Origin of the sequence: Pantoea sp. EEL5 (assembly GCF_049892805.1) — a bacterium.
GTDB classification, from domain to species: Bacteria; Pseudomonadota; Gammaproteobacteria; order Enterobacterales; family Enterobacteriaceae; genus Pantoea; species Pantoea ananatis.
Genome location: NZ_JBNDNJ010000001.1, coordinates 789,528 through 846,258, shown reverse-complemented (window position 1 = coordinate 846,258; position 56,731 = coordinate 789,528). Strand labels below are relative to the sequence as shown.

55 protein-coding genes (2 of these 55 only partly in view) are annotated in these 56,731 nt (G+C 54.2%); 29 read left to right on the top strand and 26 right to left on the bottom strand.

Annotated features, from left to right (window positions below):
- Positions 1–784 carry the 3' portion of a CoA transferase gene (locus tag ACPXSQ_RS04105; RefSeq protein ID WP_426142869.1) on the top strand. 578 nt of this gene lie to the left of the window's left edge, so only the last 784 of its 1,362 coding nucleotides appear in the window; the start codon falls outside the window, past its left edge; it ends in the stop codon at positions 782–784.
- A 1-nt stretch (position 785) separates the two neighbouring features.
- Here the strand turns inward: ACPXSQ_RS04105 and ACPXSQ_RS04100 are convergent, their stop codons facing one another.
- From ACPXSQ_RS04100 to ghrA, 3 genes are read right to left on the bottom strand one after another with little or no spacing between them, the layout of a single operon-like run.
- On the bottom strand, positions 786–1,355 hold the full coding sequence (locus ACPXSQ_RS04100) for a TorD/DmsD family molecular chaperone (RefSeq protein ID WP_145031736.1): 570 nt from the start codon (positions 1,353–1,355) through the stop codon (positions 786–788).
- Positions 1,356–1,382: 27 nt separating this feature from the next.
- Complete coding sequence (locus ACPXSQ_RS04095) at positions 1,383–2,120, bottom strand: phosphatase (protein ID WP_064352640.1); 738 nt, start codon at positions 2,118–2,120, stop codon at positions 1,383–1,385.
- 37 nt (positions 2,121–2,157) lie between these two features.
- On the bottom strand, positions 2,158–3,099 hold the full coding sequence (gene ghrA / locus ACPXSQ_RS04090) for a glyoxylate/hydroxypyruvate reductase GhrA (protein ID WP_042677776.1): 942 nt from the start codon (positions 3,097–3,099) through the stop codon (positions 2,158–2,160).
- Positions 3,100–3,310: 211 nt separating this feature from the next.
- On the opposite strand from ghrA, the gene treA reads away from it, so the two are divergent.
- Positions 3,311–4,996 (top strand): alpha,alpha-trehalase TreA, encoded by a 1,686-nt coding sequence (gene treA / locus ACPXSQ_RS04085; protein WP_015700523.1) that lies wholly within the window; start codon positions 3,311–3,313, stop codon positions 4,994–4,996.
- 72 nt (positions 4,997–5,068) lie between these two features.
- Here the strand turns inward: treA and ACPXSQ_RS04080 are convergent, their stop codons facing one another.
- Positions 5,069–5,317, bottom strand: a complete 249-nt coding sequence (locus tag ACPXSQ_RS04080) for a GlsB/YeaQ/YmgE family stress response membrane protein (RefSeq protein WP_013025436.1) — start codon at positions 5,315–5,317, stop codon at positions 5,069–5,071.
- 211 nt (positions 5,318–5,528) lie between these two features.
- Between ACPXSQ_RS04080 and ACPXSQ_RS04075 the strand changes: the two genes are divergently transcribed.
- Both ACPXSQ_RS04075 and ACPXSQ_RS04070 read left to right on the top strand, forming a co-directional pair.
- Positions 5,529–6,263, top strand: coding sequence for a flagellar brake protein (locus tag ACPXSQ_RS04075; protein ID WP_015700524.1), 735 nt, complete (start codon positions 5,529–5,531; stop codon positions 6,261–6,263).
- 97 nt (positions 6,264–6,360) lie between these two features.
- Positions 6,361–7,494 (top strand): mechanosensitive ion channel family protein, encoded by a 1,134-nt coding sequence (locus ACPXSQ_RS04070; RefSeq protein ID WP_112900080.1) that lies wholly within the window; start codon positions 6,361–6,363, stop codon positions 7,492–7,494.
- Positions 7,495–7,546: 52 nt separating this feature from the next.
- Here ACPXSQ_RS04070 and ACPXSQ_RS04065 read toward each other — a convergent pair whose 3' ends face one another.
- Genes ACPXSQ_RS04065 through ACPXSQ_RS04055 form a run of 3 tightly spaced genes read right to left on the bottom strand, consistent with a single transcriptional unit; the run spans position 7,547 to position 10,804 of the window.
- Positions 7,547–9,034 carry an FGGY family carbohydrate kinase gene (locus tag ACPXSQ_RS04065; RefSeq protein WP_426142864.1) on the bottom strand — a complete coding sequence of 496 codons (1,488 nt, stop codon included), beginning with the start codon at positions 9,032–9,034 and terminating at the stop codon, positions 7,547–7,549.
- A gap of 2 nt (positions 9,035–9,036) precedes the next feature.
- Positions 9,037–9,981 carry a transketolase family protein gene (locus tag ACPXSQ_RS04060; RefSeq protein ID WP_210448149.1) on the bottom strand — a complete coding sequence of 315 codons (945 nt, stop codon included), beginning with the start codon at positions 9,979–9,981 and terminating at the stop codon, positions 9,037–9,039.
- Positions 9,974–10,804, bottom strand: coding sequence for a transketolase (locus ACPXSQ_RS04055; protein ID WP_426142862.1), 831 nt, complete (start codon positions 10,802–10,804; stop codon positions 9,974–9,976). Before ACPXSQ_RS04055 ends, ACPXSQ_RS04060 begins: the two co-directional genes overlap by 8 nt.
- Before the next feature lie 300 nt (positions 10,805–11,104).
- Here ACPXSQ_RS04055 and ACPXSQ_RS04050 point away from each other — a divergent pair, with 300 nt between their 5' ends.
- Positions 11,105–12,052: a sugar-binding transcriptional regulator gene (locus ACPXSQ_RS04050; RefSeq protein WP_014606091.1), complete on the top strand. Its 948-nt coding sequence runs from the start codon at positions 11,105–11,107 to the stop codon at positions 12,050–12,052.
- A 50-nt stretch (positions 12,053–12,102) separates the two neighbouring features.
- Here the strand turns inward: ACPXSQ_RS04050 and emtA are convergent, their stop codons facing one another.
- Complete coding sequence (emtA, locus tag ACPXSQ_RS04045; RefSeq protein WP_013025429.1) at positions 12,103–12,735, bottom strand: membrane-bound lytic murein transglycosylase EmtA; 633 nt, start codon at positions 12,733–12,735, stop codon at positions 12,103–12,105.
- Between the two features lie 155 nt (positions 12,736–12,890).
- On the opposite strand from emtA, the gene ldcA reads away from it, so the two are divergent.
- Together ldcA and ACPXSQ_RS04035 are read left to right on the top strand one after the other, a co-directional pair.
- Entirely contained in the window at positions 12,891–13,814 is a 924-nt protein-coding gene (ldcA, locus tag ACPXSQ_RS04040) for a muramoyltetrapeptide carboxypeptidase (RefSeq protein WP_105079963.1), read from the top strand.
- A gap of 22 nt (positions 13,815–13,836) precedes the next feature.
- A complete protein-coding gene (locus tag ACPXSQ_RS04035; RefSeq protein ID WP_064373535.1) occupies positions 13,837–14,496 on the top strand; it encodes an MBL fold metallo-hydrolase in 660 nt (219 codons plus the stop codon).
- On the opposite strand, the gene ACPXSQ_RS04030 is transcribed toward ACPXSQ_RS04035, so the two are convergent.
- From ACPXSQ_RS04030 to ACPXSQ_RS04020, 3 genes are all read right to left on the bottom strand, one after another.
- Positions 14,497–14,910, bottom strand: a complete 414-nt coding sequence (locus ACPXSQ_RS04030; RefSeq protein ID WP_022623584.1) for a GNAT family N-acetyltransferase — start codon at positions 14,908–14,910, stop codon at positions 14,497–14,499. It abuts the gene before it with no gap.
- A gap of 22 nt (positions 14,911–14,932) precedes the next feature.
- Positions 14,933–15,316 carry a hypothetical protein gene (locus ACPXSQ_RS04025; protein ID WP_014606096.1) on the bottom strand — a complete coding sequence of 128 codons (384 nt, stop codon included), beginning with the start codon at positions 15,314–15,316 and terminating at the stop codon, positions 14,933–14,935.
- Positions 15,317–15,504: 188 nt separating this feature from the next.
- A complete protein-coding gene (locus ACPXSQ_RS04020) occupies positions 15,505–15,684 on the bottom strand; it encodes a hypothetical protein (protein WP_033765874.1) in 180 nt (59 codons plus the stop codon).
- Positions 15,685–15,892: 208 nt separating this feature from the next.
- Between ACPXSQ_RS04020 and ACPXSQ_RS04015 the strand changes: the two genes are divergently transcribed.
- The 3 genes from ACPXSQ_RS04015 to ACPXSQ_RS04005 all read left to right on the top strand — a co-directional run bounded on the left by ACPXSQ_RS04015 (position 15,893) and on the right by ACPXSQ_RS04005 (position 17,330).
- On the top strand, positions 15,893–16,222 hold the full coding sequence (locus ACPXSQ_RS04015) for a hypothetical protein (RefSeq protein ID WP_015700529.1): 330 nt from the start codon (positions 15,893–15,895) through the stop codon (positions 16,220–16,222).
- A gap of 65 nt (positions 16,223–16,287) precedes the next feature.
- Positions 16,288–16,854 carry a hypothetical protein gene (locus tag ACPXSQ_RS04010; protein ID WP_014593469.1) on the top strand — a complete coding sequence of 189 codons (567 nt, stop codon included), beginning with the start codon at positions 16,288–16,290 and terminating at the stop codon, positions 16,852–16,854.
- 227 nt (positions 16,855–17,081) lie between these two features.
- Complete coding sequence (locus ACPXSQ_RS04005; RefSeq protein WP_013025421.1) at positions 17,082–17,330, top strand: DUF883 family protein; 249 nt, start codon at positions 17,082–17,084, stop codon at positions 17,328–17,330.
- Positions 17,331–17,365: 35 nt separating this feature from the next.
- On the opposite strand, the gene ACPXSQ_RS04000 is transcribed toward ACPXSQ_RS04005, so the two are convergent.
- Positions 17,366–18,652, bottom strand: a complete 1,287-nt coding sequence (locus ACPXSQ_RS04000; protein WP_105083373.1) for an MFS transporter — start codon at positions 18,650–18,652, stop codon at positions 17,366–17,368.
- Positions 18,653–18,750: 98 nt separating this feature from the next.
- On the opposite strand from ACPXSQ_RS04000, the gene ACPXSQ_RS03995 reads away from it, so the two are divergent.
- Positions 18,751–19,494 carry a GntR family transcriptional regulator gene (locus ACPXSQ_RS03995; RefSeq protein ID WP_014593467.1) on the top strand — a complete coding sequence of 248 codons (744 nt, stop codon included), beginning with the start codon at positions 18,751–18,753 and terminating at the stop codon, positions 19,492–19,494.
- Here the strand turns inward: ACPXSQ_RS03995 and ACPXSQ_RS03990 are convergent.
- The 4 genes from ACPXSQ_RS03990 to ACPXSQ_RS03975 form a co-directional block, all read right to left on the bottom strand.
- Positions 19,481–20,461 (bottom strand): PfkB family carbohydrate kinase, encoded by a 981-nt coding sequence (locus ACPXSQ_RS03990; RefSeq protein WP_014593466.1) that lies wholly within the window; start codon positions 20,459–20,461, stop codon positions 19,481–19,483. The two genes, ACPXSQ_RS03995 and ACPXSQ_RS03990, sit on opposite strands and share 14 nt — an antisense overlap.
- A complete protein-coding gene (locus ACPXSQ_RS03985; RefSeq protein ID WP_022623587.1) occupies positions 20,454–21,470 on the bottom strand; it encodes an ADP-ribosylglycohydrolase family protein in 1,017 nt (338 codons plus the stop codon). Before ACPXSQ_RS03985 ends, ACPXSQ_RS03990 begins: the two co-directional genes overlap by 8 nt.
- A 10-nt stretch (positions 21,471–21,480) precedes the next feature.
- Positions 21,481–22,755 carry a nucleoside permease gene (locus ACPXSQ_RS03980; protein WP_014593464.1) on the bottom strand — a complete coding sequence of 425 codons (1,275 nt, stop codon included), beginning with the start codon at positions 22,753–22,755 and terminating at the stop codon, positions 21,481–21,483.
- A gap of 184 nt (positions 22,756–22,939) precedes the next feature.
- Positions 22,940–23,392, bottom strand: a complete 453-nt coding sequence (locus ACPXSQ_RS03975; protein ID WP_426142854.1) for a hypothetical protein — start codon at positions 23,390–23,392, stop codon at positions 22,940–22,942.
- 46 nt (positions 23,393–23,438) lie between these two features.
- Here ACPXSQ_RS03975 and ACPXSQ_RS03970 point away from each other — a divergent pair, with 46 nt between their 5' ends.
- The 4 genes from ACPXSQ_RS03970 (at position 23,439) to ACPXSQ_RS03955 (ending at position 29,985) form a co-directional block, all read left to right on the top strand.
- On the top strand, positions 23,439–24,587 hold the full coding sequence (locus tag ACPXSQ_RS03970) for an efflux RND transporter periplasmic adaptor subunit (RefSeq protein ID WP_116197376.1): 1,149 nt from the start codon (positions 23,439–23,441) through the stop codon (positions 24,585–24,587).
- Position 24,588: 1 nt separating this feature from the next.
- Positions 24,589–27,750: an efflux RND transporter permease subunit gene (locus ACPXSQ_RS03965; RefSeq protein WP_426142852.1), complete on the top strand. Its 3,162-nt coding sequence runs from the start codon at positions 24,589–24,591 to the stop codon at positions 27,748–27,750.
- On the top strand, positions 27,750–29,189 hold the full coding sequence (locus ACPXSQ_RS03960; RefSeq protein ID WP_128392179.1) for an efflux transporter outer membrane subunit: 1,440 nt from the start codon (positions 27,750–27,752) through the stop codon (positions 29,187–29,189). Before ACPXSQ_RS03965 ends, ACPXSQ_RS03960 begins: the two co-directional genes overlap by 1 nt.
- A 217-nt stretch (positions 29,190–29,406) precedes the next feature.
- On the top strand, positions 29,407–29,985 hold the full coding sequence (locus ACPXSQ_RS03955; protein ID WP_145031720.1) for a TetR/AcrR family transcriptional regulator: 579 nt from the start codon (positions 29,407–29,409) through the stop codon (positions 29,983–29,985).
- Between the two features lie 4 nt (positions 29,986–29,989).
- Here the strand turns inward: ACPXSQ_RS03955 and ACPXSQ_RS03950 are convergent, their stop codons facing one another.
- The 3 genes from ACPXSQ_RS03950 to ACPXSQ_RS03940 form a co-directional block, all read right to left on the bottom strand.
- Positions 29,990–30,553, bottom strand: coding sequence for a TetR/AcrR family transcriptional regulator (locus ACPXSQ_RS03950; RefSeq protein WP_426142848.1), 564 nt, complete (start codon positions 30,551–30,553; stop codon positions 29,990–29,992).
- 168 nt (positions 30,554–30,721) lie between these two features.
- A complete protein-coding gene (locus tag ACPXSQ_RS03945; RefSeq protein WP_116197378.1) occupies positions 30,722–31,924 on the bottom strand; it encodes an FAD-dependent oxidoreductase in 1,203 nt (400 codons plus the stop codon).
- Between the two features lie 122 nt (positions 31,925–32,046).
- Complete coding sequence (locus ACPXSQ_RS03940; RefSeq protein ID WP_019105685.1) at positions 32,047–32,310, bottom strand: hypothetical protein; 264 nt, start codon at positions 32,308–32,310, stop codon at positions 32,047–32,049.
- 659 nt (positions 32,311–32,969) lie between these two features.
- Between ACPXSQ_RS03940 and ACPXSQ_RS03935 the strand changes: the two genes are divergently transcribed.
- From ACPXSQ_RS03935 to ACPXSQ_RS03910, 6 genes are read left to right on the top strand one after another with little or no spacing between them, the layout of a single operon-like run.
- On the top strand, positions 32,970–33,791 hold the full coding sequence (locus ACPXSQ_RS03935) for a hypothetical protein (RefSeq protein ID WP_015700536.1): 822 nt from the start codon (positions 32,970–32,972) through the stop codon (positions 33,789–33,791).
- A gap of 21 nt (positions 33,792–33,812) precedes the next feature.
- A complete protein-coding gene (locus tag ACPXSQ_RS03930) occupies positions 33,813–34,355 on the top strand; it encodes a fimbrial protein (RefSeq protein WP_014593456.1) in 543 nt (180 codons plus the stop codon).
- A gap of 57 nt (positions 34,356–34,412) precedes the next feature.
- Positions 34,413–35,174 carry a fimbria/pilus periplasmic chaperone gene (locus ACPXSQ_RS03925; protein WP_013025406.1) on the top strand — a complete coding sequence of 254 codons (762 nt, stop codon included), beginning with the start codon at positions 34,413–34,415 and terminating at the stop codon, positions 35,172–35,174.
- Positions 35,146–37,707 (top strand): fimbrial outer membrane usher protein, encoded by a 2,562-nt coding sequence (locus tag ACPXSQ_RS03920; RefSeq protein ID WP_013025405.1) that lies wholly within the window; start codon positions 35,146–35,148, stop codon positions 37,705–37,707. Before ACPXSQ_RS03925 ends, ACPXSQ_RS03920 begins: the two co-directional genes overlap by 29 nt.
- Before the next feature lie 37 nt (positions 37,708–37,744).
- Positions 37,745–39,040, top strand: a complete 1,296-nt coding sequence (stbD, locus tag ACPXSQ_RS03915) for a fimbrial usher protein StbD (protein WP_029571410.1) — start codon at positions 37,745–37,747, stop codon at positions 39,038–39,040.
- Entirely contained in the window at positions 39,006–39,734 is a 729-nt protein-coding gene (locus tag ACPXSQ_RS03910) for a fimbrial assembly chaperone (RefSeq protein ID WP_019105689.1), read from the top strand. The genes stbD and ACPXSQ_RS03910 overlap by 35 nt, the downstream gene beginning before the upstream one ends.
- Positions 39,735–40,238: 504 nt before the next feature.
- Here ACPXSQ_RS03910 and ACPXSQ_RS03905 read toward each other — a convergent pair.
- Complete coding sequence (locus ACPXSQ_RS03905) at positions 40,239–41,318, bottom strand: glycosyltransferase family 9 protein (protein ID WP_019105691.1); 1,080 nt, start codon at positions 41,316–41,318, stop codon at positions 40,239–40,241.
- Between the two features lie 698 nt (positions 41,319–42,016).
- Positions 42,017–43,267, bottom strand: coding sequence for an NADP-dependent isocitrate dehydrogenase (icd, locus tag ACPXSQ_RS03900; RefSeq protein WP_013025401.1), 1,251 nt, complete (start codon positions 43,265–43,267; stop codon positions 42,017–42,019).
- Positions 43,268–43,377: 110 nt separating this feature from the next.
- Here icd and rluE point away from each other — a divergent pair, with 110 nt between their 5' ends.
- From rluE to ACPXSQ_RS03860, 8 genes are all read left to right on the top strand, one after another.
- Positions 43,378–44,037, top strand: a complete 660-nt coding sequence (rluE, locus tag ACPXSQ_RS03895; RefSeq protein ID WP_014593450.1) for a 23S rRNA pseudouridine(2457) synthase RluE — start codon at positions 43,378–43,380, stop codon at positions 44,035–44,037.
- A 48-nt stretch (positions 44,038–44,085) separates the two neighbouring features.
- On the top strand, positions 44,086–44,559 hold the full coding sequence (locus ACPXSQ_RS03890) for an NUDIX domain-containing protein (protein ID WP_013025399.1): 474 nt from the start codon (positions 44,086–44,088) through the stop codon (positions 44,557–44,559).
- 39 nt (positions 44,560–44,598) lie between these two features.
- A complete protein-coding gene (mnmA, locus tag ACPXSQ_RS03885; RefSeq protein WP_014606115.1) occupies positions 44,599–45,711 on the top strand; it encodes a tRNA 2-thiouridine(34) synthase MnmA in 1,113 nt (370 codons plus the stop codon).
- A 34-nt stretch (positions 45,712–45,745) separates the two neighbouring features.
- Positions 45,746–46,387 carry a high frequency lysogenization protein HflD gene (gene hflD, locus ACPXSQ_RS03880; protein WP_014606116.1) on the top strand — a complete coding sequence of 214 codons (642 nt, stop codon included), beginning with the start codon at positions 45,746–45,748 and terminating at the stop codon, positions 46,385–46,387.
- Between the two features lie 42 nt (positions 46,388–46,429).
- The gene (gene purB, locus ACPXSQ_RS03875) at positions 46,430–47,800 is read left to right on the top strand and encodes an adenylosuccinate lyase (RefSeq protein ID WP_024470961.1); all 1,371 of its coding nucleotides are present in this window, start codon (positions 46,430–46,432) and stop codon (positions 47,798–47,800) included.
- Positions 47,801–47,907: 107 nt separating this feature from the next.
- Positions 47,908–48,576: a two-component system response regulator PhoP gene (gene phoP, locus ACPXSQ_RS03870; RefSeq protein WP_013025395.1), complete on the top strand. Its 669-nt coding sequence runs from the start codon at positions 47,908–47,910 to the stop codon at positions 48,574–48,576.
- A gap of 2 nt (positions 48,577–48,578) precedes the next feature.
- Positions 48,579–50,045 carry a two-component system sensor histidine kinase PhoQ gene (gene phoQ, locus ACPXSQ_RS03865; RefSeq protein ID WP_033765901.1) on the top strand — a complete coding sequence of 489 codons (1,467 nt, stop codon included), beginning with the start codon at positions 48,579–48,581 and terminating at the stop codon, positions 50,043–50,045.
- Positions 50,046–50,102: 57 nt separating this feature from the next.
- Positions 50,103–51,227, top strand: coding sequence for a cupin domain-containing protein (locus ACPXSQ_RS03860; protein WP_013025393.1), 1,125 nt, complete (start codon positions 50,103–50,105; stop codon positions 51,225–51,227).
- 64 nt (positions 51,228–51,291) lie between these two features.
- On the opposite strand, the gene pepT is transcribed toward ACPXSQ_RS03860, so the two are convergent.
- From pepT to lolC, 5 genes are all read right to left on the bottom strand, one after another.
- The gene (gene pepT / locus ACPXSQ_RS03855) at positions 51,292–52,521 is read right to left on the bottom strand and encodes a peptidase T (RefSeq protein ID WP_029568643.1); all 1,230 of its coding nucleotides are present in this window, start codon (positions 52,519–52,521) and stop codon (positions 51,292–51,294) included.
- A 391-nt stretch (positions 52,522–52,912) separates the two neighbouring features.
- Positions 52,913–53,746, bottom strand: a complete 834-nt coding sequence (gene cobB, locus ACPXSQ_RS03850; protein ID WP_014606118.1) for a Sir2 family NAD+-dependent deacetylase — start codon at positions 53,744–53,746, stop codon at positions 52,913–52,915.
- A gap of 122 nt (positions 53,747–53,868) precedes the next feature.
- Positions 53,869–55,113, bottom strand: coding sequence for a lipoprotein-releasing ABC transporter permease subunit LolE (gene lolE / locus ACPXSQ_RS03845; protein WP_014593444.1), 1,245 nt, complete (start codon positions 55,111–55,113; stop codon positions 53,869–53,871).
- Positions 55,113–55,817, bottom strand: a complete 705-nt coding sequence (lolD, locus tag ACPXSQ_RS03840) for a lipoprotein-releasing ABC transporter ATP-binding protein LolD (protein WP_014606120.1) — start codon at positions 55,815–55,817, stop codon at positions 55,113–55,115. The genes lolE and lolD overlap by 1 nt, the downstream gene beginning before the upstream one ends.
- Positions 55,810–56,731, bottom strand: partial view of a lipoprotein-releasing ABC transporter permease subunit LolC gene (gene lolC, locus ACPXSQ_RS03835; protein ID WP_072136636.1) — the 3' portion only. 278 nt of this gene lie beyond the right edge of the window; 922 of the gene's 1,200 nt are visible here — the last part of the coding sequence; its start codon lies off the right edge, out of view — the gene reads right to left on this strand; the stop codon is at positions 55,810–55,812. Before lolC ends, lolD begins: the two co-directional genes overlap by 8 nt.

The window sequence follows — 56,731 nt, the reverse complement described above, 5'->3', positions numbered from 1 at the left end:
GCCCGCGGCGCGTCCGTTACTTGGCATCAAGGTTTTGGATCTGACCCGTATCATTGCAGGCCCGGTGGCGACGCGCTTTCTGGCCAGCCTGGGGGCAAACGTTTTACGGATCGATCCGCCCGGCTGGCAGGAACCCGGTGTGGACGAAGAGCTTGCCTGCGGCAAACGCCGTGCCGTGCTGGATTTAACACAGCCAGCCGACCGCGCCCAGTTTATCTGGTTACTGAAACAGGCCGATGTGATGGTGCACGGCTACCGCGCCGACGCACTGGAAAAGCTGGGATTTGATGCGGCATCGCTGCAGGCCCTGAGCCCCGGTCTGGTCGACGTCAGTTTAAATGCCTGGGGCTGGCAGGGACCGTGGCGCAACCGGCGCGGTTTCGACAGTCTGGTGCAGATGAGTTGCGGGATTGCCGAACAGGGAATGCGATGGCAGCAGCATGATGCGCCGGTACCGCTTCCGGTACAGGCGCTGGATCATGCCACTGGCTACCTGATGGCCGCCGCGGTTCTGGCAGGATTGCGTCAGCGCCTGCAGCACGGCTGCGGCAATCAGACGCGGCTGTCGCTGGCGCGTACCGCCTGGCTGCTTGAGCAACACCGTTATGGGTTGAATGAACCGCAGACCGGCATTACGCCACGGCTCTGCGACAACCAGCCCTGCATTGAGCTTACGCCGTGGGGCATTGGCGTCCGGTTACGATCCGCCGTCTGGCTGCCCGGCACCACATTACAGTGCGCCACGCCCGGCAACCCGCCCGGCACGCATCCGGCGCACTGGTGATTCAGGCGTCGTCGCCCTGCTCGCTGGCGCTTTCCACCAGCTCATCATACATGGCCTGAATCGCCTCACGGCTCAGCACCGCCAGCGTACGATAAAACGCCGTGTTGGCATGGGCTTCAACTTTGCCGAGAAACGTGCCGCACCACGGCATCAGGTACACGTCAAACAGCGCCAGCTGCGCGGCGCTTTCATCGGCCGCAGACTGATCTTCCAGCCAGGATGCCGCCAGCAGCAGCCCACCGAAATGGTCGGCAGGCGCCTCGCCCAGCGGCATACCGCGCGCGGTCAAAAAGGCACGAATATCAGCTTCCAGCTTTCCTTCCGGCCAGCGTGACGCAAACGGCGATACCTTGCAGTCACTGCCGACAAACAGCGCATCGTAGTCTGCCGCCAGCGCCTGCGGATCGCTGTTTTGCTGCAGGCGCGTTAACAGCTCATCCTGCTCCAGCGGCCACTGTGCCGCCAGTTTACCTTCACGAATCAGCGTAAACAGCGGGGCCAGCAGCGCATCCTGCGGATGGCGGTTAAACAGCGAGCCAATAATACGGCACAGAATGGAAAACTCATTCATGCGTCAACATTCCTTGAGGGAGATAAATTAAAAGTCAGCCAGCTCGGCGATAGGTTTGCCGGTACGCAGTTCCAGAAAATCGAGCAGGCGACGCGGCGTGACATTTAACACGCGATCCTCGGGAAAATCCACTTCTCTGGCAATCCGCAGGCAGTGCTCGAAGTTGCCGAGGGTGAAAGCGGTGTGGGAATCGGAGCCGAAGGCCAGCCGCCCGCCCGCTTTGCCGACCGCTTCCGCAATCGCCCGGCAGTTGGGCTCGCTGCCCGGACGGGAATGGGTAAAGGAGGAGTTATTCAGCTCCAGCGCCACATTGTAGTGCGCGGCGGCTTCGGTGATAGCGGGAATATCGACGGGATATTTTGGGTTGCCGGGATGGCTAATGATGTGAACCAGCCCGCCCGCCATGGCGGCAATCATCGCCTCGGTATTCTGTGTCAGATCGCGCGGCGCATAAACCGCTTCGTGAAAGCCCGCCACAATGAGATCCAGCGATTCCAGCATCGGTCCGGAGCAGTCAATCTCGCCCTGCTGGTTCTTAATATTGGCCTCGATACCGCGCAGAATCGCCACGCCATCAATGATCCGTGGCCAGATGCGCATATTAACGAAGTGCCAGTAATGCGGTGCATCGGCCATGTCCGGACCGTGATCGGTGATAGCAAACAACTTGAGGCCGTTCAGTTTTGCCTGCGCCACATAGTCGTGCAGCGTGCTGTAAGCGTGGGTACTGGCAACCGTGTGCATGTGAAGATCTACCGGATACATTGTCTGCTCCTGCAAAGGCCGGTTAAGGCATCAGTGATTAATAGCCGCGCTGACGATCGACGAGGCCCTGAGGATGTTCACCCCTTTCGAGCTGCCCGATAGCGTGGGCAATAAAGTCCATCGCCTCTTCTTTCAGGGTGACCGCCGCATTGTGAGGGGTAATTGTTACGCGCGGATGGAACCATAAGGGATGATCGGCAGGCAGCGGTTCAGTCTGAAACACATCCAGCGCGGCCCCCTTCAACTGTCCGCGATCAAGGGCAGCGAGTAAATCAGCTTCCACGACCTGATCGCCACGGGCGAGGTTAAGGAAAAAAGCCTCCTGCGGCAACTGCTGCAACAGTTTATGATCAATCAGATTGCGCGTTTCGGGCGTGCTGGGCAGCAGGTTAATCAGCACCCGGGTTTCGCGCAGGAAGTCATTCAGCGCCGCCGCGCCAGCGAAGCTGGTTACGCCGGGAATCTGCTTCGGAGAACGGCTCCAGACGCGCACCGGAAATCCCCGCGCCTTAAGCGTTTCGGCGACCTGCTGCCCGAGTACGCCTGCACCTAAAATGCCGATGTGAAAGGTTTCGCGCGGGTAAGAAGGCAGCGGCTGCCACTGGGCCGACTGCTGCTGCTGGAGATAGTCATCGAAGCGTCGGAACCAGCCCAGGACGCGGCACAGCGCATATTCCTGCATCTGCTGCGCCATGCCGGTGTCTTTCAGGCGATAGAGCGGAACGTTGTCCGTGAGCATATCCGGGTGCTGCGCCAGCTGCCGCAGGATTTCATCCACGCCTGCGCCCAGTGCAAATACGCCTTTTAACGCGTGGCGGCCACGAAGCATTTCAGGCGGTGGCGAACGCACCAGCGCATAGTCTGCGGGCGCGTTGTCGCCCGGTGCCCACGCGCGCACGCGGGCCTGGGGTAAACGCTGCTGCAGGCCATGTATCCAGTCCGTTGCGCTCTGCGACGGATGAAACCATACAATCTCCATACTGCTCTCCTTTTATTCCCGCCTAGGGTAAACGTGCACAAGGGCAAGCGAAGCCCTAAAAAATGCCTTTTTTCTAACATACCGCAAATAAATAATTCATGCCGCTTCACATTTCCGCCGCACTTAAGGGTGAAAATTGTGGTTAAGGTCTAAAGTTGTTGGGTGGTCAATGCGTTACACAGGGCCGCATTTCGGACAAGGAGAAACACCGATGATGAACACTGAGGTAAAAACGAAAAAACGGCCTCAACGCCATGCGCCGATCCTGCTCAGCCTGTTGCTGAGCGCCAGCGTATTCAACAGCTGGGCGGCAGAGGAATCCCGATTACTGAACAATCCACCGCAGCCGCCGGATGTCCGCTTAGGGCCATTGTTTAATGCCGTTCAACAGGCGAAATTTTACCCCGATCAAAAAACGTTTGCCGATGCAGTACCAAAGTACGATCCTTCGTCAATTCTTGCCGACTGGCAGATGCAAAAAAATCAGCGCGGCTTTGATTTAAAACGGTTTGTTGCAGCGAATTTTACCCTGCCTGGCGACGGCGATAAATATGTGCCGCCTGCAGGCCAGAATCTGCGCGACCATATTAACGGCCTGTGGCCGGTTTTAACCCGCACCACTAACAGTGTGGGAAAATACGACTCGCTGCTGCCGCTGCCTAAGCCTTATGTCGTGCCGGGCGGACGTTTCCGTGAGGTTTATTACTGGGACAGCTATTTCACCATGTTGGGGCTGGCAGAGAGCGGCCATTGGGACAAAGTCCAGGACATGGTTGATAACTTTGCTTCCCTGCTGGATCGCTACGGCCACATTCCTAACGGTAACCGCACCTACTACCTGAGCCGGTCACAGCCGCCGTTCTTTAGCCTGATGGTCGATCTGCTGGCAACCCATGAAGGCGACAAAGCCTATACCCGCTATTTGCCGCAGCTGCAAAAAGAATACGACTACTGGATGGCAGACAGCGACAGCGTCGCAGCGGGCAGTGCCAGCAAACGGGTGATCAAGCTGGCCGACGGTACGTTGCTAAATCGCTACTGGGATGCGCGCGACGTGCCGCGGACGGAATCCTGGATGGATGATATTACGACGGCCAGTAAAGCGCCGCAGCGCAACAAGGCCGAGATGTACCGCGAGCTGCGTGCCGGAGCCGCCTCGGGCTGGGACTTCAGTTCGCGCTGGTTCACCGACGCTCATAACCTGGCTACTATCCGTACCACCCAACTGGCCCCGGTGGATCTGAACAGCCTGATGTTCCACCTGGAAAAAACCCTGTCTACCGCCTATCGACTGAACAAACAGGACGATCGGGCAAAGGCCTTTGCAGACCGGGCAGAAAAACGTCAGGCGGCGGTTAACCGTTACCTGTGGGACAGCAAGCAGGGCTGGTACGCGGACTATGACTGGAAGAAACGCCAGATCCATCCGCAGCTCACCGCTGCCACGCTCTTTCCGCTCTATATGCAGATTGCCAGCGACAAACAGGCTGACAGCACCGCCAGCGCGGTGGAAAAACAGCTGCTCAAACCGGGCGGCCTGGTGACCACGACGGTGAACAATGGTCAACAGTGGGACGCGCCTAACGGCTGGGCACCGCTGCAGTGGGTCGCGGTAGAAGGCCTGGAGCACTACAAGAAACCTCAACTGGCGCAGCAGGTGGGCTTACGTTTCCTGCGTAACGTACAGCTGACCTACGACAAGGAGCATAAGCTGGTCGAAAAATATGTGGTGGAAGGTGCGAACCTGGGCGGCGGCGGCGGCGGTGAATACCCGCTGCAGGATGGCTTCGGCTGGACCAACGGCGTGACGCTGAAGCTGCTGGATAAATATTGCCCGAAAGAGAAAACCTGTAACAGCGCGCACGATATTCCCGAGGCGCAGAGCAGCGCACAATAACGGCAAGGTCATTGCCAATATAAAAAGGGCCTGCAGTCACCTGCGGGCCCTTTTTTTACATCATGTTCTGCGTTAACTGCGTACTTTGCGGTAGATAAACAGCACGACAAGCGCACCGATGACCGCGACAACGAAGCTACCAAAGTTGAACCCGTCCACACGGCCAAAACCGAAGAAGGTACTGATCCAACCACCGACTACGGCACCGATAATACCCAGAATCACGGTAATGATGAAACCACCACCATCTTTACCTGGCATGATCCATTTCGCCAGGATACCGGCGATTAAACCAAAGATGATCCATGAAATAATACCCATCCGTTACTCCTTCCTTTTGGTTAGTCAATGGCGATCGCCTGATTAATCAAGCGGTTCACTGCGCCAAGTATAGTCGCGTTTTTCCAAAAATGTAGCGCAAGCAGTTAATGATAGTGGTTATTGTGTTAAAGCTTTATTATTGTGCGCCGATAACGAACGGGTAGTAACAGGATAATTACGTGAAAAAACGTTGCTCATCTGGAGCCAGCAAGTGAAAGAAACCGATAAAGAACAGTATCTGAAACGTGGCACGCTGGCCGTGCTTGGCGTGATGAAGGACCTGCTTCAGTTACAAACACCTTTGCTGGTGAATTTTTCGCGCGGGCAGTTTATTAGCCGTATGCTGGCTGCCGATGAAACGCGCATTGTGTTTGATCTGGGAAGCAATAACCTCGATAACGACTACGCGCTGCACTGCAACGAAATCACGGTCTTCGCCGAAACCCACGGCGCCAAAATCGAATTTGCCCTTGGGGCACTGGAAAAAACCGACTTTGAGGGGTTACCTGCTTTTCAGGCCGCCCTGCCGGACGTACTGTGGCAAATCCAGCGTCGGGAATTTTTCCGCATCAGCGCCCCTATGGAGCCGCAGTTCTGGTGCCATTGCCAGTGGCCTGACGGCACGGCCGCGCGCCTGCGCTTACAGGATCTCTCCCTGGGCGGCATTGGTGTTCTGGTGGAAGAGGCGATGCCGGAAGGGCTGAAAAGCGGGGACGATTTCAGCAGCCTGCAGGTCGAACTGGGGGAATTTGGCCAGTTCAACGTCAGCGCTAAGCTTATGCACATTGGCGAACGCAGCATTATCACCAATAAAAATGAGACGAAAGTGACGCCTCGCCTGAGCTTCCGTTTTACCGCACTTGAGCCCCATCAGGAGCGGCAGCTGCAGCAGATTATTTTTGCCTTAGAGCGCCAGGCGCGCGACAAAGCACAACGCTTCCAGTAATCCGCCCTTTATCCTGCGCCGCGCACCGGCGGCGCATCCAGGCTATGCTTTCCCTTGCTTTCACGTTTAACCGGAACCAGCAAGGAGAATCTCCCCAATGGAAAACTGGCTCAGTTCACGTCATTTTCAGTCCATTTTTTTCAATCAAACACTCTGGATCAACAGCGCTATTGTTATCGTTGCTACCCTTGTCATTTACTGGCTGCTGCGCAGCCTGATTCGTTTTGCCTCTAACCGCATTGCCCACTACAGCGAAGTTCGCTACGCCCGGTTTACCGGTATTCTGGTCGAGATCTTGCGCAGCACCAGCCAGCTCCTGCTGCTGATTTTTTCCTTTCTAATCGCCCTGCGCTTTATCGATCTCCCTGACGCCTGGCGCGCGACGATCTCGCACAGCTGGTTCCTGGCCCTGATTGTGCAGATTACGCTGTGGATCGACGGCGGTATCCGTCTGTGGTTAAAGAGCCTGCTGCGCGATCCGCAGCATGTGCGCAATCCTGTCACCACGGTGATTATGGGTATTTTGCTGCGCGTGCTGGTTTGGGTCATGATGCTGCTGGCCATTTTATCGAACATGGGCATCGACATTACGGCGCTGGTTGCCAGCCTGGGCGTGGGCGGTATTGCCATCGCCCTCGCCATTCAGACGGTGCTGAGTGATGTGTTTGCCTCACTGGCGATTGGCTTTGATAAGCCTTTCGAACACGGTGATTTTATTGTCTTTGGCGACATCGCGGGGACCATCGAACACATCGGCCTGAAAACCACCCGCCTGCGCAGCCTGAGTGGTGAACAGATCGTCTGTTCCAACACCATTCTGCTGCAGCAAACGATTCACAACTACAAACGTATGCAGCAGCGCCGTATCGTGTTCAGGTTTGGTATCAGCTATGCCACCCCTTCTGAGCAGGTACGTGAGATAAGTGAAAAGGTGAAAACCATCATTCAGGGCATCGAGATGACCCGCTTTGACCGCGCCCATTTTCTGGCGTTCGATGATTCGAAGCTGACGTTTGAAGTGGTCTATTTTGTGTTGAGTGCCGACTACAACCAGTACATGGATATTCAACAGGAAATTAACCTGCAGCTGATGGCGGCACTGGAAGAACGCAATATACGCTTTGCCTTCCCGATCCGTCAGGTCGAATTCAGCGGGGGCAGTTTGCCGCCGGTCGATCTTAAGCCGGTTCCCGATGACGACGCGGCCCAGCTACGCCGCGCGAATCGTTAAGCGCCGGGACGAACGGAGGATCGCGGCACGCTGCCCGATCCTCTTGCAGCCCTTATGCGGGCTGATAGCGACAGCGGGCAACGGCGTTCAACCAGCCCTGATAGCTGTCCTGCATTTTCTGCGCCAGCTGCCTGCGCGGCATCACGACGTTGCCGCCCTGAAGAGCCTGCATATCACTCCCCTGTTGCCACCATCCCAGCTGTTTACCTGCCAGCAGTGCCGCCCCCAGCGCGGAGGCTTCAGCGGTAGGCGCGCAATGCAGCGGGCGCTGCAGGACGTCAGCCTGAAACTGCATCAGCCAGCGATTTTGTGTCGCACTGCCGTCAACGCACAGCGCAGGTAATGTGTCGCCGCTTGCCTGTTCCATGGCGAAAAAGACGTCAGCAATTTGCCAGGTAATCGACTCCAGCGCGACCCGCGCCAGCACCGCCGGGGTGGCCGCATCGGTCAGGCCGCACAGCATGCCGCGGGCTTTTAAATCCCACCAGGGCGCACCCAGTCCGGACAGGGCCGGGACAAAATAGCAGCCCTGATTGTCATCACAGCTTTCGGCCATTGCCGTCAGCTGCCGGGGATCGGTGACGCCGAGCATTTTTCCCAGCCAGGCCGCACCTGAACCGGTGTGGGTAATATTACCTTCAAACGCAAAGCGCGGTTGACCGTCGTGCCACGCCACGGTGGTGCTGAGGCCATTGTCGGTCAGGATCGGCGTTGCCATCGACATCATCAGCGAGGAGCCTGTGCCATAGGTTGCCTTGACCACTTCCGCCTCGTCACGGCGCTGGGCATAAAGCGCCGCATGGGAATCGCCAATGCGTGCCAGGATCGGGGTGCCAGGTGCCAGACCGGCAATATCAGTTAAGGCAACCACGCCCGCACAACCCGCTGAGGCGTTAATCTGCGGCAACGCAGCGCGCGGCAGGCTGAACAGGGACAGCAGTTCATCATCCCAGTCGTTGGTGTGCAGACTGTAAAGCTGCGTGCGTGCCGCATTGGCATGGTCGGTAACGAAGCACTCTCCCGCCGACAGTTGCCAGGTCAGCCAGCTGTCCACTGTGCCAATACATAACTCCCCCGCCGCCGCTCTGGCAAAGCCGTCAGGCAGTGACGCCAGCATGCCAGTCAGCTTGGCGGCAGGAAACATAGGATCGACCGCCAGCCCGGTTAGCGCCGTAATCTTCCCGGCCTGTCCAGACAGATGAAGATCGCGGCAAAACGATTCCGAACGGCGGTCCTGCCAGCTCACCAGCGGGGTGAGCGGCATGCCGTCGCGGCGCTGCCATATCAGAACCGATTCACGCTGATTGCTGATCGCAACCGCCGCGACCGCTGCGTCGGCGCACTGGGCAAGACAGTCGGCTATCGCCTGCCTGACGGCCAGCCAGATGGCCATGGGGGCCTGCTCGGCCAGACCGGGTTGCGGATGCTGCAGCGTCAGGCCCTGACTGGCCCGCGCCACCACTTTTCCCTGACGATTTACGGCGACCGCTTTGGCGTTGGTGGTGCCTTCATCAATAGCCAGAATCACGGACTCGTGCATCGTCAGCCTCCTGTGCAAAGGCGCAGCGCCTGGGCCGCCACGCTGCTGGCGTCAATGCCATGACAGGCCCGGGTGGAGGCGCGATCGCCGGCGATGGCGTACTCGCCATCCGCAATGCCCAGACGCAACAGCTTAACCGGCAAGCCGTTCTCGGCCAGGACCTCCGCCACCAGGCTGCCTACGCCACCATTGATGTTGTGCTCTTCAACCGTGATGACGCTACGGTAGTGACTCAGCAGATTATGCAATTGCTGAGTGTTACAGGGACGAAGAGAAGGCACGGCGATTACCGCAGCGGAAACCCCCTGCGTTTCCAGCTGCTCTGAGGCGGTAACGGCCTCATGTACCGTTGAGCCCATGGCAACAAGCGCAATGTCATGGCCTTCGCGCAGCAGATCGATCGCCCCAGGTGTAAAGCTGTATTCGTCGTCATGCAACTGCGGCAACGCTTTGCCATCCAGCCGAATATAAACCGGCCCCACATGATCAAGGGCATAGTCGATGATTTGGCGGCACTCAAGGGGGCAGGAAGGCGCGTAGATTTCAATATTGCCAAATCCACGCAGGATGGCGATGTCGTCAATGCTGTGGTGCGTGCTGGCGAGCGGGCCGTAGCTGGCTCCTGCATTCAGCCCAAACAGCTTAACGTTAGTATTGTTATAACAGACGTCGATTTTCACCTGCTCGTTAGCACGGGAGATCAGAAAGGGTGCGGCGTTACAGGTTACGGCCACTTTTCCGCCCAGCGCCAGCCCGGCAGCCGTGCCCACCAGCGCCTGCTCGGCGATGCCCACGTTAATTAACCGGCCGGGAAACGCCTTAATAAACGGCGCGATTTTAGCGGTTGAGGTGGAGTCAGCCACCACCGGAACCACATCGATACCGCGATCAACCGCCGCCATCAATGCTTCTACCATGACCTCTGCCAGATGTTGTGCCTTACTCATCTTTTAACTCCTCCAGTGCCCGGTCGATTTCTTCACCCTTGGGCACCCGGTGGTGCCATTCCGCTTTGCCCTGGATAAAGGAGATACCAAACCCTTTTTCCGTGTGGGCGATAATCACCCGCGGTTTGCCGCTTACCGGCGGCTGTTCGAGTGCGCTGACCGCCGATGCCATGTCATTGCCCTGGCATTCACTCACCGCCAGACCAAAGGCACGCCATTTCTCCGCCAGCGGATCGGTGTTCATAATGTCACGCGTCGATCCCGCCAGTTGGAGTTTGTTTTTGTCGTTAATCACAATCAGGTTATCCAGCCCGTAATGGGCTGCCACCAGCGCCGCTTCCCAGTTACTGCCTTCTGCCAGCTCGCCGTCGCCGGTCACGACAAAAATACGCCGCCGACTGTTGCTCTTCTTCGCCGCCAGCGCAATGCCAACCGCCACGGGCAATCCGTGCCCCAGCGCGCCCGTGTTCAGTTCTACGCCCGGCGTCTTTTGCCGCACCGGATGCCCCGGTAAAGCGGAGTGAGCATGCTGATAGGTCGCCAGCCACTCCAGCGGGAAATACCCGGCTTCCGCCAGCACACAGTAATATCCTCCCACGGCATGACCTTTTGACTGGATATAGATATCACGCTCGTCATCTGCCGTCCGGTCGGGCGCACAGTTGAGGATGCGGAAATAGAGCGCAGTCAGGATTTCAACCTGCGACAGGTCCGCGCCGGTGTGCCCTCCCGCCGGGCTGCCCGCGTTAAGCTGAATAATGCGGCGGCGCACTGACCGCGCTCGTTTTTCAAGCTCATTTACAGAAAGCATAAAAGGATTCATAGCTCACCTATTGAATTTTAAGTCCACACTGAATATATATTCAGGCTGGGTGTTATTGCCCCGTGCTGACAGGCAATGCGTGAAAGTCTCACACTTACATGCGCTGCCAGACCAAAGTCCTTTTCCTTTATGAATATATATTCAATAATGATTTTATATTCAAAACCACTATGCGCCTTGCGGGTGACGCCGTCCAGACAGGAAGTGATAAAAAGCGAAAATGATCACAAATTGCCGTGGATTGTGATTTTTACGTGGGTGGTTAACAATGGCAGGCAGAACACGAGAGGAAAAAAACCAATGGCGAAGCAGGATGAACAGCGGCTCATGGTAAAAATTGCCACACTTTACTATGTCGAAGGCAGAAAGCAGTCCGATATTGCACAGCTACTCAAGCTGTCTCAGTCGTTCGTATCGCGCATTCTGAACCGCAGTGTGAAAGAAGGCGTGGTAAAAATCAGCGTGGTGCCGCCTGCTAATGTCTTTCCGGAACTGGAAAAAGCGCTTGAGCAACGCTATCAGCTGCCGCAGGCCATTGTGGTGGATGTGCCAGAACAGGCGTCCGCTGGCGAGATCAAACAGGCGATTGGCTCGGCGGCGGCGCACTATCTGGAAACCCGACTGCGCGCGGACGAACTTATTGGCATCTCCTCCTGGAGCGGCACCATTCGTGCAATGGTGGATGCCCTGCATCCTCTCAATAACGCCTGTAAAGGTGTGATTCAGCTGCTGGGCGGCGTGGGGGCCAACGGAAACGTCCAGGCTACGATACTGACGCAAAATCTTGCCGCGCTGTTGAATTGCCCCGCCTGGCTGCTGCCCTCTCAGTCCATTGAACACTCGGTCACGGATCGCCAGCGGCTGGCCGCCAATCCCGACGTCGCCGAAGTGCTGAATAAGTTTAATGAGGTGGACTTAGCCATTGTCGGCATTGGCGATCTTGAACCTTCTGCGCTGCTGCGCAATTCGGGTAACTACTACGACGCAACCATGTTACGCACCCTGGCCGGGCGCGGCGCGGTGGGGGATATTTGCCTGCACTATTTTGATGAACAGGGTCAACCCGTGCTGAACGCCGATGAGGATCCGGTCATTGGCATGGAACTGGAACAGGTGCGACAGTGCGCGCAGGTGGTGGCGCTGGCAGGCGGCAAAGAGAAAGCACAGGCGATTCGCGGGGCGCTGCGGGGTGGCTATGTGAATGTGCTGATTGTGGATTATCCCACGGCAAGGCTGCTGACCACTTAACTGTTCTCTCCTCACCTGCCAAAAAGGAAGGTGAGGAGAAAACATGAGGATCAGCTGTTAGCGCGGTAAGCCGTGGTGACTTTCCACAGGTAACGTGGCGCCTGGGCTGCAGGATGTTTGTTTTGTACGTGCTGATAGAACTCGTCCGGCGTCATGGCATTTATCATGGCAATGGCCCGATCGCGATTGCTGGAGAAGGTGCGCAGTAAAGCGCCAGCACCGTTTGCATAGGAAACAATAGTGGCGTAACGCAGCGTGAGGGGATCGCGGATGCCCGAAAGCGCAGACTGCTGCAGAATTTTGATGTACGCGGTACCAATATCAATATTTCTGGCCGGATCGCGCAGCTCTGCGTTGCTCGGCTGACCGTGGCGCCCCTGGGTGCGATACACTTCCCGGCCCGCGGTTGAGGCTTTGATCTGCATTAATCCCACCGCATTAGAACGGCTGACCACGCCAGGGTTCCCACCGGACTCCACATTGATAATGGCGCTGATCAGTTTTTCATCCACCCCATACTGGTTGGCGGCCGTTTCGGTAAAGAGTGACCAGGTTCCACTGATGCGTGAAGGCGGTGCCTGAGTTAACGGCGTATTCTTCTCTTTAACGTAAGTATGCGGCGGTTCACTGGCACAGCCCGTCAGCAGCAAGGCTGAAATGACAAAGTAGCGAATTTTTAGCAATTTTTTATCTCGTCGCAGAAGTGGCGGAAGCTATCATACCGAGCCGGCTGAATTGCAAAATTACCGTTTATCCTAATTACAGCAGTCTGATGACTTATTTACGGTTTTTCGTCATTATCGTGAAGTCTGTCACTGACTAATTTCAGGAATTTACTATGACGTCACGTTCTATCCGTCTTATTGCCCCTTCAGGTTATTGCCATAATCAACCTGCGGCCCTGCTCGGGGTTGAACGCCTGCGTGCGGAAGGACATCGCGTGGACAATGACGCCGTCATCGCGCGGCGCTTCCAGCGCTTTGCTGGCACCGACGAAGCGCGCTCAGGCGATATTAATGAACTGGCTGACTTAGCAACCCTTCCCGATATTGTGCTGGCGGTGCGCGGCGGTTATGGCGCAACACGGCTGCTGCCGTCGCTGGATTATGCCGGCCTGAAGCGTCGTTTAGCGCACCAGCCGCTGGCCATCTGTGGGCACAGCGACTTCACCGTGTTGCAGTTAGCGCTGCTACAACATGCCGGTTTGATTTGCTTCAGTGGACCAATGCTGGCGGGCAATTTTGGCGCTGAGGTTTTATCCGAATTTACCCTGCAGCACTTTTGGCATGCGCTGACATCACCTACAGTCAAGGTGGCCTGGCAAAGTGAAACACCCGATAACGGCCACTGGCAGGGGACGCTGTGGGGCGGCAACCTGGCGATGCTCTGCTCGCTAATCGGGACGCCATGGCTGCCGCAGATTGAGAACGGCATTCTGGTTATCGAAGATGTTAATGAGCATCCGTTCCGTATTGAACGTATGCTGCTGCAGTTGCACCAATGCGGCGTGCTGGCCAGACAGCAGGCAATTGTCACCGGCAGTTTCACCAGTACCGCTCTGTCGGAGTACGACAACGGATTTGATTTCCCTACGGTCTGGCAGCACATTCGCGAGGTCAGCGGCCTGCCGGTTATCAGCGACCTGGACTTCGGTCACGCTCCGGATACCGTCACCTTACCTCTGGGTGCAACGGCCACGCTGCAGGTGAATCAGGGTCAGGTTGTATTACAGGCGAGCGGACATCCCGTATTGCGCACATAGCTGAAGTTGCAGGAGATCGACATTGAAGCCGCTGTATGACGATTTGTGGATCTCAACGCCGGAGTTTCCGGCCGAAGGTACCGAAGACATTATGATGCATGGTTTTTTGCTGCGTCATCCGCGCGGCAATTTACTGATTGGACGGGTAGAAAACCCGCTGGATCATGAAGTGCTGGCGGACGATAACGGCATAATCCGGCATTACCTGACCCACTGGCATGAATCCGCGCCCGGCGCGGCGCGTATCCAGCAGCGCTTTAACAGCGCGCTCTACTGCCACAGCCGCTCATTGGGGCAGATCAGCCGCTTTGTCGAACCTGACGATACCTTCACGCAGCAGGAAACGCATTTTGGTGATTTTCACCTGTTGCCGACGCCCGGTCACACGCCCGGCAGCTGCAGCTATCTTTACGCTTCCCCTAACGGCCTGACCTACTTGTTTGTCGGTGATACGCTCACGCGTCAGCATGACCGCTGGATAACCGTGCTGGTGCCCGAGAGCAATCCTGCCGAACTGGCCGCTTCGCTGGAGCTCTACCGGACTCTGCGCCCTGACGTGGTGCTGATGAGCACCACGCGCGGCCATCTTTCATGGCAGAAAGTGACCCTGTCCGGCTGGCTGGCCGCTATCGACGAGGCAGAGCTGCACCCGCTGGATCTGCGCCAGCAGGCGGTGCTGTAGTTACAGGATTTTGGTCAGATAATGGCGCTGGTGATGGTGAATATAGTCGCCAAGCGTTAACCGGACGTGATAGCCCAACTTTTCGTAGAAGGGCCGAGCCTGAAAGCTGGCCGTATCGACCTGGGCAAAACGGCATCCTCGCTGGCGCGCCTCTTTTTCTGCCGCCAGCACCAACTGACTTCCCGTGCCCTGCCCCCGGAGCCTGTCGCTGACCCAAAGCAAATCGATGCGTAACCAGTTACCTGTCGTCGTACCGGTTAACCCTGCCAGCTTCTTCCCCTGAGAATCACAGATAAACAGCCCCAGCGGTTTAATCAGGTCCACGTCAAAAAATTTGCTGTTATGCGCATTCAGGCCTAGCCGGAGTTCATCCTGATCTTTACTGGTCACCTTATCAGTGAGGGTAATCTGCATTGGCATTCCTTATCGCGGCAAATCAGGAGTCGTTACGTTGTCTGTCGTCGTAGCGCTCAAGGCTCAGGACGTCAACGTCACGCTTCGCGCTGCGGCTGCAGGGCACCAGCGCGTCGCTGTCATGGTAGACAAAGAAGGTGTCGAGATTGCTTTTGTTGACGATCAACTGATCGCCGTTGCGGAAGCGGGTAATGGCCACTTTGTCACCGCCCTCAATCTGCGTGTTCAGTTGCCCCGCCGCAATCTGGAAGTGCTGTTTGGGCCAGGAGAGCGTACTCAGGCCATATTCAGCGCGTGAAATGGTCATGGTAGGCCGACCGGGACAATGGATCTGGAATTCGCTTTCGCTCCACGCTGACGCGCTGTAACAGGCCAACAGGCACAGGGCAAGACGGACTGCTTTCATCTGATTTCCTCCGCTGAATACGTCATTTCCCATTGTCAGGGGAGTTTATCACAATAAAAGCCAGGCAGAGCAGGACGGGACAGGTTGCCGCAGGAATTCAGGCGTGCCGGAGAGACAGCCGCTCACCTGCCCTGCGCACCACCAGAAAACCGAACGGGCGAGATGGCATCGGGTAAACCACGGCTCAATTAGTCTGCAGCCACTTCTGCTGCGACCAACATTAACGCCAGGTCGGCGTGTTCGCTGTCGAAGCTGCTCATCACATCGCGAATTTCAGCGGCACAGGCAATGACCTGCTGCCTTTTTTCTGCATCCAGCGATTCGATGGCGTGGCGAATAATCATTAGGCTGGCTTCTTCTTCTTTCATCATTTATCCCTGAATTTGCTTAAGCGATGCGCAAAGATGGCAAGAATAACGTTTATTCCACCTCAAAGTCATCTTTTGCATTTCTGTTGCTTAACCTTTGAGCAAAGCACAAATCAGCCTGTGTCGCAGAACTGCTATGATCATGTTATTTGCGGCGCAACAGGATAGAATCGTTCACCGCTTTCATGGACTTGGGCAGGGACAGGATATGTTGCGATCGGTAGTTTTCATTTTTATGGCACTGCTTGCGGGCTGCTCATCGTCGCCGAAAGGCGTGGAATGCCCGGGCGAGGTCAGCACCCTTTACGGTCAGTCGCTGGGCCAGACCCAGGGGACGATTTTCGATCTGGTCACCTCATTTAGCGTCAGTCGGGACGGCGCAAGCGTGCAGAGCGGTCCGCTGCAGTCGCAGGATCGCTTCCAGTACATTCCTTCCGCCGTCACGCGTGAGGGTTATTATGCGCAACGCCTGTCGGACAAGCAGTTCCGGCTCATCAATCCCTATCAGGATACCCTGATCACCTGGACCTGCCCGTAGAGGGGTGAATCCGGGCGCAGAATGGTATAGTGTCAGGAAACGTCAAGAGACAGGTCATCCTTCACATGGAAAAGCGTCTGGATAACAACGGCTATATCGATTTTCCCTTCCCGGCGACCCGCAATGAAGACGGTACGGTCAATCCCTGCGGCATCGACTTAACGCTGGAAACAGAGCGCCTTGAAGAGGTTGCGGTGCTGCGCCACTCAGCAAACCTGCAGCGTCTGGTGGAAGAGGTGAATCTTCAGGACGGGCTGTTCATGACGCTGGCCTGCGACTGGCAACAGCAGGAAAACGCGGTGTGCGGGTTTATTGATATCGCCTTTCGTCCCGAGTTGCCTGGCCATTCACATGCTGAGACGCTGCAGCTGGAAACCGCGTTTTACACCTATCTCAAAGAGCAGGCGCAACAGCATGGGCTGGCAGCGGATGCGCTGGTCAACTATGCCCGTGCTGTACTCGACTGGGGCTGGTCGCCGCTGCAGCAACGTCAGCGCCGCTATGAAAAAATCACAATTCAGTACTACTGCCCTCAGTCGGAGGATGCGGAATGGTGCTTCGACCATATTCGCCACTTTCTGGTGAGCTGGTACCCTCAGTACGCCGCCGCTCCGGGCAATGCCGTTTTGTGAAACAGCTGGTAATGATTTTTCCCTGCACACATTAGCCACTGGCGAGTTGCCGCGTTTCCCCGCTTCACGCCCCTGCCTGCGCGCCTCTCAGGCCAGCGATATGACGCGGTGGCAGATATTTTCCCCTGACCTTTGCCTCCTGAACAGAAGATTAATGCGCCCTGGGGCAGCACGACGGCTAAGCTTTGCTACGCTTTAGGTGACTGTGATAACCAAGGAGATGAAGCATGTCAGGAAAAATTGAAGATGCAGTGAAAGAAGTCGCCGGTGCCGCAGAGCAACAATGGGGTGAAGTTACCGACTCCCCGCGTCACCGTGCCCGTGGTGCAGCACGCCGCTACACCAATCAGGCATCCTACGCCGCACGTGATGCCGCTGATTGCATCAAGGATCAGGTGCAGTCTAACCCGTTCGCGGGTCTGGCCGTAGCCGCTGGCGTTGGCGTGGTACTTGGCTTCCTGCTGGGCCGCAAATAAGTCTCAAAACGGGAGCGTTGGCTCCCGTTTTACCCTCATACCAGATCGCGCAGATGATCGTCTTTGTTTAACGTCATCAGTGCCGGTATTGTTACCAACGCCGTTGCCATCATGTACCACGCCGGAATATCCAGATTGCCCGTCTGCTTGACCAGCCCTGTAATAATCAACCCCGCACAGCCCGAGAAAACGGCATTCGATAGCGAATAAGCCAATCCCAGTCCGGTGTAGCGAACCCGTGTGGGAAACATTTCGGCCAGCATCGCCGGCCCCGGCCCTGCCAGTAAGCCCACCACGCCGCCTGCAATAAACACCACCAGCGCTTTGCTGGGTAACGCCACCGTTTCCGCCTGCAGCACCTTCAGCAGCGGCATCGCCAGTAACAGCAACAGTACGCTGGCCACCACCATCACCCGGCGTCGCCCTATCCTGTCACTGAGTATCCCCGCCGGAATAATGGTCAAGGCAAACCCCAGATTGGAAATCACGGCGATCGCCAGCGCCTGGTGCAGTCCGGTGTGCAGGGCGGACTGAAGGTAGGCTGGCATAATGACCAGACAAGTGTAACCCGCCGCTGACCACAGCATCACGCGCGCCACGGCCAGCAGAATGGTTTTCAACGTCTGGAGCGGTGCGGCTTTGCCCCCCTTCTGCTGCTGTTGCTGACGGACAAAGCCGGGCGTTTCGTCCATTGCCAGCCGCAGCCAGAGCGCCACCATGCCCAGCGGTAATGCCAGGATAAACGGAATGCGCCAGCCCCAGGCCAGCATGGCTTGTGGGCTGAGCGTAAACGACAACAGCGCCACCAGCCCGACGCCAGCCAGCAGGCCCAGCGCCACCGTGAGCGACTGCCACGCGCCATACAGGCCGCGCTTGCCTCGCGGCGCAAATTCCGTCATCAGGGAGACCGCACCGCCGTATTCTCCTCCGGCAAACAGCCCCTGCAGGATACGCAGCCCGGTCAGGATTAACGGTGCTGCGATGCCCACTGAGGCATAGGTCGGCACCAGGCCAATGGCCGTGGTCGCCAGCGTCATGAACACCAGCACCATAATCAGCGTCGGTTTGCGGCCGATGCGATCGCCGATACGGCCAAACACCAGCGCACCCAGTGGCCGAAAGAAAAATGCAACGGCAAAGGAGGCCCAGGTGAGAATCAGCCCACTCAAGGCCGACTCGTCCTGTAACTTGAAAAAGTTCTGCGCAATCAGCGTGGCGAGAAAACCATAGATGGCGAACTCATACCACTCAATAAAGTTGCCAACCGAACCCGCAACCAGCGCACGTTTATGTTGCTTTACCTGGGGTGAATAGGTTTCCATTTGACTATCCTCAACTTGCAGCCTGCAAAAGCAGTACGGCGATAAGAGAGATAGTATAGAATTCCAGCAGATAAGGTTATGTATCCCAGACGAGAATAATGACATCACAGCATAATGCCCTTTTCAGTCATCTGAGCAGCGTGCTCAGCGCCGAGAGCAAAACCCCGCTCTATAAACGTTTCGTGCAGGTCATTAAAGACGCCGTGCGCGACGGCGTGCTGCGTCACGAAGAGGTGTTGCCCAGCGAGCGCGAATTTTCACACTCTCTGGGGATTTCCCGCATCACGGTGCGTAAAGCGATGGATGCGCTCTCTCAGGAAGGGATTGTTCATCGCTCGCGTGGCTATGGCACGCAGATTTGTCGCGCACTGGAATACTCACTGAAAGAGCCGCAGGGATTTTCACAGCAGGTCGTATTACGGGGTAAAAAGCCCGATACGGAATGGCTGCAAAAACATCGTATCCGTTGCGAAGATGACATTGCGCAGAAGCTGCAGCTGCCCCCGGACAGTGAGGTCTATTTGCTGAAGCGCCTGCGTTATGTCGATCAACAGGCCGTGTCCGTGGAAACGTCCTGGGTGCCGTGCGATTTGATCAACGATGCCAGCGACATCGGTATTTCGCTGTACGACTATTTTCGCCGCCACCAGATCCAGCCGGTGAAAACGCAAAGTCGCGTCAGTGCGCAAATGCCGGATGCGGAATTACAGCGCCTCATTGCCCTGCCCGAGCGGATTCCCGTACTGGTGATTAAGCAGTTGGCGCTGGATGCGCGCGATCGTCCTCTGGAATACAGCATCAGCTACTGTCGCAGTGATTTGTACGTGTTTATTGCCGAGTAAGGCACTGCTGCCAGTGGCGAATCAGCGCTGCACGGTCGGGGGCGGTATCGCCTCCACGCTGCGCAACCACGAATGATGCGACGGCATTTCCCAGCGCCACTGCGTTATCAAGTGGCCAGCCAGATGCGAGCGCAGCCAGTAATCCGCCCGTGTGGCTGTCACCGGCCCCAATCGTATCGACCACCGCCGTCTTGAATGCTGCGATCCAGCCGTACTGTCCGTGATGGCTGAAGCCTGCGCCTTCGCTATCCAGCCTGACCACCAGCGGGCTGGCAAAATGTTTTGCCCACTGGGTAATCAGCGCCTGCGCGTTAAAAGACCCGTCCTGCTGCAAACGCTGGTGCCAGACGTGTTCGGCTTCCTGGCGATTAAGCGTAATCAACGGCTGCAGCGCCATCACGCGCTGCCAGTGATCCGGCGCGATCGCAGGCAGACGCGGCCCAAAATCGATTGCCAGCCGCGGCCTGTTTGCCAGCCCTTCCAGCCAGGACAGCAGTGTTTCCGCATTCTTGCCGATGAGCTGATAACCCGACAGATACAGCCAGCCTTCTGCGTGAAGCGGAACAGAGGCCAGCATCGCCTCATCCCACTGGTTCTCCACCCCGGCCACCGACAGGAACGTGCGTTCTCCGTCGGGTTCAACCAGCGCCAGGCACCAGCCATTGTCGCCCTTGTGGGTTTCCGTGACGCTGGTCAGGCCACAGGCCGCAAGCTTTTGCCGGAGTAGCTCAGCCCAGACGCCCTGGCCGAGCGGTAATGCAGAAACGGCATCCATACCTAAGCGGTGCAGCGCCAGCGCCACGTTCAACGCACAGCCTCCCACGCTGATACTTTGCTGCTGCAGCGCGCTGTCGCCGCCGCGCTGGGGAAGCTGCTCGGCGCGGGCGATGACATCCACGACGGCGGCGCCCAGTACGACGATCGGGGCCCGGTTGCCTAATGTTGCCACGCTCTGGGAATCAACCATGCGCCGCCTCCCGCTTGAGGCGAAAAGCGGTAAACGCCCGGCCGTAGCTTTCAAAGTCCAGTTTATTTACGCTATCCAGCTGCTGTCGGAGCGCAGGGTCAATGGCATCAATACCGTTAAGCGCACCACAAATGGCAACCGCCATCGCACCAATGGTGTCCGTGTCGCCGCCCAGATTGGCGCAAAGAATGGCGCAGCGGTTGGGATCGGTTCCTGCCAGTTCAACCATCGCGATGGCGGCGGGCACGGACTCGATGGTGCTGGTGCCTGTTCCCACCAGGGCATAGATGTTCTCCATAGTGGATTCAACACCGCGCCCCTGTTCAACGACCGAAAACGCCAGCTCAAGGCGCGCAGACATGGCCGCACTAAAGGTGGTTATCTGCCGCTCCTGCGCCGCACGCGCGACGGCAGGCAGCGCGTCACGAATCTGTCTCCAGCCTGCGCCCTCTATCGCCCGGGAAACGGCCCAGGCAATCACGGTTGCCCCGGCAATCGCGACGTCGGCCTTGTGGGTGGGGCTGGAAGCCAACGCAACCGCATCAATAAAACCGTGCAAATCTCGCGCGGGTAACAGGCAGCCCAGCGGGGCAATACGCATCGCCGCCCCATTAGTCAGGCCGTTGTTTTCCAGCGCGCTGATCGGCTGGCCGGCCTGTAGTGCGCGCAGCGCGATTTTTGATGTGGGCCCCAGAACATTTTTATTAAACGCGTCGAACCCTTCTGCCCAGCGCAGGATGTTAAGACCAATGGTTTCAGCGACGATCTCTCCGTCATGACGGATGATGGCATCGGCCAGCGCCAGCGCCATCGATGTATCGTCGGTGAACTCGGCGCGGCCGAAATAGCAGGCGGCGTTATTCTCTGCCGGGCCGGGCAGAAAACGATCAATCCAGCCAAAATGTGCTTTCACGCGGCTTCGCGGCCAGAGTTCTGACGGCATGCCCATGGCATCGCCAAGCGCCTGACCATAAAATGCGCCGGTGATCCTTTGTTGTACGGTAATCATCTTCTCTTCCTTATTTTTGGCTTTCCGTCGCGGCGGCAGGCTCAACCACGTTAAGCTCATCGCTGCGTTTTTTCGTATCGCGGAACAGCAGAATAAACGCCACGGTAATCAATATGATCATCACGCTGCCAAACAGCCACATTCCCGCCCAGTTGAACGTCAGGCCGTTGCGCGGTTGACCATAGGCAAACATCTCCTGCATCAGATAGCCCCCCAGGCGATAACCTAACAGGCTGCCGATTCCCTGACAGGCCAGGGTAATTAATCCCTGCGCCGCATTGCGCATGCTCACAGGGGATTTTTTATCGACGTAGATGTAGGCAGTAATAAAGTAAAAGTCATAGCTGACGCCGTGCAGCAGAATGCCCATAAATAACAGGCCATAGGTGAGCAGGTTCTGATCGCTGCCAAAAACAAAAAACAGATAACGCAGCGCGGCCGTCACCAGGCCGAGCAGCAAGACCTTGCCGATACCAAAACGTTTGATAAAGAACGGCAGCGCCAGTAAAAACAGAATTTCGGACATCTGCCCTAACGTCATCCAGCCCGTGGCGTGCGCCAGGCCCACTTCGGTCAGGAAGCCCTCGGCAAAGATGTAATAGAACGCCAGCGGCATACTGAACAGGAAGGAACAGACAAAAAAGACCAGGAAGCTGCGATCTTTTAACAGATGCAGGGCATCCAGGCCCAGCGCGGTTCGCACACTAAAGGCGCCGGTACTTTTAGGCTCCGTGGCGGGCAGCATAAAGGCGAATATACCCAGCAGCAGCGAGCTGGCGGCGGTAATCAGCAGCGGCACATTGCTGGCGGAGATGTCGCCAAAGCCCAGTAACGACGGCAGAAAACCGCAGACGATACCGGATGCGATCCAGCCGAGCGTGCCCAGCACGCGGATGCGCGGATAATCACGCTCCACGTCTGCTACATGCGAAAACGCAATGCTGTTGGTGAGGGCAATCGTGGGCATATAGGTCAGCGCATACAGCAGCAACAGGGGAAAGAAACCGCTGAAGTGCGTTTGCTGCGCCGCGAAGTACATCAGCCCGGCGCCCACGATCATCAGCACACCCAGCACTTTCTGGGCCTGAAAAAAGCGGTCTGCCAGCGATCCCACCAGAATGGGCGACAGAATGGCGGCGATGGAGGTACAGGCATAGCACCACGCAATCTCGACGGGCGTGAAACCATTTTTGCTAAGGAAGGCCCAGAGCGGGACAAACCACGCGCCCCAGATAAACCATTCCACAAACATCATCAATGACAGGCTGGCCGTTTTCGTTTTCATTATGGTGTGTTCCCCGGTGTTGGTAAGGCCAATCTAACACCACAAACATAACCTTTATAATACCTTTGGGTGGAATTTTGAGCTACCTCCCATTCTCGGTGAGAACGGTTTTATGCGCGCCACGGGAAACGGTGGCGTCTTCTGTCTGGTCTCATCCGACCGCCGGATGCGAGACGTTGAGCACTTAATGCTCTGGAAAGGCAGCGCGTCTTTGCAGGCGGTTCGTGCTTAAAAACACGCCACCGGCCTCAGGCTTTGAGCTTTGGGCTTTGGGCTTTGAGCTTTGGGCTTTGGGGTTCGGGCTTCGGGCTTCGGGCTTCGGGCTTCGGGCCGCAGGCAACCACAATGCGGCCCGCACGGCATCCTCTAACAACGTATGCAGTTCCTGGCCGAGAAAACTCACCCGTTGAGTATTTTCCCTCCGGACAGGCTGCTGCCACAAATAACGCATCTCAAGCATTTCATGTAGCGTGGTATGAAATGGGGCCCGCGCAGCAACACGCCACCAGGCTGTAAGGCGGCGGAATTCGCTCGCCTTCAGGCTCATTCTCCAGACGCGTCTCTGATCAATGCAGCCGCGCTGCTCATTTCTGGACATCCTTCTTTTCGCTTTGCTGACATACAGATTCTTGTGCATTTATTACACTGCGCGCTGAGAATGAACGTTCATTACAGGGTAATTCATGAAAACTTTTCAGCGCACTATGATCGTCGGGCTGGTCGTGATGATCGCGGGCTGCGATCAAAACAGTCCTCCCGCCGATGCCAACATGACCACCGAAGTCGGGATAAAAACGTTGCAAAGCGCATCGGTGACACTGGACAGCCAGCTTGCCGGGCGCGTCACCGGCAGTATGACGTCTGATGTCAGGCCGCAGGTGGATGGGATCATTCAGAAACGTCTGTTCACCGAAGGCGATGAGGTGAAAGCCGGACAGGTGCTGTATCAGATCGATCCGGCCAGCTATCAGGCCAGCTACGATCAGGCCGTCGCACAACTTAAGAATGCGCAGGCTCTGGTGAAGAGCAGCAAACTGAAAGCCGAACGCTATGCCGCACTGGTGAAAGATAACGGCGTTTCACGTCAGGATGCGGATGATGCGCAGGCAACGTATCAACAGAACGTTGCTTCCGTGGATCAGTACCGTGCTGCCGTCGAAAGTGCGCGCATCAACCTGAATTACACCCAAATCAAAGCGCCGATTAGCGGTCGCATTGGGATTTCATCGGTTACGCCTGGCGCGCTGGTGACCGCCAGCCAGACCACCGCGCTGGCGACGATTCGCGCACTGGATCCCATCTATGTCGATCTCACGCAATCCAGCGTGCAATTGCTCAAACTGAGACGCCAACAGGCTTCACTGCAGCAGAACAAAGATGACGTGCCCGTGACGGTGAAACTGGAAGATGGTACGACCTACGATCATCCCGGCAAGCTGGAACTGACCGAGGTCTCGGTGGATGAGGCGACGGGCACTGTGACGCTGCGTGCGATTTTCCCCAATCCCCAACATGAACTGTTGCCGGGCATGTACGTGCGCGCCAGCGTCACCAACGGCGTGAAAAGCGATGCCATTTTGGCGCCTCAGCAAGGCATCACCCGTGATGCGAAAGGCAATGCTACCGCGCTGGTGGTCGATAAAGAGAACAAAGTCGAAAGTCGCGACGTAGTGACCGACCGCGTAATGGGCAATAACTGGCTGATTACTTCCGGCCTAAACCAGGGTGACAAGCTGATTGTTGAAGGCACCGCAAAAGTTCAGGCGGGCATGCAGGTGAAAGCGGTAGACGTCTCTTCGGGCGATAACGCTCCGACCAGCGAGGGTCACTGATATGTTGGCGCAGTTCTTTATCCGTCGGCCGGTCTTTGCCTGGGTGATCGCCCTTTGCATCATGCTGTTCGGTATCCTGAGTATTCGCAGCCTGCCCGTGGCGCAGTATCCCGATGTGGCACCGCCACAAATCAGTGTTCAGGCCACCTATACGGGCGCATCGGCGGAAACGCTGGAAAGCAGCGTGACCCAGGTTATTGAGCAACAGCTCACCGGACTGGATGGACTGCTCTATTTCAGTTCGACCAGTACCGCATCCACCGGTCAGGTGAAAATCAATGTCACGTTTAAACAGGGCACCGATCCCGATATTGCTCAGGTCCAGGTGCAGAATAAGGTGCAGCAGGCCGAGAGCCGCTTGCCGAGCGCCGTGACCTCACAGGGCGTGACCGTGCAGAAAGCCCAGAGCGACTTTCTGCTGATTTTGGCGGTGTACGATAAGAGCAATAAAAGCAGCGCTTCCGATGTCGCCGACTATATGGTCAGCAACATGGAAGACACGCTGGCGCGCGTGACAGGCGTCGGTAACGTACAGGTTTTTGGCGCCGAGTACGCGATGCGTATCTGGCTCGATCCCAGCAAGCTGGCGTCGTATTCGCTGATGCCTTCTGATGTCACCACCGCTCTTGAGAGTCAAAATACCCAGGTGTCTTCCGGGCAGTTGGGCGCGCAACCGTCCAGCAACACACAACAACTGGTGGCGACGGTACGTTCGCGTTCACGCCTGCAAACCCCTGAGCAGTTCCGCAACATTGTGCTGAAAAGCCAGGCCGATGGTTCTGTGGTCCGTCTGAGCGATGTCGCACGCGTAGAAATGGGCGATGAAGACTACAGTGCCAATGTCATGGCGAACGGCCATCCGGCATCCGGTATGGCTATCCAACTGGCATCTGGCGCTAATGCACTCTCCACCGCCGAAAAGGTGAAATCCACCATTGACGAATTCCGGAGCAGCATGCCGGCGGGCTATGAAATAGCCTATCCGCTCGACAGCACTGACTTCGTTAAAATCTCGATTGAAGAAGTGGTGAAAACGCTGGTCGAAGCGGTCATTTTAGTGGTGATTGTGATGTTTGTGTTCCTGCAAAACATCCGCACCACGCTGATTCCCACGATTGCAGTTCCGGTCGTTCTCCTGGGCACCTTTGGTGTGCTGTCTTTCTTTGGTTATTCGATTAACACGCTTACCATGTTCGGCATGGTGCTCGCCATTGGCTTGCTCGTCGATGATGCCATCGTCGTGGTTGAAAACGTCGAACGCGTGATGCGCGAAGAGGGATTACCCCCGCGAGAAGCAACCGAGAAATCGATGAGGGAGATTACTGGTGCGTTGGTTGGCATCGCGCTGGTGCTCTCTGCCGTGTTCCTGCCGATGACCTTCTTTAGCGGTTCAACAGGCGTGATTTACCGTCAGTTCTCTATCACCATCGTCTCTTCCATGGTGCTGTCGGTGATTGTGGCGCTGACGCTGACGCCCGCCCTCTGTGCCACCTTGCTTAAACCGCACAATCACGACAGCGGTCGCAACGGTTTCTTTGGCTGGTTTAACCAGCGCTATGAAAACGTGCAGGCACGCTATCAACGTGGCGTAGGGAAGGTCATGCACCGTTCCGTGCGCTATCTGCTGCTGTACGGCGTGCTGTTGATCGGCTGTGCCGTACTCTATATGCGCCTGCCAACCGGCTTTCTGCCGACCGAAGATCAGGGTTACATCATGGTGCAGTATCAGTTGGCACCGGGCGCGACGGAAAATCGCACCCGTGAAGTCCGTCGTCAGGTCCAGCAGTATTTTGCCACCCAGGAGAAAGATAACGTTAACGTTAGCATGCTGGTAGACGGCTTCAGTTTTGCCGGTAACGGACAGAATGCGGGTGTCGGCTTTATCGCGCTTAAGAACTGGCGTGACCGTAAAGGCAGTGAGAACAGTGCTGATGCGATTGCAGGCCGCGCCATGGCGGCGCTGTCGCGGATTCGTGATGCCCAGATCTTTGTGCTGTCGCCGCCCGCCGTCTCCGGGCTGGGTCAATCCAACGGCTTCACGTTTGAGCTGCAAGCGCGTGGTGCTACCGCACGCGATCAACTGCTGAAAATGCGCGATCAGCTGATTGCAAAAGCGAATCAGGATACGGAACTCAGCGCTGTACGTGCCAACTCGCTGCCGGACCTGCCGCAGCTGGATGTCAGTATCGATGATGCGAAAGCACAGTCACTGGGCCTGACCATCAGCGACATCAATAATACGCTCAGCGCAGCCATTGGCGGCAGTTATGTCAATGACTTCTCCGACCGCGGCCGCGTGAAGAAAGTCTATATGCAGGGCGATCAATCGTTCCGCAGCAAGCCAGAGGATATTGATCAATGGTATGTCCGCGGAACAGACAGCAGCAATAACACCACTATGGTGCCCTTCTCGTCCTTTGCCTCGTCGAAATGGTCCTATGGTCCGGATGTGCTTTCACGTTACAACGGCCTGGCATCCTATGAAATTCAGGGATCGGCCGCCGAAGGGAAAAGCTCCGGGGATGCCATCACCGCAATGGAAAAACTTGCGGCGACCTTGCCTGCGGGCACCACCTTCGCCTGGAGTGGGCTCTCTTATCAGGAAAAACTTTCCGGTAATCAGGCGCTGTCGCTGTATGGCATTTCACTGATTGTGGTGTTCCTGTGCCTGGCCGCCCTTTATGAGAGCTGGGCAGTGCCGCTTTCGGTGATGTTGGTGGTGCCATTGGGCGTCATCGGCTCACTACTGGCGATTACGCTGCGTGGCCTGGAAAATGACGTTTACTTTCAGGTTGCGCTGCTCACGATCATCGGACTTTCCTCGAAGAATGCCATTCTGATTGTGGAGTTCGCTGAAGAGCACTACCGCAAGGGCGAGAGCCTGATAAACGCGGCGGTTCATGCGGCGACGATGCGCTTGCGTCCCATCATCATGACCTCACTGGCCTTTACCGCAGGCGTACTGCCGCTGGCGATCTCCACGGGCGCGGGGGCCAACAGCCGTATCGCCATCGGTACCGGTATTATTGGCGGCACCTTAACCGCCACCCTGCTGGCTATTTTCTTTGTACCGCTGTTTTTTGTGCTGGTCCGCCGGGTCTTTCCGGCACAGCCGCATGACACGGTCCGGTCAACCGACTCAGCAGCGAAGGTGAAGGAATAATGACCATGACTGCAAAACTTTTCACCGTGTTTTTACCCTGCTTCCTTGCGGGCTGCGTGTCGCTGGATCCGCATTATGATCGTCCTGTGGATGCCGTGAAGGCGACAAACCCGACCGGGGAAGCCTACCCTAACCTGCAAGGGACTGCCGTCAATTATCGCGCTATCCGTTGGCAGGATTATGTGCTGAACAGCCAACTCAATCAGGTTGTCGGCATGGCGTTGGACAGTAGCCGCGACTTACGTGAAGCGGTGGCGAGTGTAAAATCCGCGCATGCGCAATACGCTGAGCAACGTGCCGATCTCTTCCCGTCATTGAGCGCCGGCGTCAGCGGGACGCGCTCACGTGCCCTGACGGGCGAAGGCAATCAAACGGCGCTGGGCAATTCTTACTCTGCCGAAGGCAGTGTCAGCGCATTTGAACTGGATTTATTTGGTAAGAATCAAAGCCTGTCGCGCCAGCAGTATGAAACCTACCTTGGTACGCTGGAGGGCGCGCGGAGTACGCGCCTGACGGTGCTGTATAACACCATTGATTACTGGCTTCAGTTGGCGGCGGATCGCAGCAATCTGGCCATTGCGAAAGAGACAGCTGAGAGTGCGCGGCAGTCACTGGACGTGACGCGCAAGCGCATGCAAAACGGTGTGGATTCGATGGTTGATGTGGCGTCTGCGGAAACCACCTATCAGTCTGCGCAGGCGGATGTGGCCAGCTATACTACCAGCGTGGCGCAGGATAAGAATGCGCTGGATCTGGTTGTTGGAAAACCTGTACCCGATGCGTTGCTGCCACAAAATCTTGAATCGATTGGCCATGCGTTGCGCGATGTGCCCGCAGGGATATCGTCGGATGTCCTCAATAATCGTCCTGATGTCTTGCAGGCTGAGCACAACCTGAAGGCGGCGAATGCCAACATCGGGGCAGCGCGGGCCAATTTCTTCCCCAGCATTTCACTGACCGCCAGCGGTGGCGTTGGCAGTGCCGATCTCGCCTCGCTGTTCAAAAACGGCGTGGGAATTTGGTCGTTTTCCCCCAGTATCTCGCTGCCTGTCTTCAAGGGCGGCTACAACGTGGCCTACCTGAATTACACCAAAGCGCAGAAGGAGTACTACGTGGCGGCGTACGAAAAGTCGGTGCAGACCGCTTTCCGCGAAGTCGCGGATGCCCTGGCGCGGCGCGGCACCATCAACGATCAATTGACCAGCCAGCGTAACAATGTGGCAGCCTCACAGATTTACGCGCATCTGGCCGATCTGCGTTATCAAAGCGGCGTGGATACCTGGCTGAATGCGTTAACCGCCCAGCGAACGCTCTACTCCGCCAGAACCCGTCTGGTCAGCGTGGAACAGGCGTACTACCAAAACCTAAATACATTCTACAAGGTGATGGGAGGCGGCTCGGCGCGACAAGCGTCTGAACAAACGGTAGATGTGCGTTGAACGCCCAAATGCGCAGGGATGCGCACCCGACAAACTGCGCGCAATAACATCGCGCGCTGGCCTCAATAGTGGAACAGGGCAAATCCCGATACACGGACATCAGGCCATTCTGTGTCAGAATGTGTGACGGCGATTCCCTCGCCCCGGTGCCTCGCGTACCATGCCAGAATAAGTCAATAAAAAGGGCCGCATATCGGCCTGTATTCAGGAGAGTTTTTTGAGCAAGCCTGATAATGAAACGTTCTTTAAGCAGCGGCAGCAACTGATCATTTCAGCCGCGAAGAACTGCTTCAGCCGTTCCGGTTTTCACGGTGCAAGTATGGCCGATATCAGTCGTGAATCCGGTTTAGGTGCAGGTCAGCTTTATCGCTACTTTAACAGTAAAGAAGTGATTGTCAGTGAAACCATAAAAAGTATCGCAGAAAACTGGCGGACGTTTTTGCTGCATAGTTTGGCGCACGAAACGCACACCGCCAATATTATTGATACCGACTCGCCCTTTTGGCAGAACTGGTCTCCTGAGGACCGGTGTTTATTACTGGAAATGTATTCCGAAGCCTCACGTCATGAATCAGTGCGCTCAATGCTGGCCCGCGAGGAAGCCTTATTGGTCGCAGATCTGGACAGGCTATTCAGGCAGAAAATGCCGACAGAAAGTCCACTCCAGCGCAGCAACCGTATCCAGTTTTTGCTGATGCTGGTGGATGGCGTCGCCTGTCGTGCATATGGAGATAAAAATGTGGATCAGCAGGAACTGAGCCGGATCAATGCTGTACTCGACCGTCACCTGTTTTGATGCGTTACTCAGCATCCGGTTGGTGGATGTCATGGCTAACCGCCTCAAAGAACGGCATAAAGCTGTCTTCTGTCTCGCGGCGTTTCATAAAACGGCGAATGATCATGCCGTCTATTGCCAGGGAAACCACATGCAATCGTGCATGGATGATGTTCGCCTCCAGTGCCGGATTGAGCGCCTGTTGCTCAGTGATAAAATTCTCTTTTAAAACCTGCAAGGCATCGTGAAGAATCTGACGAATACGCGCATTACGCGTGGATTCGGATGATATCTCGATGAGCAACACAATGCTTTGTTCGACTTCTGGTGACGCCAAATCCCCCGGCAGATGCGTCACTCTCCCCGCGTTCGCCATTTTCTCGAAGTCGGCTTTCAGTAACACGATCATACGCTGCACCACTTTCGTGACCAGTGCTTCAACGATCGCTTCCTTATTTTTATAATATTTATAAATCAGCCCGATGCTGACATTTGCCTGACCGGCGATACTCTGAATGGAGGTTTGATAAAACCCTTTTTGTCGCATGCAGTATTCGGCTGCATCAAGAATTTCTTCGCTGCGATTCATCAGGATACTCACAAGATAAAAGAAATGACTTTACTGTCTGTCATTACCAATAGCTATGGCAAGTGGGTAAGGCATTTCACGTCCTGTCGTATTCGGCGTGATGAAACAACCCCCTTTCCTGCGTCCGTTTGCCTGACGGTTGTCTTCCATCAGGCGAACGGGCGTTGCTCAACGAACTGCGCGTGGCTTTTCCATACGAAATCCCATGCCGATGAGTCGGCCAAAAATAAAGCGTAAAAAGGGATATTTACGGATGATGCCGGGCATTTTGCTTTTGCCTTCCCCACCCGGTTTCTTTTTACTGCTCATTTTTATTTGCAGGAACTGCGTCGCAACGGTGGGAAACTGACGGCGCTGCTGTACTTTTTTCAGATCCCTGAACGTGACCTTCCTCTTTAACAAAGGCCGGGTAAGCAGATTCGCCGTGGCCACCGCATCCTGGATGGCAAGATTAACCCCCACTCCGCCAATGGGTGACATCGCATGAGCCGCATCACCGATGCAGAGCACGCCCGGTTTTGCCCACTGATTCAACCTGTCGATACGGATTGACAGCAGTTTGAAACTCTCCCAGCTGTCAATTTCCGCCAGCCGTTCGACGCTAAAAGGGGAGACGGTGGCAATGTTGTGTTTCATCGCGTCAAGCCCACGGGCCTGGATCGCCTCAAACTGCCCTTTTTCAATCGTCAGCCCACACTGCCAGTAATCGCCCCTGTCGATCACGATAACGTTATTTCGCGGGCCAGTGTGGCCCATCCCTGACTGCGGATCCTCTGGCTGTTTGTTCAGGCGAAACCACAAAACGTCGCGTGGTGAGCCAAAATGCTGGCTCACCAGCCCGGCCTGTGCGCGAACGGCAGAGTTGCGCCCGTCTGCCCCCACCACCAGGCGGGAACGTATCTCAACGGGCTGACCCGACTGTAAGGCCAGAACACCCCGAACCTCACCCTCTTCGATGATCAACTGGCTTAACGAGGTGGATTTTAGCAGGGTGAAGCCGGGAAACTGCGCGCTCTGTTCCGCCAGAAAATTCAGGAAATCCCACTGTGGCATGAAGGCGATAAAACGGCACTGCAGCGGCAGGCGCGAGAAATCGGCCATCGTGACCTCCTCGCCCCCCATTTCCGCCTGCAGCTTTTCCGCACGCTGATGAGGAAGTTTCAGCAGATCGTCCAGCAGGCCCAGCTGATGCATGACCTCCAGCGTAGAAGGATGGATCGTGTCACCACGAAAATCGCGGAGAAAATCGGCATGTTTTTCCAGCACGACAACCTGTAAACCGGCGCGGGCCAGTAGATAGCCCAGCATCAAACCGGCCGGGCCGCCGCCGACGATACAGCAGTCAGAGATAACGTGTTCAGTGGATGGCATAGCTTACCCCTCATAATATGCGTGGTAAGTGTATGCCACTGCGGATGATTTAAGTACCGAGGAACGACAGGGATAAGCGTTGTTGTCCCGGCCAGACCAGGTGCACCAGTGCAACAGCGTGGTCATCTGGCGTTCTCTTCTTTTATCTCTACCAGCACCAGCGGACATTTTCTGACCTGGCAGGCGTGATGATAGGCCATGGAGCATACGGAGCAATAATCGGCAGAATCTGACTGATACTCGTACTCCTGAAAATAGCGAAAGCCGCCGCTGTCAGCATCGGCGCGCGCGCTGTAGAAAGCATGGTCAGCAAGCTGCTCGTCCAGCTGCATGAACGTAAGTGCGGAGGGGTTGTGATAACCCACTTTAATGCGATATGTGGTCATAGTGACGAGTATTGCTATGCAAAGCTGCATTAGCCAGACATTTTGGGTGTTGACTGTGATAGTTAAAAATTATCAAAAACGTTGCTGACCTTAGTAAACCTCAGCGTCACTAAACCTTTCCTGCGCAAATAGGCATCGGTCTTTTTTTAAGCATGAGACACCTCTTTTGCCCGCTTGTCTGCACATATTCAGGCGCCTGGCGGGCGTTAAATCCTGTTCAGCCACCCTTTCTCTGAGTGCGTAATCGCCGACATAAAAAAGCCAGGCCGCTATATTTATACTATTTAACATCACCGTGATGATTCCCTGTGAAAACGTCGCTGGAAGACAAACAAATAAAATTGTCAAAACACTTAAACAACTATCATTTAACTGTAAAGGTACACTTTAGGATAAATATAAAAAATCAACTTTAGGTACTCTACATGTTGCACAATAAGGCACCGAAAACTCTACGCAAGGTAAAAAACAGCAGACTCAATTTAACAAAGAATTGTAATAATTTAATAAACATACCGAACAGAGCGTTTAGTTTTGCACAACGATAAACCTTAACTTTTTAATAAATGACGCAGAATTTATCATTTTGTGCTGTTTTTTTATTGATCCTTTTCCCTTGAGGACGGGAATAATCCTGGGCGACCGTAAATATTCTTAATATGGAAACTGTACAAAATAATCATTTAATCATCGTAATTTTAACATTCTCAGGAAGATTACCGCTTAATGAAGCATCACAATTGTGCGTAACCGACATCAGAATTTTCTTGGTTAAAGAAGCCGATCTTTCTTTTAACCCGTTGAAGGAAAAGGAAACCCACTGTTATGATAGGTCAACTTTCTTAACAAGCGGTAGAAATCGGCTGATGAGAAGGATAACCAAAGAGGATGTTCGCTGCTCAAGTTGTAAATATTGTTGCCAACTGACGAGCAATACCCAGGAAGAGATATTGCGATGCCCAATTCAAAAGATTGCCGTATGGCCAGGCAACAATCATTTTTTGATAAAAGGCGTTTTGTCGTTGGTCGCCGGAAGATACGAAAGCCTGTTCTGCAGAGGATGTATATTTGTTGACTTTTCGATTCATAACCTCCGTTATTTTACCAGCAAAAACTGGATGGATTATCTGCGAGGGACCGGCCTTGCCATTATTATCATCAGCGATCGCCGAATGGAATCTCTGGCGTCATTTTGGCGGAGACAGGAGCCCACGATAAATACTGTGATTTATGCGGACGGTAAAATTGAGGATATTAAAAAAGCGGTTAATGCCTGTTATTACGGATTAAAAGGAGGTGAAAGGAAACGCGTCAACGCCTTGACGCTGGAAGAAGTTAAATTTTTGGACCTTGCCAATTATGGCCATTCGCTGGGTGAAATTTCCAGCGAAATGAAACTTGGCGTTAAGAAGGTTTACATCATTAAAGACGCTGTCAGAAGGAAAACTGGAATCAATCTTAATCAGTTACTTTCCAGTTAATTGATCATAAAGGAAGATAAAATGACTTATCACACCAATAAATTTAGTTTGTCTCTGATTGTGAGTGCCTTTCTGCTGTCAGGATATGCACAAGCAGATTCTGCTAATACCATTAATTTTCAGGGCGAAGTCTCTGATGAAACCTGTTCAGTTGCCATTAACGGCAATGAGAGTTCACCCGTTGTACTGCTTCCTACCGTAAGTAAAGCGGATTTAGATACCAGTGGTAAGACGGCAGGTAAAACTGACTTTACCGTCGGTCTGACAGGCTGCAGCGGTTCAGCGACCACCACCCAAATCTCAACGGTATTCGTGGGCAATAACGTGAGCGCAGCAGGTAACCTGACGAACACCGGGTCGGCTGAAAATGTTGAGATTCAGATGCTGGATACGGCGGGTACGGTAATCAACCTGACGGGGGGCTTTACCGGTAGCGGCGACTTAAGTTTATCCGCGAATGAGACTGAAAAGTCAGCGACCTATGGCGCGCAATACTTTTCAACCGGGGTGGCAACATCCGGTACGGTCGCTGCCTCCATTCAGTATGCCATAACTTACCGTTAGTTCTGTTCGGGTGCGCCACGGTTATTATGGGGCGCACGTTTTTTTGAGGAATCAAATATGGAAAACCGCTGGCTGGTGTTTGCGCTAAAATTATTTTTCATTACTTTCCTGTTCTTACTTGCAGTAAATAACGCCAGAGCGAACGTGACTATTCTGGGTAGCCGTGTCATTTACCCTGCCAGTGCCAAAACCGTTGATGTGCAGTTAAAAAACAACGGTGATATCCCCTATGTTATTCAGGCCTGGTTTGATAACGGCGATGCCAATTCTCAACCTGAGCAAAGCAGTCAAACGCCCTTTATTGTGACACCACCCGTTTTTCGTATACAGCCCAAGACGGGCCAAATTGCACGAATTATATTCAACGGTAGCCTGCCTCTCCCTCAGGATCGGGAGTCTGTCTTTTGGTTTAACACATTGCAGATCCCCCCTGCGAATCTGAAAAATGAAAATAATCAAAATGCCATGATGGTCATGTTACGAAACCGCCTTAAAATCTTTTACCGTCCTGTTTCAGTGGGAAACCCGAATAACATATTAAAGAATATCTCGCTTAAATTCGTTCACGATAATCATAAAGGGCTAGGCATTGAAATCAATAACCCTCAACCCTGGCATGCTTCATTACTCGACATTTCATTTAAGGTGGCAAATCAAGACCTGCATTCCGATGCTGATATGATTCCGCCTTTTAGCAAAAAAACCTTTTGGTTCAGTGCGGATAAAAAACGTTTACAGGGCGTAAACATTGTCTCCGTTGCTGCAGTTAACGACCAGGGAGCCAGAATAAGTGAAAACTATAAGGTTGAAATTAATTAACTCAAAATTAATTGCATTCACCATTTCGATTTCCTTTTCTCAGCATGCTTACTGCGAAGATTATTATTTTGACTCAAGCCTGTTTAAAGGCTCGGCATTTGGACAGAACATTGAACAATTTAATCAGAACGCCACGCCTGCTGGCAATTATCTGGTCGATATTTATCTCAATAATAAACGGGTTACATCCGGTGTCAAAATCGCGTTTATCCAGTCTGACCTCCAACAGGATGCGGAACCTTGCCTTCCGTCAAAGGTTGTTGCCTTGCTGCAGCTAAAAGTGCCACCCACGCCTGAACCTGAAGAGCAGTGTCATCCACTGGGTTACTGGTCATCAGACAGTCATTGGCAATTTGATCCGGCATCACTGCAATTACAGCTCACGATCCCAAACTCAAGCCTCGATAAGAAGCCGAGAGGTTACATCCCTACATCTGAATGGGAAGAAGGTATTAGTGCAGTATTTTTACGGCACAACACCAATTACACCTGGACCGAAAACCGTACGTCTGATTATCGCTATCAATATTTATGGAGTGGGATCACCGCGGGTACCAATCTGATGAAGTGGCAGTTCCGTCATCAGGGTAATGCGCGCTATCTCAATGACAGTGCAGGCGGCAGTCGATACCGTTACAACACCGTGAAAAGCTGGGTACAACGCCCGCTGGAACAGCTTAACAGCATACTGTCTTTAGGTGACAATGCCACCGACAGTTCCCTGTTTGGCAGCCTGGCTTTTAACGGGATTAAATTGTCTACCGACCCACGGATGTGGCCACAAGGCAGGCGGGGTTATGCCCCTGAAGTCAGGGGCGTGGCAACCTCCAGCGCGCGGGTTGTCATTAAACAACTGGATAAAGTGATCTATGAAACCACAGTGCCACCAGGCCCTTTTGTCATTGATGACTTGTACAACACGCGCAATCAGGGTGACCTCGCTGTTGAGGTCATTGAAGCTAACGGTAAGCGTTCGACCTTTACCGTTCCTTATGCTTCCGTTCCAGACTCTGTGCGCCCGGGCAACTGGCAGTACTCGCTGGCGCTGGGACGGGTTCGCCAATATTACCGTGTCAATAACACCTTTTTTGAGGGCATTCTGCAACGGGGCATCAGTAATCGCCTGACGGCGACGGCGGGTACCCGGCAGGCAAACGATTATCAGGCGTGGCTGTTAGGTGGCGTGCTGGCAACAGAGATCGGCGCACTGGGAATGAACAGCACCTTTTCACATGCGCGGGTTGAACAGAACAAAACAGCGTCAGGCTGGCGCGCGGAGATCAACTACAGCAAGACGTTTGACACAGGCACCAACCTGGTTCTGGCTGCCTACCGGTATTCAACGAGTGGGTTCCGTGATTTGCAGGATGTTCTGGGCGTGAGACGTCAGCAAGACGCAGGCATTCAGTATTATTCTGATTCATTAAATCAGCGTAACCGTTTGACTGCCACACTGAGTCAGTCCATGGACAGATTCGGTTTGATCAGTTTGAGTGCCAGTACTGCTGATTATTACAATAACCAGTCGCGCATCACGCAATTGCAACTTGGCTATAGCAACACCTGGAAAACTATCAGCTACGGTATCAACATAGGTCGTCAGCGTACGGTCTGGTATAACAACCGCTATGATTCAGGTTTTTCCCTACAGCAGGATGACAGCCGCCAGCAAAAATACACCGAAAATACCTTTTCACTCAACGTATCCATTCCGCTTGACTGGGGTAAAAGCCTCTCGTCAGTCGCTTATAACGTTAACCAGTCCAGTCAAAATCGCAACACATCCCTGTCGCTGTCGGGAACGGCAGGCGATAACCGTGACTTATCTTATTCACTCTACTCTGGCCTCGATCAGAACCGGGATGGGCAGCGCAATCGTGCCCTGAGTTTCGGTGGCAATCTGCAACAAAATACCCGACTGGGTGCGGTACGCGCCAGTTATGGGCAGGCCGAGAGTTATCGCCAGGTCGGATTAGGCTCGTCAGGCACCCTGGTTGTGCATCGCGGTGGGGTGACGGTGGGCCCCTATACCAGTGATACGTTTGCGTTAATAAAAGCCGAGGGCGCGCAAGGCGCGACAGTGCGTAATGGTCAGGGTGCTGTTGTGGATGCGTTCGGCTATGCCATCTTACCTTCTCTGACCTCCTATCGTGAAAACACCGTCAGTCTGGACACGCTTAACATGCAGGCTGATGCGGAACTGAGCGGTGGAAGTCAACGCGTGGTGCCTTATGCCGGTGCGGTGGTGCAGGTGCATTTCGCCACGCTCAAAGGCAAAGCGGTCCTCATCAATCTGAAGACAGCCAACGGTGAGATGCCGCCCATGGGCGCTGAGGTCCGTGACGCAGAGAATACGGTAATCGGCGTGGTTGGCCAGGGGGGGCAGCTATATGCGCGCGTGCCTCATGACTCGGGGGTGCTGCGCGTAAGCTGGAATAACAACGGGCCGCAGCGCTGCCGGGTTAATTATCAGATTACCGGCCAGTTTGACAGCCAAATCATCCACCTCGACAGCCTGTGTAGCAAGGAGTGATGCAGTGTCTTTACATCGATCTTTTTTCTTCATCGCAATGCTGTGCGCAACGCCGCTGCCGCTGCTGGCAAACTGCAGCAAGGTAACGAGCGCATCTTCACTTTCAACGGAGGCGAAGGAGGCAGGTTATACGGCAAGTTCGTGGTCAGGTGCCTGCGATACCTGCTCAGGCAATGTGGGCCTGCCGTCGATCATCAGCATCAACTCGGGTAATACATTTCAACCCTCAGGTACGCTGCTGGCGAGTTCAGTGGGTAATTTTCTGACAGCATCCACTAACAAAGCCTACACGCCGAATCAGATTCTTTATCGGTGCGCGCAGGCCGATGCCGATAAGCTGTATGAAATGTACGCCACTAACGGTGATTCACCTTTTGCCGGGAAAAACAGCACCAGCGAAGTCGACGGTGCTTATTATGACTATGTGAAAAATGTTGCCGTTCGCCTGACTAATCTTGCCACAGGAGAATATTACAGCCGTTACTGGAAGAGCCGTAAACTTACCGCTGATGACTGGTATTCCGATGGACAGTATATTTATATCCCCGCCAGCGCTTTCAGTAATGTGCTTTATGAGATGTTTAAAATTGACTCTACCAGCTATTACGTAAACAGCGCTAATCGTTACGTCGATGGCCATGCACAACCACGGGGATATATCGCTTTTAAAGGACCAGGGTTAGATACAAATAACCTTGATGAAGGCAAAGACAGTAGCACTGTCTGGAATGGATTTTACAACAACTGGCCTGGCGGCTGGAGCACATATAAAAACGTCACCTATGTCCGCGGTGCAATCTGTGAAGTGAAAGATTACCCTTCCGTCGTATTGCTTCCTACCGTCAGCACCGCCACGCTGGCCGCAGGCGGTAGCAGCCAGGCGCCCTTTTCTGTCGCGCTTCAGTGCGAATCGGGCGCGATTTCCAGCATCAACGCGTCAACCAGCAGCGCAGCGAATGTCGCCATGGGCTTTCTGGTCAATCAACCCAATGCCGTGGCAAAGGCGAACAGCCTTGGCCTGACGACCAGCGGCGGCGGCTTAACCTGGCTACTGGACACCCGGTATGGCAATAGCGACGTTGCGTCAGGAGTGGGAATTAAAATCTACAACAGCAATGGAACAGCCATGAATTTATTACCGGATTTTACCAGCACCGGCTCAGGAAACAGTCGTGGATGGTATGCCTATAAAGACTTAACCTCACTGGTTTCCTCAAGTCATGGTGAAACCTATCAAGGAGACTTCACCGCCTCGCTTGAAGCCATTCCCGGACAGATCACTACTGCAGGAACCGTCAATGCTCAGTTACAGGTCGTTGTTAGTTTTCAGTAGATTCATGCTGCTGTTGATGTTTATGCTACCGGGCGTCAATCAGGCCGCCGTGAATATCGATAAAACACGGATTGTTTTTAACGCTGGGGACACTGCACAATCCGTCAACCTGATAAACAAGGCAGAAAGCCCTGCCATTGTGCAAATCTGGACGGATGAAGGTGATATCCATCTGTCGCCCGATAAAAGTAAAACACCTGTGATGGCTATGCCGCCGATATTTAACATGCAGCCCGGCGAAGTCCGTTCGGTGAAACTGATGCTGACCACACGTTCTGCGCTCGCCCCGGATAAAGAAACCTTATACTGGCTAAACCTTTATCAGATACCGGCGATCAAAAAATCCGATGGTCAGAACCCACGGAAGCTGATATTGCCACTGCGCCTGCGTTTGAAAGTGTTCGTACGGCCAACAGGGTTAAGAGCGCCTCAGCCAGAGGATGCAAAGAAGCTGAACTTTATCCTAAAGGGACAAGAGCTAAAAATAACAAATCCAACGCCCTGGTATATGAGCCTGAATGCGAAAGTGGATAATGCTGTGCTGAGGGATATTATGGTGCAACCGCATTCTTATGTTCTGCTTTCCCCTTCCACATCGCTTAATCCTGGCTCCATCGTGTCCTATGAAGTCATTAATCAGAATGGTAATGCTGAGAAGTATCACGGTACGCTTCTCGATACCGTCGTTCACTAGCTGAATGGAGCATATTCGGAACAGTGGATAAAATGCCCTCGCGCTGGAGTGTAGTAAATCTTCAATAAGGCGTTGAACATTGATGCCTCATCAATGATCTTCTGTTCAGACAGTAGAAAATTAACGCTTTCTGCTTTCGGCATTGTGAGAAGATGCAACATGACATATCAGATAACAGAAACAGAAACAGAAACAGAAACAGAAACAGAAACAGAAACAGAAACAGAAACAGAAACAGAAACAGAAACAGAAACAGATAAATTATAAAACACGCAGAGTTAGCAGCCAAAAAAAAAAATTCAAAACACTATTTTTTCTTAGGCGATATTATATCAGCATTATAAACCCATTGTTTCAAGCCAAACAAAAATGAGAAGCCATAGAAAGATTATTTATAAAAATCCATTGAATTTATTTTTTATTTTCATGACGAGCTTACATTAGCTCCATTAAGTAAAAAATCGATAAAAGGAGGACGGCTTACCCCTTCCTCCTGAGATATTTTCAAGACAGATTTCGCGCTACCGCATCATATACATGAGTCCAGTTGATTCCACGCAATCCATTTTTTTCATCATCTGGATGTAAAACCTGATGGATACCTTTGTCTTGAAGGGGCGCGCCACCGTCTATCGTGCTCTGGTTAGGAAACAAGGCAACTGTCGGTGTCTTTACCGCGATAGCAAGATGTAAAGGGCCTGTATCTCCAACAATTAACGTCGTGAAACCACTTATTTTCTCAGCCAGTTGTATCAAATTTGTACTTCCTGCAACGTTGATCACCCTGTCACTTTGCGATTCCATTCCCTCAATGATGCGTTGATTTAGGGCTTTTTCTCCAGGAGCACCGATGAGTTCAATAACCAAATCGCTATACTCATTAATTAATTTACTGATTAACAGTGAGAAAGCAGATTCAGGCCAGCATCTTTCTGTACTGGATGCCCCAGCATGTATGCCAATAACTGTCTTATCATAGCGCTGAGGTTTATAGGGTGCGGGAATAAACATTGATTCAGACTTTACCATAATGCCTACTGATTCAAGCATTTCAGTTTTTTGGCGAATAAAGTGGATATTCCCTTTTTTTCTGTTATCGTAAAACGAAGACAAGCATGTTTTCAGAATAAAGTCTTTTCTGCCCTGATAATCAGTATAATAAACATCTTTAAAAATATAACGAGAACCTGCTAACGAAGCGGTAAGGATATCATAAGGCGTTCGCGAATGAAGGATGAACGTTGCCTCAACCTGATTTTTTCTTAATGATTTTATCAAAGAGAGCATACCTGAAACTTTTCCTCCCCAATATAAAACCTCATCAAAAATATTACTCCCTTCTACCAGGGGATGATTTCTCTTTAAGATGACCAGCGTAATTTTGGCATTTGGCCAGCGTTCTTTTATTGCACGAATAGAAGGCGTGTTAAATAAAAAATCACCCAAGGCCGTATTTGAAATAATAGCAATGCTTTTAAGATTATCATTTTCAGAAAAACGGGCAATTTTTCTTACGCGATAGCCGGTTACTTTCCACATGGAAAGAAATAATTTTGCAGCGAATTGTTTTGTGATTTTACTCATTTAAATTGTCCCGACTCAAGCCTTAACATCCTAAGGGTCTAACCATAAATAGCATTGCCGATGCAATTAATCTGCCAGACGCATCTTATGCACATTAACATTACGCCATCACTCAGGCCACAGTATATATTATAAATTATCCGGGACGAAGAAGTCGTTTACTCTGTTTAGATACACACTATGATGGTGAGACCATGACGCACTGTTCGGGTTCAGTCTTGTTCATTTTTAATCATTTTTCTTCGTTAAAAACAAAACCGTCAATGTCAAACCAATATCATCCTCCGGCCTGCTTCGCCAGAATACAGGGTTTGCCTGAGTCCTTTGTTCACTTTTTGCTCACCGCCACGTTACTGATGCAGCAAACTTCGGATGATATACAAAGAATATGTTGAAAACGTCAGAAATCATACCGACCTTTTTTGGCCAATTCAGAAAGCTCCGCATTTCGTGGGCAACGTTCACTTTTCGAAAAGTCTTACAAGGCTAATGGATTTAATACATAGAAATAAATCGATCACGCTTCACCTCCCTAGACGTCAAAATACCAAGATGATCGTGGAAAAGACTGGACGATTGTAGCCGCCTGAGCAGCATGTTTTACAATCAGTTTTGGGGAGGATTCGGGGAAAGGATTGGAGAAAAGAAAAGCCAGCATAAATTGAGATCTATGCTGGCTGGATCAGGCAAGGCTGGTGTTACATATTCGCGATAATCGCGTCACCAAACTCTGAGCATTTCAGCAGTTTAGCGCCATCCATCAGACGTTCGAAGTCATAGGTCACGGTCTTGGCAGCGATTGCGCCTTCCATGCCTTTAACAATCAGGTCTGCGGCTTCGAACCATTCCATATGACGCAGCATCATTTCAGCTGACAGGATGACGGAACCTGGGTTCACTTTATCCTGACCCGCATACTTCGGTGCTGTACCGTGGGTTGCTTCGAACAGGGCACATTCGTCACCGATGTTTGCGCCTGGTGCGATACCAATTCCGCCAACCTGCGCCGCAAGGGCGTCGGAGATGTAGTCGCCGTTCAGGTTCATACAGGCAATAACGTCGTATTCAGCCGGACGCAGCAGGATTTGCTGCAGGAAGGCATCCGCGATCACGTCTTTCACAACGATCTCTTTGCCGGTGTTTGGATTTTTAAACTTCATCCATGGACCACCATCGATCAGCTCGCCGCCGAACTCTTCTTTCACTAACTGGTAACCCCAGTCTTTGAATGAGCCTTCGGTGAACTTCATGATGTTGCCTTTGTGAACCAGAGTCAGTGAATCACGATCGTTAGTGATGGTGTATTCCACTGCCGCACGCACCAGGCGCTTGGTCCCCTCTTCCGAACAAGGCTTAACGCCGATGCCGCAGTTCTGTGGGAAGCGAATTTTCTTCACGCCCATTTCTTCGCGCAGGAATTTGATCACTTTGTCGGCTTCTGCCGTGCCCGCTTTCCACTCGATACCGGCATAGATATCTTCTGAGTTTTCACGGAAGATCACCATATCGGTATCTTCAGGACGTTTAACCGGGCTTGGTGTGCCGGTGTAGTAACGAACCGGACGCAGACAAACGTACAGATCAAGTTCCTGACGCAGCGCAACGTTCAGAGAACGGATGCCGCCGCCGACTGGCGTGGTCAGTGGACCTTTAATCGCTACGCGGTATTCTTTGATTAAATCGAGGGTTTCTTGCGGCAGCCAGACATCCTGACCGTAGAGTTCAACCGATTTTTCGCCGGTATAAATCTCCATCCAGGAGATTTTACGCTCGCCGTTGTAGGCTTTTTTCACAGCGGCATCAACCACTTTCAGCATCACTGGTGAAACATCAACACCGATACCATCCCCTTCGATATAAGGGATAACCGGGTTGTTTGGCACAACCAGTTTGCCTTGATTCAGGGTGATTTTCTGACCTTCCGCCGGAACAACTACTTTGCTTTCCATTAACCTCTCCTTCGAGCGATTTTTTGTTAATGATTTGTAAGATGCGCGTCAATACTACTTGAATATTGACGCCACGCCAATCACCGCAATTTCGCGTTATAATGCGCTGAATGTTTCAGACTGCAAAGCTTATGCGAAAAACTAATCAGACTTCTCAACCAAATAAACGATTCAGCCGACAAACTCGCCACGCACAACGTAAAGCGATAGCGCCGCCTGCCGTCAGGCGCGTGCTCCTGTTCAATAAACCCTTTGATGTGTTACCGCAGTTTACGGACGAAGCCGGCCGCCGGACGCTTAAAGATTTTATTGATGTGAGCGAGGTTTATGCCGCGGGTCGTCTTGACCGCGACAGTGAAGGACTGATGGTGCTGACCAACGATGGAGCCTTGCAGGCCGCGCTCACCCAGCCCGGCAAGCGTACCGGCAAGATTTATTATGTTCAGGTTGAAGGCGCGCCAGAAGAGCGCGATCTGCAGCCCCTACGGGATGGGGTTAATCTGAAAGACGGCCTTACTCTGCCAGCCGGTATCGAAAAAGTAGCAGAACCCGAATGGTTGTGGGCACGTCAGCCGCCCATTCGTGAGCGAAAAGCGATACCCACGCAGTGGCTGAAAATCACCCTGTATGAAGGACGCAACCGCCAGGTCAGACGCATGACCGCCCATATTGGCTTCCCGACATTGCGCCTGGTGCGCTATGCGATGGGTGACTTTGAGCTGGATAATCTGGCCCCCGGCGAATGGCGGGATATCAGCACCTTAGTCTGAATGCTGTTATCATTTCCATAACTTCAAGTTAACAATTCCGGAGGATCGATGTTTAAACCGCATGTCACCGTGGCGTGCCTGGTACAGGCACAGGGAAAACTTCTGGTCGTGGAAGAACAGGTGAACGGTGTGGCAACCTGGAACCAGCCCGCCGGTCATCTTGAAGCCGACGAAACGCTTCATGAAGCCGCGCAGCGTGAACTGATTGAAGAGACCGGTATTGACGCCGCGGTGCAGTATTTTATTGGAATCAACCAGTGGATAGCCCCCGATAATACGCCTTTTGTGCGGTTTCTGTTTGGTCTGGATCTGGATGCGCCACTGCCCACCGCTCCGCAGGACAGCGACATTGACCGCTGCTGGTGGCTGCCGCCAGAGCAGATACTGACGGCATCTAACCTGCGTTCGCCGCTGGTGGCAGAAAGCGTACGTCGATGGCAACAGGGGGTTCGCTACCCGTTAGACCTGATTAGCCCGTTCAACTGGCCGTTTCATGCAGGTGCGCACCCGACTTCAGCGTGATAGAATGCGCCGCCTGTTTTATTGTTTTGCGAGCTTGTGATGTCTGATAACTGCCAGAAAAAAGTGATCGTCGGGATGTCCGGCGGCGTCGATTCTTCCGTTTCCGCCTGGTTACTGCAACAGCAGGGCTATCAGGTTGAAGGCCTGTTCATGAAGAACTGGGAGGAAGACGATGGCGAGGAGTATTGTACCGCCGCTGACGATCTGGCGGATGCGCAAGCCGTTTGCGACAAACTGGGTATTAAACTGCACAAAGTGAATTTTGCGGCGGAATACTGGGATAACGTCTTTGAGCACTTCCTTGAAGAGTACAAGGCCGGTCGCACACCGAATCCCGATATCCTGTGTAATAAAGAAATTAAGTTCAAAGCGTTTCTGGAGTTTGCCGCTGAAGATCTGGGCGCAGACTTTATCGCAACCGGTCACTATGTCCGTCGTCAGGACAGTGACGGCCGCAGCCATCTGCTGCGCGGACGGGATGGAAACAAAGACCAGAGCTACTTCCTTTATACGCTCAGCCATGAACAAATTGCCCAGAGCCTGTTTCCGGTCGGCGAGCTGGAAAAACCAGAAGTCCGCCGCATCGCTGAAGAGCTTGAATTAATCACGGCTAAGAAAAAAGATTCCACCGGCATTTGTTTCATCGGTGAACGCAAGTTCCGTGAATTCCTGGCACGCTACCTGCCCGCTCAGCCCGGTGAAATCGAAACCGTTGATGGCCAGGTTGTCGGTGAGCATCAGGGGCTGATGTACCATACGCTGGGCCAGCGCAAAGGGCTGGGCATCGGCGGTATGAAAGAAAGCAAAGACGATCCCTGGTATGTGGTAGATAAAGACGTGGCGCGTAACCGTTTGATCGTGGCGCAGGGTGGCGATCACCCGCGTCTGATGTCGGTCGGCCTCATCGCCCAGCAACTGCACTGGGTCGATCGTCAGCCGCTCCGCGCCCCGCTGCGCTGTACGGTGAAAACCCGCTATCGCCAGACCGATATCCCCTGCGAAATCATTCCGCAAGGCGATGACAAAATTGAAGTCCGGTTCGACGAACCGGTTGCCGCGGTCACCCCGGGGCAGTCTGCGGTGTTCTACCTTGGCGATGTTTGCCTGGGTGGCGGCATCATTGAAGAGCGTTTGCCTTGGGTTGCCGCATAATACCGGCGCTAATAACGCGTAAACAGGAGTGACCGTGGCAAAAAACTATCAGGAAATCACCCTCGCGCTGGCGGGCATTTGCCAGGCTGCCCATCTGGTGCAGCAGTTAGCCAATCAGGGTCACTGTCAGCCTGAAGCGCTGACGGTATCTCTGCGCAGCGTGCTGGATCTCAACCCCACCTCCACGCTGGCGGTATTCGGCAACAATGAAGCCAACCTGCGCCTTGGGCTTGAAACCCTGATGGCGGTGCTGAACAGCAGCAACCGTAAAGGCGCCAGCGCAGAGCTGACCCGCTATACGCTGAGTCTGATGGTGCTGGAGCGCAAACTGAATGCTAACAAGCAGGCCATGAATACGCTGGCCCAGCGCATCAGCCAGCTCGATCGCCAACTGGCGCACTACGAACTGGAATCGGACACGATTCTGAGCGCCATGGCCGGTATTTATGTGGATGTCATCAGCCCGCTCGGGCCGCGCATTCAGGTTACCGGTTCCCCGGCTGTCCTGCAGAATGCCCTGTTACAAAGTAAAGTTCGCGCCACGTTGCTGGCCGGTATTCGTGCCGCCGTACTCTGGCAGCAGGTCGGCGGAGGCCGACTGCAGCTGATGTTTTCGCGCCAGCGCCTGCTGCGCGAAGCCAAAGCCCTTTTATCCCGCCTGCCACTGGCTTACTGAGTCAGTGGGGCAAACACCGTAAATGAATCAGGAGTTGCACTGATGGAATTATCCTCTCTGACCGCCGTCTCACCTGTCGATGGTCGTTACGGCGATAAAGTCAGCCCACTGCGCGCAATCTTCAGCGAATTTGGTTTGCTGAAGTTCCGCGTTGAGGTTGAAGTTCGCTGGTTACAAAAACTGGCTGCGACCGCAGAGATCAAGGAAGTTCCTGCATTTGATGCTGACGCAAACGCTTTCCTTGATAGGATTGTCACCAGTTTCAATGAAACGGACGCCGCGCGCATCAAAACGATTGAGCGCACCACTAACCATGACGTGAAAGCGGTTGAGTATTTCCTGAAAGAAAAAGTGGCTGACGTGCCTTCGCTGCACGCGGTGTCTGAGTTTATTCACTTCGCCTGTACCTCTGAAGACATCAATAACCTGTCTCACGCGTTAATGCTGGAAACGGCGCGTCGCGATGTCATTCTGCCTTACTGGCAGCAGCTGATTGCCGCGGTAAAAGGACTGGCGCAGGAATACCGTGACATTCCTCTGCTGTCACGTACTCACGGTCAGCCCGCAACGCCGTCCACCATGGGTAAAGAGATGGCCAACGTGGCCTACCGCATGGAACGTCAGCTACGCCAGCTGTCGCAGATTGAAGTGCTGGGCAAAATCAACGGTGCCGTGGGCAACTATAACGCGCACATTGCCGCTTACCCGGAAGCCGACTGGCACCAGTTAAGCGAAGAATTTGTGACCTCTCTGGGCATTACCTGGAATCCCTACACCACCCAGATCGAGCCACACGACTATATTGCTGAGCTGTTCGACTGCATCGCCCGCTTTAATACCATCCTGATCGATTTCGATCGCGATATCTGGGGCTATGTGGCGCTCAACCACTTCAAACAAAAAACCATCGCGGGCGAAATCGGCTCTTCCACCATGCCGCATAAAGTAAACCCGATTGACTTCGAAAACTCAGAAGGCAATCTGGGCTTGGCAAACGCGGTGATGCAGCACCTGGCCAGCAAACTGCCGGTTTCCCGCTGGCAGCGCGATCTGACCGACTCTACCGTGCTGCGTAACCTTGGCGTGGGCGTGGGTTATGCGCTGATCGCTTATCAGGCTACACTGAAAGGCATTTCCAAGCTGGAAGTGAACCGGGATCGTCTGCTTGACGAACTGGATCATAACTGGGAAGTGCTGGCAGAGCCGATCCAGACCGTTATGCGTCGCTACGGTATTGAAAAACCTTATGAGAAGTTGAAAGAACTGACCCGTGGCAAGCGCGTTGATGCGGCCGGTATGCAGGCCTTTATCGACAGCCTGGCGCTGCCGGAAGACGAAAAAGTTCGCTTAAAACAGATGACCCCGGCAAATTATATTGGTCGCGCGGTTCAGATGGTTGATGACCTGAAATAAAATCCTGCCCGCAGACCGGTTGCCGCCGGTCTGCGTTAACCTGCTGTTTAGTTCATTTCGCTTATACTTGTTTAAATTCGTTTCGATCTGATGCTAAAGGAAATCCTATGCGTGTTCTGGTTGTGGAAGATAATGCCCTGCTGCGCCACCATCTTTCAGTACAACTGCGAGAAATGGGTCATCAGGTTGATGCTGCCGAAGATGCCAAAGAAGCCGATTATTTTCTCCAGGAACATCTGCCCGACATTGCGTTGGTCGATCTGGGATTACCGGACGAAGATGGCATGTCGTTAATTCGTCGCTGGCGTAATGACGCCGTGCGTCAGCCTATTTTGGTCCTGACCGCACGCGAAGGCTGGCAGGCGAAAGTCGAAGCTCTGGAAGCCGGTGCGGATGATTATGTGACGAAGCCTTTTCATATTGAGGAAGTCGCCGCACGCCTGCAGGCATTAATGCGCCGTAACAGCGGTCATGCGTCGCAGATTATTGCCATGGCCCCCTTTCAGGTGGATTTATCCCGTCGCGAACTCACGATTCACGACCAGCCCGTTAAGCTGACCGCATTTGAATACACGATTGTGGAAACCCTTATTCGCAACGCTGGCAAAGTGGTGAGTAAAGACTCCTTAATGCTGCAGCTTTATCCCGATGCAGAGTTACGTGAAAGTCACACGATCGATGTTTTAATGGGACGTCTGCGTAAAAAGATTCTTGCGCTGCATTCTGACGAAGTCATCGCTACCGTTCGCGGCCAGGGCTACCGCTTTGATCTCTGATGATGTCCTGGTTTAAACGCTATCGCCCTATTTCGCTGCGGACGCGCTTCTTACTGGCTTCCGCCGCCATTGTATTAATTCTTTCCCTTTCTTATGGCATGGTTGCGGTCATTGGCTATGTGGTAAGTTTTGATAAAAATACCTATCGCGTGATGCGGGGAGAAAGTAATTTATTTTTCACCCTGGCACAGTGGAAAGATAATAAGCTCACCATCGCCCAGCCTGAGCGCACGATGCTCAATTTCCCAACGCTGGTATTTATTTATGATGAACACGGCAAACTGCTCTGGCAGCAGCGCGACGTGCCGGAAATTCGTGAAAAGATCCAACCTGAATGGCTGTTGAAGCCGGACTTCTATGAGATAGATACCAACAACAGCACCAGCCGGGCTGCGATGGGCGATAACCTTACCGCTCAGCAGCAGCTCCACGCCTGGGATAATGACGATGACGATCAGGATACCTTTACCCACTCGGTAGCGGTAAACCGCTATGACGCCACAACCAATCTGCCCGCACTGACCATTGTCGTGGTCGACACGATTCCGCAGGAGCTTCAGCATTCCGATGTGGTCTGGTCATGGTTCAGCTATGTGCTGGCGGCCAACCTGATTTTAATCGTTCCCTTGCTCTGGCTGGCGGCCCACTGGAGCCTGCGTCCAATCGGGCATTTAACGCTTCAGGTGCGCGAGCTGGAAACCGGACAGCGTGAAAACCTGGATGACAATCCGCCGCAGGAGTTACGTTCGCTGGTACGTAACCTTAATCTGCTGCTGACCAACGAACGTCAGCGGTATACCCGCTATCGCACCACGCTTGCTGACCTGACCCATAGCCTGAAAACGCCGCTGGCGGTGCTGCAAACTACCCTGCGCTCTCTGCGCGGCGGTAAAGAGCTGACGGTGGAACAGGCCGAACCGATTATGCTGGAGCAGATCAGCCGCATTTCGCAGCAGGTGGGATATTACCTGCACCGCGCCAGCATGCAGGCCGATCACAATCCGCTGCAGCGCGATCTGCATTCAGTGTCCGGTTTGCTGGACAGCTTGTGTTCAGCGCTGAATAAGGTTTATCAGCGCAAAGGCGTCGAAATCACGCTGGATATCTCACCGGAAACCACCTTCTTCGGCGATCAGAATGACTTCATGGAAGTGCTGGGTAACGTCCTGGATAATGCCTGCAAGTACTGCTTGGAATTTATTGAAGTCAGCGCCCATCAGACCGACCATGCCTTGCATCTTTATATCGATGATGACGGTCCGGGCATTCCTGAAAGCAAACGCGATATGATATTTGTGCGTGGGCAGCGCGCCGATACCTTACGTCCCGGTCAGGGGCTGGGGCTGGCGGTAGTTCGCGATATTCTCGAACAGTATGCCGGTAAGGTGATTGCCTCCAGTAGCCCGTTAGGCGGTGCGCGCATGGAAGTGGTGTTTGAGCGGCAGGAAATGGAACATCGCCGCGAGTAGTTCACGCCGCGGGCTGTTATACTTGCGGGTATTTACAGCCCTTAGCGGAATCTCTCTATGGATTATCAGCTCGATCTCAACTGGCCCGATTTTATTCAGCGTTACTGGCAAAAGCGCCCGGTGGTGCTGAAGCGTGGCTTCAAGAACTTTATCGATCCCATCTCGCCTGATGAACTGGCGGGATTAGCTATGGAAAATGAGGTCGACAGCCGTCTGGTCAGCCAGCAAAACGAAAAGTGGCAGGTCAGCCACGGTCCGTTTGAAAGTTATGACCACCTGGGTGAGAACAACTGGTCACTGCTGGTGCAGGCGGTGAACCACTGGCATGAGCCTTCCGCCGCGCTGATGCGCCCTTTCCGCTTTCTGCCGGACTGGCGCTTAGATGACCTGATGATCTCCTTTTCCGTACCCGGCGGAGGCGTTGGCCCGCACTTTGACCAGTATGATGTGTTTATCATTCAGGGCACCGGCCGTCGTCGCTGGCGCGTCGGAGAAAAAGTACCGCTGAAACAGCATTGTCCTCATCCTGACCTGCTTCAGGTCGAACCTTTCGATGCCATCATTGATGAAGAGATGGAGCCGGGCGATATTCTGTATATTCCACCCGGATTTCCGCACGAAGGATACTCGCTGGAAAATGCCCTGAACTACTCTGTGGGCTTCCGCGCGCCCAGCGGGCGTGAGCTGATTAGCGGCTTTGCCGATTACGCGCTGGCGAATGAGCTGGGTAGCCTGCGTTACAGCGATCCGGACGTGCCCGCGCGTGACTGCCCGTCGCTGATCCTGCCGCAGGAGGTCGAAGGCTTGCGCAAGGTGATGCTGGATGTGGTGAATCAGCCAGCGCATTTTGAACAGTGGCTGGGTGAGTTTATTTCGCAGTCCCGACATGAACTCGACGTCGCGCCGCCGGAGCCGCCTTATCAGCCCGATGAAATCTACGATGCGCTGCAGCAGGGCGATGTGCTGTCGCGCCTTGGCGGCTTACGCGTCCTGACGCTGGGCAATGCCGTCTATATCAACGGCGAACGCGTTGAATGCGCGCACCCGGCGGTCATGGCTGTGCTGGCGCACAATCACGAAATCGCGCTTGAGGATTTGGGTGATGCGCTGGACGATCCCGCGGTACTGGCGCAGATTGCCGGGCTGGTCAACGCCGGTTACTGGTACTTTAGCGCGGAATAACGCCTTGCCGTTGCCACGGTTTTAACGGCCGCGTTGCCCTGTCGGGCAACGCGGCCTTTTATATTCAGGCTTTTCTCTGCCCCGCCAGCGCCGCCAGACGGACGATAACCTCAACCGATTGCGCCATAATATTCAGCGACGCAAATTCATGTTTGCCGTGATAGTTATAGCCACCGGTAAACAGGTTAGGACAAGGTAGCCCTTTCCATGACAGCGACGAACCGTCCGTGCCGCCGCGAATCGGTTTCACCACCGGCTCGATGCCGCAGTCGCGCATCGCCTGCAGCGCCAGGTCGATAATGTGCGGGAAAGGTTCGACTTTCTCACGCATGTTGCGATAGCTGTTGCTGATCTCCACGGTAACAGAGCAGTCCGGATGTAATCCCTTGTTGATCTCCGCCGCCACCTGCAGCAGCGTATTTTTCCGCTGTTCAAAGGCTGCCGTATCGAAATCACGGATGATGTAGTGCATCTCCGCATTTTCAACCGTGCCCTTCATCTGGTGAAGATGGAAGAAGCCTTCATAGCCGTCAGTGCACTCCGGTTTCTCTCCGGCAGGCAGCGCGGCGTTAAAGCGGGTGGCGAGTTCCAGCGCATTCACCATCACGTTTTTCGCGGAGCCGGGGTGAACGTTGTTACCCACCACCTTCACCAGCGCCGAAGCCGCATTGAAGTTTTCGTATTCGAATTCGCCCACATCGCTACCGTCAACGGTATAAGCCCAGTCGGCCGCAAAACCTTCAACATCGAAATGCGATGTGCCGCGGCCAATCTCTTCATCCGGGGTGAAGGCAACGCGAATCGCGCCGTGCGGAATATCGCCCTCTGCCAGCCGCGCCATCGCCGTCATGATTTCTGCTATACCGGCTTTGTCATCGGCACCCAGCAGGGTTTTTCCATCGGTGGTGATCAGCGTGTGCCCCGTCAGCTTATGGAGCACCGGAAACATCACCGGTGACAGCACTTCATCCCCATTTCCCAGCGCAATATCTCCGCCCCGGTAGTTTTCGATGATCTGCGGATTGACATTTTTCGCAGTAAAATCCGGCGAGGTATCCATATGAGAAATAAAGCCAATAACCGGCGTTGGCCAGTCAACATTTGCCGGTAACGTGCCCATCACACAGCAGTGATCGCTGAGGCTGACATCAACAAAGCCCAACGCCAGCAGCTCTTCCTGCAGCTGGCGGGCCAGAATCCACTGCCCTTCACTGCTTGGCACCTGACGTGCCTGAGGTTTTGCCTGAGTTTCCACTGCCACATAACGCAAAAAGCGTTCGAGTAATTGCTTCATATGCCATCCTTAAAATTTGCCGCCCGTTATTATTAACAGACGAGCAAGCGGTCGCGTTGCGTCAAATCATTATCCTTCAGGTTAGTCCCTGTGCGGCAAATTAAGAATGGCGGATTGCATTAAAAAGCATGCAACTGCTGTTTTTTGCGGCGATTTTCGCACGCTTTTCACGGCCGTCGCCCGCAGCGTTAAAGCTGGGCCTGTTTTTGACCGCTGTGCGGGTCTGCGTGGGGCCGCTGGCAGCCTTCGGACAGGCGACACGCAATGGTTACCGGGCGGAAAAAATGGGTGCGGCGATCGCGCGGAAACGAAGGAGGACAGAAGGACGCTGGAAACCTGTCTGGATGAACAGCGGGCGAGTAGCCCGCGATTCATCCGGTGGCACAAGGCGTTATTTGTGTAGCGCGTGCAGCAGCTTATGCACAAAAGCAGGCACCACCTCGCTGGCCAGTCCATAGTGGCTTTCGGCAAACTCGTTACCGACCTGGCTCGGTTCAAGGTTCAGCTCTACCGTATGCGCCCCCTGCAGTTTTGCCTCATGGACGAATCCGGCGGCCGGATAAACATGGCCCGAGGTGCCAATGGCGATAAACAGATTCGCCTGCTCCAGCGCCTGGTAGATCTCTTCCATGCCGAGCGGCATTTCGCCGAACCAGACGACGTGCGGACGCAGCACCGAGGGGAACTGACAGCAGGTACAGCGATCTTCTGGCGTGACATCTTCATGCCAGTCGATAACCTGGCCGCTGTTGGCGCAGCGCACTTTTAACAGCTCGCCGTGCATGTGCAGCACGCGGCTGTTGCCCGCGCGTTCATGCAAATTATCGATATTCTGCGTGACCAACAGAAAGTTATCGCCCAATACCTGTTCCAGCTCCGCCAGGGCAAGATGTGCCGCGTTGGGCTGGATCTCCGGCTGCTGAAGCTGCTGGCGACGGGCGTTATAAAAACGCTGAACCAGCGCCGGGTCACGTCTGAAACCTTCTGGCGTCGCGACATCTTCTACCCGGTGCTCTTCCCATAATCCGTCAGCGGCACGAAAGGTGTTAATTCCCGATTCTGCGGATATCCCCGCACCCGTTAAGACAACGATTCTCGGCAACGGGTGCGCCGCCAGTTCGGCCTGACGATCGCGTTCGAAAATACGCTGGCGAAAGCGCTGATGCACTTTTCTGCGCGTTTTCTTCAGGCGGGCAAGTCGTAAACGGCGACGAGGTGTACGCATAAAGTCTCCTGGTGCGGTAGCGAAAGGCAGCTACCGCGGTTCAATATAAAGCGGGCGATGAGGCCCGGTGGTCGGTTTAAGGTTTACATCATCCTGCTGTCAGGCGCGGGTGCCTGAGCTGATTACTGGCCGCTCAGCACGCGAGCCGGATCGATACGACTGGCGCGCCGCGCCGGATACCAACTTGCCAGCAGGCTTAGCACAATAGCGGTAATCAATACCGAAAACACGTCCAGCCAGTGTAATTCAGACGGCAGGAAGTCAATGAAATAGATATCGCCCGCTAATAAATGGTGACCGGTCAGGGATTCCAGCCCTTTCATCAGCGAAGTGAGGTTGAGCGCCACCAGCACCCCAACCACTACGCCGCTGACGCTGCCCAGTAAGCCCGCCAGCAGGCCATACCAGATAAAGATGGCGCGGATCAGCCCGTCTTTCGCCCCCAGCGTGCGCAGTACCGCAATATCACTGCTCTTGTCTTTCACGGCCATCACCAGCGTGGAAACGATGTTGAAACAGGCCACGCCAATAACCAGCACCATCGCCAGATACATGATGGCGCGGATCATTTGAATATCGCGGTACATATAGCCGTAGGTGCCGATCCAGCTTTTGATATAGACGTAAGCGTGCGTGACTTCTCCGGCCGCCCGCACCAGTTTGGCCGCCTGGAACGGATCGTTCATTTTCAGCGCGATACCGGTGACGTTGTCGCCCATATCCAGATATTGCTGCGCATCCGCAAGCGGCACCAGCGCCAGGCTGTGATCCAGCATGCCGCTCAACTGAAGAATGCCGCTCACCTGCAAACGAATGCGTTTAGGTTGCAGTAGCTTATTTTCGCCATCATTGTTAGGGATCATGATGGTGATCCAGTCGCCCTGCTTCACGTTCAGCGCCTGAGCAATGCCGCCGCCGAGGATGATCTGACTTTTACCCGGCGCAAAGCTTGCCCAGGCATTGTTTGTGACAAACTGCGGCAGCGCGCTTAGACGCGGTTCCTGCGCCGGATCCACGCCTTTAACCTGCAGCGCTTCCATCTTTGTGCCGCTTTCAATCAGTCCGGTAAAATTGATATAGGGAGCCGCAGCGGCGATACCCGGTACCTGCTCAATCGGTGCAATCATGGACTGCCAGTGCTGAAACGGCGGATTAACCGCTTCAATCTCCCCGTGCGGCACCACGGCAAGAATGCGCTTGTTCAGCTCACGTTCAAATCCGTTCATTGCGCTGAGGCCAATGATTAATACCGCCACGCCCAGGGCGATACCGATCGTGGAAATAACGGAGATCAGCGAAACCATTCCCCCCCGACGGCGACCGCGGCTAAAACGCAGCCCCAACAGCAGCGATAACGACGATCCCATCAGACCGCTCCCGCAAGAACGATGCGATCGCTTAACTGGCCGTCACGCATCTCCATCTGCCGCGACATGCGCTTCGCCAGATGCAGGTCGTGTGTCACCACCAGAAACGCGGTGCCCTGACGCACATTCAGTTCACCCAACAGTTCGAAAATCGCGTCGGCGTTGCGCGCATCCAGGTTACCCGTTGGCTCATCGGCCATGACCAGGCGCGGGCGGTTAACCAGCGCACGGGCGATAGCCACACGTTGACGTTCACCGCCAGAGAGTTCCGAGGGACGATGCGCCGCACGGTGTTCCAGCCCGACCGCCGCCAGCATTTCGCGCGCGCGGGTCTGCGCTTCTCCTTTAGCCACTTTGCCGATCAGTAACGGCATGGCGACATTTTCCAGCGCGGTGAAATCAGGCAGCAGATGGTGAAACTGATAGATAAAGCCGAGCTCACGATTACGTAACTCCGCTTTAGCAGAGGATGACATCCCGTTTAGCGAACGGCCGTCAAACACCACTTCTCCCGAGGTGGGTGCATCCAGCCCGCCCAGCAGGTGCAACAGGGTACTTTTACCTGAACCCGAACTGCCAACAATCGCCATCAGTTCACCAGGTTGCACATCAAAGGTCACATTGCGCAGTACGTCGGTCTGGACGCTGCCTTCCTGATAGCGTTTGCACAGGTCACGGCACTGCAACAAAGGAGAGTTACTCATAGCGTAAAGCCTCAGCGGGTTGTACGGCGGCAGCGCGCCATGAAGGGTAAAGCGTGGAAAGCAGAGCAATAATCATTGCGCTGAAGGCGATAGTCACCACCTGCCACATATTAATATCGACGGGCAGCGCCGCGCCATCCAGGAACAGGCCGATAACCGGCATCAGGTTGTTAAGCTGGCTGGCTAACAGCACGCCCAGCAGTGCACCGAGCAGCGTGCCGATGATGCCGGCACTGGCGCCCTGTACCATAAAGACGGCGACAATCTGACGGCGGGTTAATCCCTGGGTTTGCAGAATAGCCACTTCGCCCTGCTTCTCCATGATCAACAGGCCCAGCGAGGTGATGATATTAAAGGCAGCGACGGCAATAATCAGGCTCAGCAGCAGCCCCATCATGTTCTTTTCCATGCGCACGGCCTGGAACAGATCCCCTTTACGCTCGCGCCAGTCCTTCCATACCATTCCCGCCGGTAAGCGTTGCTGAGTGATGGTATCTACCTGCAGCGGTTTATCCAGCCACAGACGCCAGCCGGTGATATTCCCTGCCGGATAGCGCATTATCCGTGAGGCATCCTGTTGATTGACCAGGATCTGGTAGCCGTCCACCTCGCTGTTAGCCGCATAGGTTCCGGCGACGGTAAACAGACGCTGGCTCGGTACGCGGCCCATCGGGGTGAACTGGCTCACCGACGGCACCATTAATCGCAGCGTATCTCCGCGTTTGACGCCGAGTTGCGAGGCCAGTTGTTCACCCAGGATAACGTTGTACTGTCCCGGCTGCAGCACAGTCTGCTGGGTATTAACGAGGTAGGGCGTAAGCGGGTCTTTTTCATCCGGCTGAATGCCTAACATCACCCCAACCGAAACGCTGTGTGGGCTTTGCAGCACGACGTTCGCGGTGGTTAACGGCGCA

Bases quoted from the DNA above. Each gene is read 5' to 3' on its own strand.
- ACPXSQ_RS04100 (WP_145031736.1), bottom strand. From the start codon at position 1,355: ATGAATGAGTTTTCCATTCTGTGCCGTATTATTGGCTCGCTGTTTAAC.
- ACPXSQ_RS04095 (WP_064352640.1), bottom strand. From the start codon at position 2,120: ATGTATCCGGTAGATCTTCACATGCACACGGTTGCCAGTACCCACGCT.
- ghrA (WP_042677776.1), bottom strand. From the start codon at position 3,099: ATGGAGATTGTATGGTTTCATCCGTCGCAGAGCGCAACGGACTGGATA.
- treA (WP_015700523.1), top strand. From the start codon at position 3,311: ATGATGAACACTGAGGTAAAAACGAAAAAACGGCCTCAACGCCATGCG.
- ACPXSQ_RS04080 (WP_013025436.1), bottom strand. From the start codon at position 5,317: ATGGGTATTATTTCATGGATCATCTTTGGTTTAATCGCCGGTATCCTG.
- ACPXSQ_RS04070 (WP_112900080.1), top strand. From the start codon at position 6,361: ATGGAAAACTGGCTCAGTTCACGTCATTTTCAGTCCATTTTTTTCAAT.
- ACPXSQ_RS04065 (WP_426142864.1), bottom strand. From the start codon at position 9,034: ATGCACGAGTCCGTGATTCTGGCTATTGATGAAGGCACCACCAACGCC.
- ACPXSQ_RS04060 (WP_210448149.1), bottom strand. From the start codon at position 9,981: ATGAGTAAGGCACAACATCTGGCAGAGGTCATGGTAGAAGCATTGATG.
- ACPXSQ_RS04055 (WP_426142862.1), bottom strand. From the start codon at position 10,804: ATGAATCCTTTTATGCTTTCTGTAAATGAGCTTGAAAAACGAGCGCGG.
- ACPXSQ_RS04050 (WP_014606091.1), top strand. From the start codon at position 11,105: ATGGCGAAGCAGGATGAACAGCGGCTCATGGTAAAAATTGCCACACTT.
- ldcA (WP_105079963.1), top strand. From the start codon at position 12,891: ATGACGTCACGTTCTATCCGTCTTATTGCCCCTTCAGGTTATTGCCAT.
- ACPXSQ_RS04030 (WP_022623584.1), bottom strand. From the start codon at position 14,910: ATGCAGATTACCCTCACTGATAAGGTGACCAGTAAAGATCAGGATGAA.
- ACPXSQ_RS04025 (WP_014606096.1), bottom strand. From the start codon at position 15,316: ATGAAAGCAGTCCGTCTTGCCCTGTGCCTGTTGGCCTGTTACAGCGCG.
- ACPXSQ_RS04020 (WP_033765874.1), bottom strand. From the start codon at position 15,684: ATGAAAGAAGAAGAAGCCAGCCTAATGATTATTCGCCACGCCATCGAA.
- ACPXSQ_RS04015 (WP_015700529.1), top strand. From the start codon at position 15,893: ATGTTGCGATCGGTAGTTTTCATTTTTATGGCACTGCTTGCGGGCTGC.
- ACPXSQ_RS04010 (WP_014593469.1), top strand. From the start codon at position 16,288: ATGGAAAAGCGTCTGGATAACAACGGCTATATCGATTTTCCCTTCCCG.
- ACPXSQ_RS04005 (WP_013025421.1), top strand. From the start codon at position 17,082: ATGTCAGGAAAAATTGAAGATGCAGTGAAAGAAGTCGCCGGTGCCGCA.
- ACPXSQ_RS04000 (WP_105083373.1), bottom strand. From the start codon at position 18,652: ATGGAAACCTATTCACCCCAGGTAAAGCAACATAAACGTGCGCTGGTT.
- ACPXSQ_RS03995 (WP_014593467.1), top strand. From the start codon at position 18,751: ATGACATCACAGCATAATGCCCTTTTCAGTCATCTGAGCAGCGTGCTC.
- ACPXSQ_RS03990 (WP_014593466.1), bottom strand. From the start codon at position 20,461: ATGGTTGATTCCCAGAGCGTGGCAACATTAGGCAACCGGGCCCCGATC.
- ACPXSQ_RS03985 (WP_022623587.1), bottom strand. From the start codon at position 21,470: ATGATTACCGTACAACAAAGGATCACCGGCGCATTTTATGGTCAGGCG.
- ACPXSQ_RS03980 (WP_014593464.1), bottom strand. From the start codon at position 22,755: ATGAAAACGAAAACGGCCAGCCTGTCATTGATGATGTTTGTGGAATGG.
- ACPXSQ_RS03975 (WP_426142854.1), bottom strand. From the start codon at position 23,392: ATGCACAAGAATCTGTATGTCAGCAAAGCGAAAAGAAGGATGTCCAGA.
- ACPXSQ_RS03970 (WP_116197376.1), top strand. From the start codon at position 23,439: ATGAAAACTTTTCAGCGCACTATGATCGTCGGGCTGGTCGTGATGATC.
- ACPXSQ_RS03965 (WP_426142852.1), top strand. From the start codon at position 24,589: ATGTTGGCGCAGTTCTTTATCCGTCGGCCGGTCTTTGCCTGGGTGATC.
- ACPXSQ_RS03960 (WP_128392179.1), top strand. From the start codon at position 27,750: ATGACCATGACTGCAAAACTTTTCACCGTGTTTTTACCCTGCTTCCTT.
- ACPXSQ_RS03950 (WP_426142848.1), bottom strand. From the start codon at position 30,553: ATGAATCGCAGCGAAGAAATTCTTGATGCAGCCGAATACTGCATGCGA.
- ACPXSQ_RS03945 (WP_116197378.1), bottom strand. From the start codon at position 31,924: ATGCCATCCACTGAACACGTTATCTCTGACTGCTGTATCGTCGGCGGC.
- ACPXSQ_RS03940 (WP_019105685.1), bottom strand. From the start codon at position 32,310: ATGACCACATATCGCATTAAAGTGGGTTATCACAACCCCTCCGCACTT.
- ACPXSQ_RS03935 (WP_015700536.1), top strand. From the start codon at position 32,970: ATGGAAACTGTACAAAATAATCATTTAATCATCGTAATTTTAACATTC.
- ACPXSQ_RS03930 (WP_014593456.1), top strand. From the start codon at position 33,813: ATGACTTATCACACCAATAAATTTAGTTTGTCTCTGATTGTGAGTGCC.
- ACPXSQ_RS03925 (WP_013025406.1), top strand. From the start codon at position 34,413: ATGGAAAACCGCTGGCTGGTGTTTGCGCTAAAATTATTTTTCATTACT.
- stbD (WP_029571410.1), top strand. From the start codon at position 37,745: ATGCTGTGCGCAACGCCGCTGCCGCTGCTGGCAAACTGCAGCAAGGTA.
- ACPXSQ_RS03910 (WP_019105689.1), top strand. From the start codon at position 39,006: ATGCTCAGTTACAGGTCGTTGTTAGTTTTCAGTAGATTCATGCTGCTG.
- ACPXSQ_RS03905 (WP_019105691.1), bottom strand. From the start codon at position 41,318: ATGAGTAAAATCACAAAACAATTCGCTGCAAAATTATTTCTTTCCATG.
- icd (WP_013025401.1), bottom strand. From the start codon at position 43,267: ATGGAAAGCAAAGTAGTTGTTCCGGCGGAAGGTCAGAAAATCACCCTG.
- rluE (WP_014593450.1), top strand. From the start codon at position 43,378: ATGTTTCAGACTGCAAAGCTTATGCGAAAAACTAATCAGACTTCTCAA.
- ACPXSQ_RS03890 (WP_013025399.1), top strand. From the start codon at position 44,086: ATGTTTAAACCGCATGTCACCGTGGCGTGCCTGGTACAGGCACAGGGA.
- mnmA (WP_014606115.1), top strand. From the start codon at position 44,599: ATGTCTGATAACTGCCAGAAAAAAGTGATCGTCGGGATGTCCGGCGGC.
- purB (WP_024470961.1), top strand. From the start codon at position 46,430: ATGGAATTATCCTCTCTGACCGCCGTCTCACCTGTCGATGGTCGTTAC.
- phoP (WP_013025395.1), top strand. From the start codon at position 47,908: ATGCGTGTTCTGGTTGTGGAAGATAATGCCCTGCTGCGCCACCATCTT.
- phoQ (WP_033765901.1), top strand. From the start codon at position 48,579: ATGTCCTGGTTTAAACGCTATCGCCCTATTTCGCTGCGGACGCGCTTC.
- ACPXSQ_RS03860 (WP_013025393.1), top strand. From the start codon at position 50,103: ATGGATTATCAGCTCGATCTCAACTGGCCCGATTTTATTCAGCGTTAC.
- pepT (WP_029568643.1), bottom strand. From the start codon at position 52,521: ATGAAGCAATTACTCGAACGCTTTTTGCGTTATGTGGCAGTGGAAACT.
- cobB (WP_014606118.1), bottom strand. From the start codon at position 53,746: ATGCGTACACCTCGTCGCCGTTTACGACTTGCCCGCCTGAAGAAAACG.
- lolE (WP_014593444.1), bottom strand. From the start codon at position 55,113: ATGGGATCGTCGTTATCGCTGCTGTTGGGGCTGCGTTTTAGCCGCGGT.
- lolD (WP_014606120.1), bottom strand. From the start codon at position 55,817: ATGAGTAACTCTCCTTTGTTGCAGTGCCGTGACCTGTGCAAACGCTAT.